Origin of the sequence: Pseudomonas brassicacearum (assembly GCF_000585995.1) — a bacterium.
Taxonomy (GTDB): Bacteria; Pseudomonadota; Gammaproteobacteria; order Pseudomonadales; family Pseudomonadaceae; genus Aquipseudomonas; species Aquipseudomonas brassicacearum_A.
On the sequence record NZ_CP007410.1, the window covers coordinates 5,264,713 to 5,322,383 of the forward strand.

General features: G+C 60.4%; 46 protein-coding genes (2 of these 46 only partly in view). 19 read left to right on the top strand and 27 right to left on the bottom strand.

The window, feature by feature from the left end:
- From tolR to CD58_RS22655, 11 genes are all read right to left on the bottom strand, one after another.
- A protein-coding gene (tolR, locus tag CD58_RS22605) for a protein TolR (RefSeq protein ID WP_162178173.1) crosses the window boundary here: on the bottom strand, window positions 1–327 show its 5' portion. Its footprint begins 126 nt before the window's first position; only the first 327 of its 453 coding nucleotides appear in the window; its start codon is at window positions 325–327; its stop codon lies beyond the left edge, outside the window.
- 23 nt (window positions 328–350) lie between these two features.
- On the bottom strand, window positions 351–1,046 hold the full coding sequence (tolQ, locus tag CD58_RS22610; protein WP_025215226.1) for a protein TolQ: 696 nt from the start codon (window positions 1,044–1,046) through the stop codon (window positions 351–353).
- Entirely contained in the window at window positions 1,036–1,503 is a 468-nt protein-coding gene (ybgC, locus tag CD58_RS22615; protein ID WP_025215227.1) for a tol-pal system-associated acyl-CoA thioesterase, read from the bottom strand. The genes tolQ and ybgC overlap by 11 nt, the downstream gene beginning before the upstream one ends.
- A gap of 127 nt (window positions 1,504–1,630) precedes the next feature.
- The gene (gene ruvB / locus CD58_RS22620) at window positions 1,631–2,692 is read right to left on the bottom strand and encodes a Holliday junction branch migration DNA helicase RuvB (RefSeq protein ID WP_025215228.1); all 1,062 of its coding nucleotides are present in this window, start codon (window positions 2,690–2,692) and stop codon (window positions 1,631–1,633) included.
- Window positions 2,693–3,301, bottom strand: coding sequence for a Holliday junction branch migration protein RuvA (gene ruvA / locus CD58_RS22625; protein ID WP_024779454.1), 609 nt, complete (start codon window positions 3,299–3,301; stop codon window positions 2,693–2,695).
- A gap of 114 nt (window positions 3,302–3,415) precedes the next feature.
- Window positions 3,416–3,940: a crossover junction endodeoxyribonuclease RuvC gene (gene ruvC / locus CD58_RS22630; protein WP_025215229.1), complete on the bottom strand. Its 525-nt coding sequence runs from the start codon at window positions 3,938–3,940 to the stop codon at window positions 3,416–3,418.
- A 152-nt stretch (window positions 3,941–4,092) separates the two neighbouring features.
- Window positions 4,093–4,839: a YebC/PmpR family DNA-binding transcriptional regulator gene (locus tag CD58_RS22635; protein ID WP_025215230.1), complete on the bottom strand. Its 747-nt coding sequence runs from the start codon at window positions 4,837–4,839 to the stop codon at window positions 4,093–4,095.
- 119 nt (window positions 4,840–4,958) lie between these two features.
- Window positions 4,959–6,734, bottom strand: coding sequence for an aspartate--tRNA ligase (gene aspS / locus CD58_RS22640; protein WP_025215231.1), 1,776 nt, complete (start codon window positions 6,732–6,734; stop codon window positions 4,959–4,961).
- Window positions 6,735–6,809: 75 nt separating this feature from the next.
- Window positions 6,810–7,031 carry an FmdB family zinc ribbon protein gene (locus CD58_RS22645; protein WP_003178589.1) on the bottom strand — a complete coding sequence of 74 codons (222 nt, stop codon included), beginning with the start codon at window positions 7,029–7,031 and terminating at the stop codon, window positions 6,810–6,812.
- A 147-nt stretch (window positions 7,032–7,178) separates the two neighbouring features.
- A complete protein-coding gene (locus CD58_RS22650) occupies window positions 7,179–7,523 on the bottom strand; it encodes a ribbon-helix-helix domain-containing protein (protein WP_025215232.1) in 345 nt (114 codons plus the stop codon).
- Window positions 7,524–7,731: 208 nt separating this feature from the next.
- On the bottom strand, window positions 7,732–8,205 hold the full coding sequence (locus tag CD58_RS22655) for a Dps family protein (protein WP_025215233.1): 474 nt from the start codon (window positions 8,203–8,205) through the stop codon (window positions 7,732–7,734).
- Between the two features lie 395 nt (window positions 8,206–8,600).
- Here CD58_RS22655 and CD58_RS31700 point away from each other — a divergent pair, with 395 nt between their 5' ends.
- Window positions 8,601–9,206: a cold-shock protein gene (locus CD58_RS31700; RefSeq protein ID WP_025215234.1), complete on the top strand. Its 606-nt coding sequence runs from the start codon at window positions 8,601–8,603 to the stop codon at window positions 9,204–9,206.
- Window positions 9,207–9,278: 72 nt separating this feature from the next.
- Here the strand turns inward: CD58_RS31700 and CD58_RS22665 are convergent, their stop codons facing one another.
- The gene (locus tag CD58_RS22665; RefSeq protein WP_025215235.1) at window positions 9,279–9,485 is read right to left on the bottom strand and encodes a SlyX family protein; all 207 of its coding nucleotides are present in this window, start codon (window positions 9,483–9,485) and stop codon (window positions 9,279–9,281) included.
- Window positions 9,486–9,488: 3 nt separating this feature from the next.
- Window positions 9,489–9,914, bottom strand: a complete 426-nt coding sequence (locus CD58_RS22670) for an HIT domain-containing protein (protein ID WP_025215236.1) — start codon at window positions 9,912–9,914, stop codon at window positions 9,489–9,491.
- Between the two features lie 529 nt (window positions 9,915–10,443).
- Here CD58_RS22670 and CD58_RS30790 point away from each other — a divergent pair.
- Together CD58_RS30790 and CD58_RS22675 are read left to right on the top strand one after the other, a co-directional pair.
- Complete coding sequence (locus CD58_RS30790) at window positions 10,444–10,704, top strand: hypothetical protein (protein WP_144238611.1); 261 nt, start codon at window positions 10,444–10,446, stop codon at window positions 10,702–10,704.
- 106 nt (window positions 10,705–10,810) lie between these two features.
- Entirely contained in the window at window positions 10,811–12,085 is a 1,275-nt protein-coding gene (locus tag CD58_RS22675) for an OprD family porin (RefSeq protein WP_025215237.1), read from the top strand.
- 147 nt (window positions 12,086–12,232) lie between these two features.
- On the opposite strand, the gene CD58_RS22680 is transcribed toward CD58_RS22675, so the two are convergent.
- Together CD58_RS22680 and CD58_RS22685 are read right to left on the bottom strand one after the other, a co-directional pair.
- Complete coding sequence (locus tag CD58_RS22680; RefSeq protein ID WP_025215238.1) at window positions 12,233–13,075, bottom strand: mechanosensitive ion channel family protein; 843 nt, start codon at window positions 13,073–13,075, stop codon at window positions 12,233–12,235.
- A 160-nt stretch (window positions 13,076–13,235) separates the two neighbouring features.
- Window positions 13,236–13,715 (bottom strand): YajQ family cyclic di-GMP-binding protein, encoded by a 480-nt coding sequence (locus CD58_RS22685; protein ID WP_025215239.1) that lies wholly within the window; start codon window positions 13,713–13,715, stop codon window positions 13,236–13,238.
- A 142-nt stretch (window positions 13,716–13,857) separates the two neighbouring features.
- Between CD58_RS22685 and CD58_RS22690 the strand changes: the two genes are divergently transcribed.
- The 3 genes from CD58_RS22690 to CD58_RS22700 are packed head-to-tail and all read left to right on the top strand — an operon-like array spanning window position 13,858 to window position 17,442.
- Entirely contained in the window at window positions 13,858–14,775 is a 918-nt protein-coding gene (locus CD58_RS22690; protein WP_025215240.1) for a putative 2-dehydropantoate 2-reductase, read from the top strand.
- Window positions 14,776–14,821: 46 nt separating this feature from the next.
- Complete coding sequence (locus CD58_RS22695; RefSeq protein WP_025215241.1) at window positions 14,822–16,858, top strand: sensor histidine kinase; 2,037 nt, start codon at window positions 14,822–14,824, stop codon at window positions 16,856–16,858.
- A gap of 2 nt (window positions 16,859–16,860) precedes the next feature.
- Window positions 16,861–17,442, top strand: a complete 582-nt coding sequence (locus CD58_RS22700; protein WP_025215242.1) for a cob(I)yrinic acid a,c-diamide adenosyltransferase — start codon at window positions 16,861–16,863, stop codon at window positions 17,440–17,442.
- A 149-nt stretch (window positions 17,443–17,591) separates the two neighbouring features.
- Here the strand turns inward: CD58_RS22700 and CD58_RS22705 are convergent, their stop codons facing one another.
- The 4 genes from CD58_RS22705 to secA all read right to left on the bottom strand — a co-directional run bounded on the left by CD58_RS22705 (window position 17,592) and on the right by secA (window position 23,407).
- Complete coding sequence (locus CD58_RS22705; RefSeq protein WP_025215243.1) at window positions 17,592–18,536, bottom strand: Nudix family hydrolase; 945 nt, start codon at window positions 18,534–18,536, stop codon at window positions 17,592–17,594.
- Entirely contained in the window at window positions 18,533–19,165 is a 633-nt protein-coding gene (locus CD58_RS22710; RefSeq protein ID WP_025215244.1) for a glutathione S-transferase family protein, read from the bottom strand. The genes CD58_RS22705 and CD58_RS22710 overlap by 4 nt, the downstream gene beginning before the upstream one ends.
- 168 nt (window positions 19,166–19,333) lie before the next feature.
- The gene (gene argJ, locus CD58_RS22715) at window positions 19,334–20,551 is read right to left on the bottom strand and encodes a bifunctional glutamate N-acetyltransferase/amino-acid acetyltransferase ArgJ (RefSeq protein WP_025215245.1); all 1,218 of its coding nucleotides are present in this window, start codon (window positions 20,549–20,551) and stop codon (window positions 19,334–19,336) included.
- Window positions 20,552–20,671: 120 nt separating this feature from the next.
- Entirely contained in the window at window positions 20,672–23,407 is a 2,736-nt protein-coding gene (gene secA / locus CD58_RS22720) for a preprotein translocase subunit SecA (protein ID WP_025215246.1), read from the bottom strand.
- A gap of 307 nt (window positions 23,408–23,714) precedes the next feature.
- Between secA and CD58_RS22725 the strand changes: the two genes are divergently transcribed.
- Both CD58_RS22725 and CD58_RS22730 read left to right on the top strand, forming a co-directional pair.
- Window positions 23,715–24,170 carry a DUF721 domain-containing protein gene (locus CD58_RS22725; RefSeq protein ID WP_003178559.1) on the top strand — a complete coding sequence of 152 codons (456 nt, stop codon included), beginning with the start codon at window positions 23,715–23,717 and terminating at the stop codon, window positions 24,168–24,170.
- A gap of 899 nt (window positions 24,171–25,069) precedes the next feature.
- Complete coding sequence (locus tag CD58_RS22730; RefSeq protein ID WP_025211138.1) at window positions 25,070–26,320, top strand: IS256 family transposase; 1,251 nt, start codon at window positions 25,070–25,072, stop codon at window positions 26,318–26,320.
- Between the two features lie 141 nt (window positions 26,321–26,461).
- Here CD58_RS22730 and CD58_RS22735 read toward each other — a convergent pair whose 3' ends face one another.
- Complete coding sequence (locus tag CD58_RS22735) at window positions 26,462–27,958, bottom strand: helicase HerA-like domain-containing protein (protein ID WP_025215247.1); 1,497 nt, start codon at window positions 27,956–27,958, stop codon at window positions 26,462–26,464.
- 298 nt (window positions 27,959–28,256) lie between these two features.
- Between CD58_RS22735 and CD58_RS22740 the strand changes: the two genes are divergently transcribed.
- From CD58_RS22740 to CD58_RS22750, 3 genes are read left to right on the top strand one after another with little or no spacing between them, the layout of a single operon-like run.
- A complete protein-coding gene (locus CD58_RS22740; protein ID WP_025215248.1) occupies window positions 28,257–29,378 on the top strand; it encodes a glycosyltransferase family 4 protein in 1,122 nt (373 codons plus the stop codon).
- Between the two features lie 16 nt (window positions 29,379–29,394).
- The gene (locus CD58_RS22745) at window positions 29,395–30,162 is read left to right on the top strand and encodes a DUF2334 domain-containing protein (protein WP_038436711.1); all 768 of its coding nucleotides are present in this window, start codon (window positions 29,395–29,397) and stop codon (window positions 30,160–30,162) included.
- A complete protein-coding gene (locus tag CD58_RS22750; protein ID WP_025215250.1) occupies window positions 30,159–31,154 on the top strand; it encodes a lysylphosphatidylglycerol synthase transmembrane domain-containing protein in 996 nt (331 codons plus the stop codon). The genes CD58_RS22745 and CD58_RS22750 overlap by 4 nt, the downstream gene beginning before the upstream one ends.
- A gap of 4 nt (window positions 31,155–31,158) precedes the next feature.
- Here CD58_RS22750 and CD58_RS31300 read toward each other — a convergent pair whose 3' ends face one another.
- Window positions 31,159–31,332 carry a hypothetical protein gene (locus CD58_RS31300; protein WP_200868893.1) on the bottom strand — a complete coding sequence of 58 codons (174 nt, stop codon included), beginning with the start codon at window positions 31,330–31,332 and terminating at the stop codon, window positions 31,159–31,161.
- 57 nt (window positions 31,333–31,389) lie between these two features.
- Entirely contained in the window at window positions 31,390–32,238 is an 849-nt protein-coding gene (purU, locus tag CD58_RS22755; protein WP_025215251.1) for a formyltetrahydrofolate deformylase, read from the bottom strand.
- A gap of 303 nt (window positions 32,239–32,541) precedes the next feature.
- Here purU and mvaT point away from each other — a divergent pair, with 303 nt between their 5' ends.
- A complete protein-coding gene (gene mvaT / locus CD58_RS22760) occupies window positions 32,542–32,919 on the top strand; it encodes a histone-like nucleoid-structuring protein MvaT (protein ID WP_003205091.1) in 378 nt (125 codons plus the stop codon).
- 96 nt (window positions 32,920–33,015) lie between these two features.
- On the opposite strand, the gene sbcB is transcribed toward mvaT, so the two are convergent.
- On the bottom strand, window positions 33,016–34,443 hold the full coding sequence (sbcB, locus tag CD58_RS22765) for an exodeoxyribonuclease I (RefSeq protein ID WP_025215252.1): 1,428 nt from the start codon (window positions 34,441–34,443) through the stop codon (window positions 33,016–33,018).
- 332 nt (window positions 34,444–34,775) lie between these two features.
- On the opposite strand from sbcB, the gene CD58_RS22770 reads away from it, so the two are divergent.
- From CD58_RS22770 to CD58_RS22795, 6 genes are all read left to right on the top strand, one after another.
- On the top strand, window positions 34,776–35,501 hold the full coding sequence (locus CD58_RS22770; protein ID WP_025215253.1) for an RDD family protein: 726 nt from the start codon (window positions 34,776–34,778) through the stop codon (window positions 35,499–35,501).
- Window positions 35,498–36,472 carry a stage II sporulation protein M gene (locus tag CD58_RS22775; protein WP_025216288.1) on the top strand — a complete coding sequence of 325 codons (975 nt, stop codon included), beginning with the start codon at window positions 35,498–35,500 and terminating at the stop codon, window positions 36,470–36,472. The genes CD58_RS22770 and CD58_RS22775 overlap by 4 nt, the downstream gene beginning before the upstream one ends.
- The gene (locus CD58_RS22780; RefSeq protein ID WP_025215254.1) at window positions 36,459–37,997 is read left to right on the top strand and encodes a DUF4129 domain-containing protein; all 1,539 of its coding nucleotides are present in this window, start codon (window positions 36,459–36,461) and stop codon (window positions 37,995–37,997) included. Before CD58_RS22775 ends, CD58_RS22780 begins: the two co-directional genes overlap by 14 nt.
- Window positions 37,994–39,157, top strand: a complete 1,164-nt coding sequence (locus CD58_RS22785; protein ID WP_025215255.1) for a DUF4350 domain-containing protein — start codon at window positions 37,994–37,996, stop codon at window positions 39,155–39,157. Before CD58_RS22780 ends, CD58_RS22785 begins: the two co-directional genes overlap by 4 nt.
- Window positions 39,154–40,158 carry an AAA family ATPase gene (locus CD58_RS22790; protein ID WP_025215256.1) on the top strand — a complete coding sequence of 335 codons (1,005 nt, stop codon included), beginning with the start codon at window positions 39,154–39,156 and terminating at the stop codon, window positions 40,156–40,158. The genes CD58_RS22785 and CD58_RS22790 overlap by 4 nt, the downstream gene beginning before the upstream one ends.
- A gap of 175 nt (window positions 40,159–40,333) precedes the next feature.
- Window positions 40,334–41,665, top strand: coding sequence for a DUF58 domain-containing protein (locus CD58_RS22795; RefSeq protein WP_025215257.1), 1,332 nt, complete (start codon window positions 40,334–40,336; stop codon window positions 41,663–41,665).
- 40 nt (window positions 41,666–41,705) lie between these two features.
- Here CD58_RS22795 and CD58_RS22800 read toward each other — a convergent pair whose 3' ends face one another.
- From CD58_RS22800 to CD58_RS22815, 4 genes are all read right to left on the bottom strand, one after another.
- Complete coding sequence (locus tag CD58_RS22800; protein WP_025215258.1) at window positions 41,706–46,403, bottom strand: Ig-like domain-containing protein; 4,698 nt, start codon at window positions 46,401–46,403, stop codon at window positions 41,706–41,708.
- Window positions 46,396–50,508 carry a neuraminidase-like domain-containing protein gene (locus CD58_RS22805; RefSeq protein WP_025215259.1) on the bottom strand — a complete coding sequence of 1,371 codons (4,113 nt, stop codon included), beginning with the start codon at window positions 50,506–50,508 and terminating at the stop codon, window positions 46,396–46,398. Before CD58_RS22805 ends, CD58_RS22800 begins: the two co-directional genes overlap by 8 nt.
- Window positions 50,505–54,116: a Tc toxin subunit A gene (locus CD58_RS22810; protein WP_025215260.1), complete on the bottom strand. Its 3,612-nt coding sequence runs from the start codon at window positions 54,114–54,116 to the stop codon at window positions 50,505–50,507. The genes CD58_RS22805 and CD58_RS22810 overlap by 4 nt, the downstream gene beginning before the upstream one ends.
- 131 nt (window positions 54,117–54,247) lie before the next feature.
- Entirely contained in the window at window positions 54,248–56,356 is a 2,109-nt protein-coding gene (locus tag CD58_RS22815; RefSeq protein ID WP_235195281.1) for a hypothetical protein, read from the bottom strand.
- A 1,249-nt stretch (window positions 56,357–57,605) separates the two neighbouring features.
- Here CD58_RS22815 and CD58_RS22820 point away from each other — a divergent pair.
- Window positions 57,606–57,671 carry the 5' end (the start) of a DUF6124 family protein gene (locus CD58_RS22820; RefSeq protein WP_419178811.1) on the top strand. Its footprint extends 207 nt past the window's final position, so only the first 66 of its 273 coding nucleotides appear in the window; it begins with the start codon at window positions 57,606–57,608; its stop codon lies beyond the right edge, outside the window.

Below are 57,671 nucleotides of genomic sequence, written 5' to 3' on the forward strand. Positions count from 1 at the left end.
GCCATCGTTGCCGACACGAATGATCTTGGTCACCGCGTCAGTCATCTGCGGCAAGGTCATGGCCCGGTCCTGCTGCTTCTCGGTGTCGACTTCGCTGCCAAGGTTCCAGTAATAGGTCTTGTCAGCCTTGATCGAAATAGTCAGGACCTGGGTGTTGTTGTCCTGCGGCAAGGCTTCGCTGGAAACCTTGGGCAGATCGACCTTCACGCCCTGATTGAGCATGGGCGCGGTCACCATGAAGATGACCAGCAGCACCAACATCACGTCGATGTAGGGCACCACGTTCATCTCGGCGACCGGCTTGCGCTTTTTTCGGGCTCGAGCGATTAAAGCCATTGGGAAATACCTGCTTATTCTTCGCTGGTGTGCACTTTGCGGTGCAGGATCGCCTGGAATTCATCGGCGAAGGTGTAGTAACGGCCGGTCAGCGTTTCGCTGCGGGCAGCGAAGCGGTTGTAGGCAATAACAGCCGGGATGGCCGCGAACAGACCGATGGCGGTGGCGATCAGTGCCTCGGCGATGCCCGGAGCCACGGTGGCAAGGGTCGCTTGCTGGGCGGAAGCCAGGCCACGGAAGGAGTTCATGATGCCCCACACGGTACCGAACAGACCGATGTACGGGCTGACCGAACCAACGGTGGCCAGGAACGACAGGCCCTGTTCGAGCTTTTCTTCCTCGCGGGAAATGGCGACACGCATGGCACGGGCCACGCCTTCCATCACTGCTTCCGGGTCAACGCCTGGCTGCTGGCGCAGACGGGAGAATTCCTTGAAACCGGCACGGAAGATCTGTTCCACGCCCGAATCCGGATCCGGGTTGCTGCCCGCCTGACGATAGAGTTTGGACAGGTCGATGCCGGACCAGAAGCGCTCTTCGAAGCTCTCCAGGGCACGGCGACCGGCGCGCAGCATGTTGCTGCGCTGAAAAATCATGATCCATGAGGTCACCGATGCGGCTACCAGGATCAGCATTACCAGTTGCACCACGACGCTGGCATTGCTGACCAGGCTCCACATGGAGGAATGGTCGACGACGTTAGCTTCCACGCTTTATCTCCTGCTCTGAGTGTGTACCCGCGCCGCTCACGCCGGCAAAGGCCGCACGTAGAGCTTCGGGAATGGCCCGGGGTTTCAAACTATGGGTGCGCACACAGGCCACCAAAAACTGCCCTTCGCAGAGCAGCACATTATCCGTAGCCCGCCTGACCTGCTGCTTGAAACGCAGGCTGACACGGTTCAATTCGATGACATCGGCACTTACCAGAAGCTCGTCGTCCAGTCGCGCCGGCGCGTGATAGCGCGCTTCGCTGGAATGCACGACGAATAACAGGTCCTCCCCTGCCAGCGCGGATTGGGCAAAACCCAGTTCCCGCAGCCGTTCGGTTCGAGCCCGCTCCATAAACTTGAGGTAATTGACGTAGTAAACGATGCCGCCGGCATCGGTGTCCTCGTAATAAACGCGACAGCGATGTGCGAACGACTCCAGCCCGTTTTGCGCGCGCATACTCTAGTGCTTACTCCTCAGGTTGCCAATCGGCCAGGCAACTGTTTTTTCATTCTCGAACGCATTGACGTTCCGGGCTTCGTCTGGGACAGCACGAACCCGGAAAAAGTCGCTGCACGGAGCTCGTTCAATCGTCCACGGCATCGAGGAATTCGTCTACCACCGGCATCTCACCCATTCGTGTCGGGATGTTTAAGCCGAAATGCAAATAAGCATGGCGAGTCACCACGCGTCCACGGGGGGTACGCATGATGTAGCCTTGCTGAATCAGGTACGGTTCCAGCACATCTTCAATGGTGTGGCGCTCTTCGCTGATCGCCGCGGCCAGGCTGTCCACGCCCACCGGGCCACCGTCGAATTTCTCGATCATGGTCAACAGCAATCGCCGGTCCTGGTGGTCGAAGCCCCGCTCGTCGATGTCCAGCAGGTTCAACGCCAGGTCGGCAATCGGCTTGGTGATGTGGCCCTTGGCCCGGACTTCGGCGAAATCGCGCACCCTGCGCAGCAGCCGGTTGGCGATCCGCGGTGTACCCCGGGCCCGACGGGCGATCTCATAAGCGCCGTCCGGGTCTAGCGGCAACCCGAGGATGCTCGCCGAGCGGCTGACAATCGTCGCCAGGTCCGCGTTGTTGTAGAACTCCAGCCGCTGGACGATACCGAAACGGTCGCGCAGCGGGTTGGTCAGCATGCCGGCGCGGGTGGTGGCGCCCACCAGGGTGAAGGGCGGCAGGTCCAGCTTGATGGAGCGCGCCGCCGGCCCTTCGCCGATCATGATATCGAGCTGGAAATCTTCCATGGCCGGGTACAGCACTTCCTCGACGATCGGCGACAAGCGATGGATTTCGTCGATGAACAGCACATCATGGGGCTCAAGATTGGTCAGCAGCGCCGCCAGGTCGCCCGGCCGTTCAAGGACCGGCCCGGACGTGCTCTTGATCGACACGCCCATTTCCTGGGCAATGATGTTGGCCAGGGTGGTCTTGCCCAGTCCCGGCGGACCGAAGATCAAGGTGTGGTCCAACGACTCGCTGCGCCCACGGGCCGCCTGGATGAACAGCTCCATCTGCTCGCGCACGGTCGGTTGACCGATATAGTCGGCCAGGCTGACGGGACGAATCGCCCGGTCCTGGATTTCCTCGCGGTCACGGGGTGCGCCCGTGGCGGCGATCAGACGGTCAGCTTCAATCACTTAAATCATTCCCTTCAGGGCACGACGAATCATGTCTTCAGTGCTCAGGCCTTTTTCCTTGATGGCGGAAATCGCCTTGCTGGCTTCCTGCGGCTTGTAGCCCAGGGAGATCAGCGCGGTCACCGCATCGTTTTCGGCGCTGGCCGCAGGCACCGGCGCGTCTGGCTGATTCGGCACCAGCGCGAACATCGCCGGCACCGCTTCCCAGGCCTTGAAACGGTCCTTGAGCTCGACCAACAGGCGCTCGGCGGTTTTCTTGCCCACACCCGGCACCTTGGTCAGGGCCGAGGTGTCCTGGGACTGCACGCAGCGCACCAGCTCGTCGACTTCCAGGCTCGACATCAAGGCCAGGGCCAGTTTCGGACCGACGCCATTGAGGCGGATCAACTCGCGGAAGAAATCGCGCTCACGCTTGCCGACGAAGCCATAGAGTAACTGCGCATCCTCACGTACGACCAAATGGGTGTGAAGCGTCAGCGGCTCACCGACCGACGGCAAGCGATACAGCGTGGTCATGGGCACTTCCAGCTCATAACCGAGCCCGTTTACATCCAGAATCAGGTGCGGCGGCTGTTTCTCAGCCAGGGTGCCGCGCAAGCGTCCAATCACGTTTCAGATCCTTGGGCGTAGGCCAGCCGCTGGCTGGCGAGTAACAGCCGGAGCAGAAACGCCGACAACACAGGCGCAAAATGCTCGGGCTCACGAAAGATTGCGCTGATGCTATCAGAGACGCAGGCGCCCGCCACGACTGCGTGCAGCTCCCAGACCGTGGGGCAGCAAACTGGAACGCGTATGGGCATGGCAAATGGCGATGGCCAGGGCGTCGGAGGCGTCGATCTGCGGCTTGCTGACTAGCTTCAACAGATGCATCACCATCATCTGCACCTGTTCCTTGTTGGCTGCGCCCGTTCCGACGACCGCCTGCTTGACCTGGGTTGCCGTGTACTCGGCGATCTCCAGGCTTTCCTCGGCGCCGGCAACGATCGCCGCGCCCCGGGCCTGGCCGAGTTTCAAGGCAGAATCGGCGTTGCGCGCCATGAACACCTTTTCGATGCCCATGGTGACCGGACCGTAGGTCTGGATGACCTCGCGCACACCGCGATAAACAATCTGCAGGCGCTCGTGCAACTCGCCGGCACCGGTGCGGATGCAGCCGGACGCAACGTACACGCAGCCGCGCCCGGTATCACGAACCACGCCGTAGCCGGTGATGCGCGAACCGGGGTCGATGCCAAGGATTAGAGTCATAGCGCCTGCGGTTTGAAGAGAATTTGACCAGACCTGTGGGAGCGAGCTTGCTCGCGATGGCGTCGGGTCAGCAAGCACAGTGTTGACTGAAATATCGCTATCGCGAGCAAGCTCGCTCCCACATTGGCATTCGTGCAGTTAAATGGAAGCCATCAGCCGAGTTGTTCAGCGACAGACTCCGGAATATCGGCATTGGAATAAACGTTCTGCACGTCATCCAGATCTTCCAGCATGTCGATCAGCTTGAGCACCTTCTCGGCGCCGTCCAGGTCCAGCTCGGCGCTGGTGGTCGGTTGCATGACGATTTCCGCGTCGGCCGGCTTGAAACCCGCCGCCTCCAACGCGTTGCGCACGGCATAGAAGCTGGCGAACGAGGTGAACACGTCGAACGAGCCGTCTTCATGGCTGACCACGTCATCGGCGTCGGCCTCCAGGGCCGCTTCCGTCAGGGCATCTTCATCGAGGCCCGGAGCGAAGCTGATTTGCCCCTTGCGCTCGAACAGGTAAGCCACCGAACCATCAGTGCCCAAGTTACCGCCGCATTTGCTGAAGGCGTGACGCACGGCGGCGGCGGTACGGTTGCGGTTGTCGGTCATGCATTCGACCATCACCGCCACACCGCCCGGGCCATAACCCTCGTAGGTCAGCTCTTCAACATTGTCGGCCTCGGTCGCACCCGCGCCACGGGCGATGGCCCGGTCGATGATGTCGCGGCTCATGTTCGCACTCAGCGCCTTGTCCAGGGCCAGGCGCAAACGCGGGTTGGAACCCGGCTCACCGCCACCCTGTCGGGCCGCGACCGTCAGTTCACGGATCCACTTGGTGAAAATCTTGCCCCTCTTGGCATCCTGACGTTCTTTGCGGTGCTTGATGTTCGCCCACTTGGAATGACCTGCCATAACTCGCTCCGGTTTCGCTTTGAAACATTGCCCGCCCTGTGCTCACACAGCAGCCGACAACCCGAAATATCGACCCCAATGAAAAGGCGCATCCGAAGATGCGCCTTCAAGGGCCAGCCTTACTCAGCCTTAGGCTGTTCACGCAGACGGATGTGCAGCTCGCGCAGCGCCTTGGCATCCACCAGACCCGGTGCCTGGGTCATGACACAGGCCGCGCTCTGGGTTTTCGGGAACGCGATCACTTCACGAATCGACTGGGCGCCGGTCATCAGCATCACCAGGCGGTCCAGGCCGAAGGCCAAGCCACCGTGGGGCGGAGCACCGTACTTCAGCGCATCGAGCAGGAAGCCGAACTTCTCTTCCTGTTCTGCTTCGCTGATGCCCAGCAGACGGAAGACCGACTGCTGCATTTCCTTGCGGTGGATACGGATCGAACCGCCACCCAGCTCGGTGCCGTTGAGCACCATGTCGTAGGCACGGGACAGCGCGGTCGCCGGGTTGGCTTCCAGTTCCTGCGGTGTGCACTTGGGTGCCGTGAACGGGTGGTGCAGCGCGGTGAAGCTGCCGTCGTCGTTCTCTTCGAACATCGGGAAGTCAACGACCCACAATGGCGCCCACTCACTGGTGAGCAGTTCCAGGTCGTGACCAACCTTGATTCGCAGCGCGCCCAGGGCTTCGCTGACGATCTTGGCCTTGTCGGCACCGAAGAACACGATGTCGCCATCGACCGCGCCGACGCGATCGAGGATCACGTTCAGGTTGGCCTCAGGGATGTTCTTGACGATCGGCGACTGCAGGCCTTCGACGCCTTTGGCGCGCTCGTTGACCTTGATGTACGCCAGGCCGCGGGCACCGTAGATGCCGACAAACTTGGTGTAGTCGTCGATCTTGCTGCGCGGCATGCTCGCCCCGCCCGGTACGCGCAGGGCGGCAACACGGCTTTTCGGATCGTTGGCCGGGCCGCTGAAGACCTTGAATTCGACTTCCTTGAGCTGGTCGGCCACGTCCACCAGTTCCAGCGGGATACGCAGGTCCGGCTTGTCGGAACCGTAGCGGCGCATGGCCTCGTCCCAGGTCATGTGCGGGAATTCGCCGAATTCCAGACCCAGCACTTCCTTGAACAGGTTGCGGATCATGCCTTCGGTCAGGCCCATGATGTCTTTTTCGTCGAGGAAACTGGTCTCGATGTCGATCTGAGTGAACTCAGGCTGACGGTCGGCACGCAGGTCTTCGTCGCGGAAGCACTTGGCAATCTGGTAGTAACGGTCGAAGCCGGCCACCATCAGCAGTTGCTTGAACAGCTGCGGCGATTGCGGCAAGGCGAAGAAGCTGCCGGGGTGGGTGCGGCTCGGCACCAGGTAATCGCGGGCGCCTTCCGGGGTGGCGCGGGTCAGGATCGGCGTCTCGACGTCGAGGAAGCCGTTCTCGTCCAGGTAACGACGGATGCTGGTGGTCATGCGCGAACGCAGACGCAGCTTCTCGGCCATTTCAGGACGACGCAGGTCGATGAAGCGATAGCGCAGGCGGGTTTCTTCGCCCACGTCGGAGTATTCGTTGAGTGGGAACGGCGGGGTTTCCGCTTCGTTCAGCACTTCCAGCTCGTAGCCCAGCACTTCGATCATGCCAGACGCCATGTTGGCGTTGCCGGCGCCGGCCGGACGCAGGCGCACCTTGCCGGTGATCTTGACGACGTATTCGCTGCGCACGCGATCGGCGGCGGCGAAGGTTTCAGCGCGGTCCGGATCGAACACTACCTGGGCCAGGCCTTCACGATCACGGATATCGAGGAAAATCACCCCGCCATGGTCACGGCGACGATGAACCCATCCGCAAAGAGTAACTTCCTGACCTTCCAGGCTTTCGTTCAGTTGGCCGCAATAATGGCTGCGCATCATGGTAGTGGTTTCACTTCTCGTAATTCGAAATTCGGTTGGAGGCCCTGCCCGTGCAAGAACTCGCGCGTGTTCAACTCAATCAGCTTTGTCGCCACCGGCCAGGTTCTTCTTGGCGCCGGTCTTGAAGTCGGTTTCATACCAGCCGGTGCCGCCGAGGCGGAAACCCGGCATGGACAGCATCTTTTTCAGTTCCGGCGCCTGGCAGGCAGGGCAGTCGACCAGCGGTGCCGCGCTGATCTTTTGAATGGCTTCCATCTGATGACCACAGGAAGCACATTGATAGTCGTACATCGGCATGGGGGTTGTCTCGGCGATCAGGTTACTCGCGCAAAGGCTGGGCTTTGCGGCAAAGAGCGGGATTATATCCATTAAATGCGGCCTGTGCAGCCGTAAGCGCACAGGCCGTTACCGGTCCGGCTCAGTCATCGACAGAGGCGCATCACATCAATGACGATCCACGACTTCCATCGCGGCTTCCTTCAAGCTGTGCACCACGCAGACCACACGCACCAGCCCACTGAAATTGCGCACCCCGCCATGGCGCAGATGCACCTCCCGATCCACATGGGACAGCAAGGTACTGATGGAACAGCGGTTGAGCTGGGCCATGTCGCCGAGGATATCCCAATAGACCTGCTCCAGCCGCAAACAGGTGGCGAACCCATTCAGACGGATGGATCGGGCCAGGGGCCGGGCCAGTCGCATATCGAACCCCCTGACGAACGGGTCGACGTTTATGGGCTGAAAACGCCCACGCACTCCCTCCCCGGGTTCCTTTCCTTGAATCATACCGTTGACACTCCTTTGCCATACGAACCTCCCAGTGGGAACAACCCATCTGTGGCCCTTATGGAAGCTCAACGGCATCGTCAGATCCAGACGACTTTATGACCATCGCCGTAGGACAAGCCAACAGCAGGCAGGCGATGAATTACGCCGTCCTACACACGAGGCGCAGGCAATGATACCGGCGACCCCCTCATCACCTACGTGACGCTTATTGGTTTTCCAGCAATGAACGCAACATCCACGCGGTCTTTTCGTGGACCTGCATGCGCTGGGTCAGCAGATCGGCGGTCGGCTCGTCACTGACCTTGTCCAATAAAGGAAAGATGCCGCGGGCCGTACGCGTCACCGCCTCCTGGCCATCGACCAGTTGACGGATCATGTCTTCAGCGCCGGGCACGCCCTCCTCTTCCTTAATAGAAGACAAGCGCGCATACACCGAATAGGCACCCGGGGCCGGGAAGCCGAGGGCGCGAATGCGCTCGGCGATCAGGTCCACCGCCAGCGCCAGCTCGTTGTATTGCTCCTCGAACATCAAGTGCAGGGTCCGAAACATCGGCCCAGTGACATTCCAGTGGAAATTGTGGGTCTTGAGATACAGCACATAGGTGTCCGACAACAGTCGTGACAGTCCGTCGACGATGGACTTGCGATCTTCTTCACTGATACCGATATCAATGGCCATGTTGGTTGATCTCCTGACGGTGATGAATTCGACAGCGGCCACTCCACTCTAGTGGGTTTTGCCGCCTACAGCCTGCGACAGATCGCCAGCCCTCCTGAACCGACAAGCCCGGATATCGGTCGGTTCCACCAAACAGGGCGTTCAACGTCCTTTGCCAGACACCTTCAAGCGCCCGACAGCCTTTTTCTGGCCGACGAACAGCGCGGCACACGTCCGTAACGAGTTTGAGAAGGCCGGGGCTTTGCTGTTAAATAGGCAGTGTGTCGCTACGCCTATTTTTCCGGGCGTAACGCATAGGCTGATTCGGGTACGTGTCCAACGCCTCTCATTGTTCCGAAGCGAACCGCCCCGACCAGCTCTTCCTTGTGATCCGTCTTAACCGTGAGCCAATCAAAATGTTGAAAATCGTCCACTTGCTAATGGGCGCAGCTGCCCTGCTGCTGTCCTTCATCCCTAGCCTGGGTTCCGAAGCCACACCTTACCTGCAACACCCCGACGCACTGTACCTGGCCTTTTTCGGCCTGCTCAACCTGACCCTCGCACCGGTTATCCCTTACTGGAACAAAGGTCCACGTCATCAACTGCAAAACCTTGTCAGCGCCCTGCTGGTGCTGGCCGTTGCCCTGCAAACCCTGGCCCTGCTGGCGCCCATGCCGGAAATCGGTGGCCAACCGGCCATTGTGTTCAGCCTGGCCGCGGCACTGTTCGCGGTAGCTCTGCACCTGGCGGTCAGCTTCTACAAAAAGTCGTCGCCAGCCGCCGCGCCCCAAAACTACGACATGTCCAACCGTGATACCGGCACCGTGAAGTGGTTCAACACGTCCAAGGGGTTCGGTTTCATTTCCCGCGATTCCGGCGATGATATTTTCGTGCATTTCCGGGCCATTCGTGGCGAAGGCCACCGCGTCCTGGTAGAAGGCCAGCGCGTGGAGTTCTCCGTCATGAATCGCGACAAGGGCCTGCAAGCCGAAGATGTGATCGCCGCGCTCCCGCGCCGCTGATCCAAGCGTAAAAAAAACCGCGATGCAGCCAGGCTGCTCGCGGTTTTTTATTACCTGCCGTTCAGCGACAGATCAGTAATGAGGGGGTGGCGCCTCTTCTTCGAAGGTTTCGAATTGCCCGGCCATTTCTTCCTGGCGCTTTAGCAGCGCCGCCATCTGCAGCTGCAGACGCTCAACGACTCGCTGCTGCGCCACCAGCACGTCATTCAATGCCTGGATGGTGTCATCCTGAAACGCCAGGCGGCTTTCCAGATCGGTTACACGCTCTTCAAGGTTCATGGTTCAGCCCTCCAGAAACTTGAAATCATCGGTCAAGGCCCCGCGCAATCGCTCGCGAATGGCCGTCACCTGTTCTGCATTATACGGCTTGGCCGGATGCTTGCCCCAAACTGGCGCCGGCCAGGCGGCATCATCGCGTTTGCGGACGATGACATGCATGTGCAATTGACTGACAACGTTACCCAAGGTTGCAACGTTCAACTTGTCGGCGTCGAACGAATCCTTGAGGGTTTCGGCCAGCGCAGTGGTTTCTTTCCATAACAGTTGTTGATCGGCGTCATCCAACTGAAACAATTCGCTGATATCTTCCCGCCGCGGCACGAGGATGAACCACGGGTAGTTCGAATCGTTGGACAGGAGCAACCGGCACAATGGGAAATCACCGATGGGTAGTGTGTCTTGTTGCAGTCGTGGATCTAAAGCAAACACCGCGCGTACTCCTCGCTCGTTATCAATGATGCCCAGCCGGGTAGCCCGCAGGCCTGGGCCGAGCACAGAGCCGCAGCATACCCGTGAACGCCGGACGCTTCACCGTGTACCGTCCAGGCCGTGGCCCGAAGCGTATTTTCGAGCAGTTCGTTGCACGCCGACATTAAGATTGTGCATTCCCGCGCACCAATACAGCGCAAAGAGCGCCTTAAGAAGCCGACAGGGCCATCCGCCGTTTAGGCTTGGTAGGGCGACTGTATGATTTTCGAACAATTTGAATTTTTTTTGCACCAAAACAGCACAGTGCGTCTACGCTAGGTGCACGAAGCATCCGCGATTTACTCACTGAGAAGGGTGAACCGGTAACGTTTTTGGTTGTCTCGCGATGTTTACGGGTTCCAAACACGGAAGCCACACGACAGTCAACCTCATTTAAAACAAGGCCTTTGGTGCCCGGTTTCATGAGGTTTCACCGCGACAATCGGCAGAATGTGAAAAAAATGTGAAGGAAACTCGGGTTTGTGCATGCTTGTTGCATTCATCCCAACATCGTCTACAGGGTATCGCCGGAAGCGGGAACCTGCAGACCTATAAATTAAGTGGCAAGGCTGCCCACAGGAGCTTCAAGCGTGGTAACTACGGACTCTTTACACCGATGCCAGAGAAAAACAACAACGTTCAAGTTGTGAACCTGATTGCGTCGGGACAGCTGAAATACGACATGGATCGAGCCATTGGCGACATGGTCGTAAAGAAGCTGAAAGGTTGGATGGGCAAGTATCGCCAATAATGTCGTCGTGATATAAGTTTGCGCCGACACAAAAAGAAAGAGCCGCCCAGATAAAAAAACAGGTGGGACGGCAGTACTCTTCTAAAAACCAAAGGAGCAAATCACGATGCGCGTGATGAAGTGGAGCATGATCGCACTGGCTGTATCGGCCGGTACCTCGCAGTTCGCAATGGCCTCTTCCCAGGAAGAATCCAAGGGCTTTTTTGAAGATCAGAGCCTAACTGTTAAAAGCCGTATGCTGTACATGAACCGTGATTTCAAACACGGTGAATCCAACGACCAGAGCACCCCTAACAAAGCTCGTGAAAAAGGCTACCGCGAAGAAACCGGTCTGGGTGTACAGGCGGTTTACGAGTCGGGCTTCACCCAAGGCACCATCGGTTTTGGCCTGGACGCGCTGGCCAATGGCATGGTCAAGCTGGACAGCGGCGCCGGTCGTACCGGTAACGGCATGTTTGGCAAGGATAGCGAAGGCCATCCCGAAGACACTCAATCCAACGTTGGCGGCGCGGTCAAATTCCGCTTCTCTGACACTGTTCTGAAGTACGGCAACCAGTACGTTGCCAGCCCTGTGTTCTCCACTGATGACAGCCGTCTGCTGCCAGAAGTCGCCACCGGTACTTTGATCACCAGCAAGGAAATCAAAGGCCTGGAATTGAGCGCTGGTCGCTTCACTTCCATGCGTGCGCAGAACCACATGGGTCGCGACAGCCTGGGCTTGAAGTCTGCTGACATTGCCGGTGCAACCTACCAGTTCAATGACAATTTTGTAGGCGGTGTAGCCGCTTCCGACATTGAAGACTACTACAAGAAGAAGTACGTCAACCTGAACTACACCCTGCCGATCAACGAAGATCAGTCCCTGAACTTCGACTTCAACGGCTACGATAGCAAAAGTCAGGGTCAGGAGCTGGACGGTGACGTTGACAACCGTATCTGGTCCCTCGCGGCAGCCTATAGCGTCGGCGCTCACAAGTTCACCTTGGCCCACCAACGCTCCTCGGGCGACAGCGGCTATAAGTACGGCGTAGACGGCGGCGGTACTATCTTCCTCGCCAACTCCATCCAATACTCCGACTTCAACGGTGAGGACGAGCGCTCCTGGCAAGCTCGCTACGACCTGAACATGAAGAGCTACGGTGTTCCTGGTCTGAGCTTCATGACGCGTTACGTCAAAGGCGACAACATCACCACCGCTTCCGGTGATGAAGGTAAAGAACACGAGTTCGACTTCGAGACCAAATACGTTCTGCAAAGCGGTCCAGCGAAGGACATGTCTTTCCGCATTCGTAGTGCAATCGCTCGTTCGAACAATGCCTACGATGGCGGCAACGTCAACGACTTCCGCTTCATCGTCGAATACCCACTGAGCATCTTGTAATTCAGCGGTAATTCGATAGCTGCACCCGCAACAAATAAAAACCGCCCACCTGTTTCCAGGTGAGCGGTTTTTTTGTGCGTGCAACTAACTTAAATAGCAAGCTAACTAAACATAACCTGACTTCAACGCCAAGTTATATTCAAATCACTATTGCGCCACCCCTTCCTGCACGACCCGGATCACACGCTGCGGAAACGGAATATCAATACCCGCGTCTTTCAAACGATCCCGAGCCTGTTCATTGAACATGAACATCACGCTCCAGTAATCCGCCGTCTTCACCCATACCCGCAACGACACCGTGATCGAACTGTCGCCCAAGGTGGAAATCACCGCTTCCGGCGCCGGCTCGGCCAATACGCGCTGATCCTTGGCCAAATCCAGTAACACCTGCTGGGCTTTTTTCAGGTCGGCCTGATAATCCACGCCCACGTCGAACACGACTTTGCGGGTCGGCTGGCGATTGGTATTGGTGATGATGCCGTTCGACAGGTTGCCGTTGGGCACAATGACGGTTTTGTTGTCACCGGTGCGAATCACCGTATGGAAGATCTGGATGCTGTCGACCGTGCCGGCCACGCCTTGGGCTTCGATCCAGTCGCCGATGCGGAATGGACGAAACAACAGAATCAGCACGCCGCCGGCGAAGTTCGCCAGGCTGCCCTGCAACGCCAAACCGATGGCCAGGCCTGCCGCACCAATGGCGGCGACGAATGAGGTGGTTTCCACACCGATCATCGACGCGACGCTGACGATCAGCAGTATTTTCAAGATGATGTTCGCCAGGGTACTGATAAACCCCTGCAGCGCCAGGTCCGCGTTACGCAGGGCCAGCAGAGCACCCAGCTTTTGCGTGACCTTGTTGATCAGCCACCAGCCGATAGCCAGGGTAATGACCGCCAGCAGCACTCGGCTGCCGTATTCCATGATCATCGGGATCCAGGTCTGTGAAGCCTTGACCAGGTTGTCCACTTCAGCGTTCAAGTCCATCAAATTCTCCTTTGTTCTGTTACCGCAAAAGCCCAATCGAAACACATTGTGGCGAGGGAGCTTGCTCCCGCTGGCTGCGTAGCAGCCCCTTATAGGTGGGCGCTTCGCACCCAAGCGGGAGCAAGCTCCCTCGCCACAGGATCTCCATACAACTGAAGTATCAGTCGCGGAAGTTATTGAACTGCAACGGCATGCCGAATTCCTTGGCCCGCAGTGCCGCGATGGCTTCCTGCAAGTCGTCACGCTTCTTGCCGGTGACACGCACCTGCTCGCCTTGGATCGCCGCTTGTACCTTGAGCTTGGCGTCCTTGATATGAGCGACGATTTTCTTCGCCAGTTCCTTGTCGATGCCTTCCTTGAGCACCGCTTCCTGCTTCATCAGCTTGCCCGAGGCATAGGCGTCCTTGACCTCGAGGCACTGCACGTCGATCTTGCGCTTGACCAAGGCCAGCTTGAGGATTTCGATCATCGCTTCGAGCTGGAACTCGGCCTCGGCGGTCAGGTTGACGGTCAGGTCCTTGAACTCGAAACTGCCCTTGCCCTTGAGGTCATAACGACGGTCGAGTTCCTTGACGGCGTTTTCAACGGCGTTGGTGACTTCGTGTTTGTCCAGTTCGGATACCACGTCGAATGACGGCATGTAGTGTTCTCCAAATAAAAAGGCGCGCCAGTAACAAGGCGCGCGCTTGGCTTGTGGTTAAAATCGGGCTCATTATAACGGGTCTTTTCTTGCCGATACCGCGAGCCCCTCAGATGCCTGCGCCAAACCGAGTAAAAAACTGATGTCCACGCCCTGGCATGTCCTCGGGGCCGGCAGCCTCGGCACGTTGTGGGCCACGCGCCTGGCCCGGGCCGGCCTGCCGGTACGGCTGGTGCTGCGCAGTGAAGCCCGGTTGCTGGCGTATCGGGCGGCCGGAGGCCTGACGCTGGTGGAACAAGGCCAAACCCAGAGCTATCCGGTGCCCGGCGAAACCGCAGACAACCCCGAGCCGATCAAACGCCTGCTATTGGCCTGCAAAGCCTATGACGCAGAGGCGGCCGTGGCCTCAGTGGCCCATCGCCTGGGCGCCGAGTCGGAACTGATCCTTCTGCAGAACGGCCTCGGCAGCCAGGACGCGGTGGCCAATTGTGTTCCCCTGGCCCGTTGCATCAGCGCCTCCAGCACCGAAGGCGCATTCCGCGACGGTGACTGGCGCGTCGTGTTCGCCGGCCATGGCTACACCTGGCTGGGCGACCCCGCTCACCCGGTGGCGCCATTCTGGCTGGACGACCTGAGCGCCGCCGGCATTCCCCACGAATGGAGCGCCGACATCCTCACCCGGCTCTGGCGCAAACTGGCGCTCAACTGCGCAATCAATCCGCTGACCGTGCTGCATCACTGCAAGAATGGCGGTTTGCAGGCGCATCACTGCGAAGTGGCGACCCTCTGCGCCGAACTCACGGACTTGCTGGAGCGCTGTGGTCAGCCCGCGGCTGCCGAAGACTTGCCCACGGAGGTCGAACGGGTGATCCAGGCCACCGCCGCCAACTACTCCTCGATGTACCAGGACGTCGCCAACGGGCGCCGCACCGAAATCAGCTACTTGCTCGGCTACGCCTGCAAAGTTGCCCAGCGCCATGGGCTGGCAGTGCCGCACCTGGAACAGCTACGCCAGCGACTGATTGCCCACTTGGACAACCTCGGATTGCCCGGCGACTGAGCAGCGGCTACGCTGGCCCTCGTATCCCTTTTTAGCGACGAGTCTGATGCCATTGCGCCAGCGCCTTGAAAACCTCCCGGTCGGCCAGAAACTACTGGCCGCCTTGTTGGTGTTGTTGACCACAGTCTTGTTGGTGGCCAACCTGACCTTTATCAGCGCCGCCTATTACATTTCCCAGGAAAGCATGGCGCCCCAGGCCCTGCAGACCATCGGCCGGCTGATAGCCAACCCAAGTCTGATCTCCGATGCACTGCAATCGCCACAAAGTGCCAAACGCCTGCTCGACGAACTCAATAGCTATGCACCGCTGCGGGCGGCGGCGCTGTATGACGGCCAAGGCGAACGCCTGGCGCAATTGCAACAGGGCGAAAAGCTCAAGTTGCCGGACCACTTCCGCCATATCCAGGCCTGGCAGGCCGGTGAGTTCCGCAGCAACCAAGTCATCACCCTGCCCCGTCCCGGCACCGAACCTGGCCACCTGCTGCTGGTGGCCAGCAGCGAACTGCCCACGGCGTTCTACACCGGCACCCTGACCGCCAGCCTGGGCATCCTGATTTTCAGCGTGTTGCTGTGGCTGATCATTGCCCAGCAGATCAAACGCCTGATCACCCAGCCGATCCATCAGCTCGAAGAACTGTCGCGCCAGGTGACCCGAGAAGAGAACTATTCCCTGCGTGCCGCCCGTGGCAATCACGACGAGATCGGCAGCCTGGCCGAAGCGTTCAACACCATGCTGTCGCGGATCGAAGCCCGGGAGCAACAGCTCAAGCGTGCCCGCGACGACTCCCAGGCCGCCTATGACCAGGCCCAGGGCCTGGCGGAAGAAACCCGCCACACCAACCGCAAGTTGGAACTGGAAGTCCAAGTGCGCAGCAAGATCGAGAAAAAGCTCACCGGTTTCCAGAACTACCTCAACAGCATCATCGACTCCATGCCGTCGGCGCTGATCGCCCTCGACGAACAGCTCTACGTCACCCAATGGAACCAGGAGGCCAGCGCCCTCTCCGGCACACGGCTGGACGAGGCCCTGAACCAGCCGATCTTCCTCGCCTTCGAGCCGCTCAAGCCCTACCTGCCGCAGCTCAAGCAGACGGTCGAGCAGCACACGGTGGCCAAGATCGAACGCGTTACCTGGACCAAGGACGATGAGGCCCGGCACTACGCCCTGACCTTCTACCCGCTGATGGGCGGCGCCGGGCGCGGGGTGGTGATCCGCATCGATGACATCACCCAGCGCCTGTCGCTGGAGGAAATGATGGTGCAATCGGAAAAGATGCTCTCGGTCGGCGGCCTCGCGGCGGGCATGGCCCATGAGATCAACAACCCACTGGGGGCGATCCTGCACAATGTACAGAACATCCGCCGACGCTTGTCGCCGGAATTGCCCAAGAACCTCGAACAGGCCGAGCAACTGGGGATCGAATTGCCGGTGGTCAATCGTTACCTGCAAAGCCGGGAGATTCCGCAACTGCTCGACGGCATCCAGCAGGCCGGCGCCCGGGCGGCGAAAATCGTCACTCACATGCTCAGTTTCAGCCGTCGCAGCACGCGGCAGATGGCGCCGTGCGACCTGCCGGCACTGATCGACCAGGCGGTGGAAATCGCCGGTAACGACTTCGACCTGGCGATCGGTTTCGATTTCAAGGGCCAGGCAATCATCCGTCAGTTCGACCCGAATCTGGGCCCGGTGCCCGGCACGGCCAACGAGTTGGAACAAGTGCTGCTCAACCTGCTGAAAAATGCTGCCCAGGCAATCCACCAACGGCAGGACGACAGCGAACCCGGGCGCATTATCCTGCGCACCCGATTGAATCCACCGTGGGCAGAAATCCAGGTCGAGGACAACGGCATCGGCATGAGCGAGAACGTGCGCAAGCGCACCTTCGAGCCCTTCTTCACCACCAAGGAGATCGGCCAGGGCACGGGACTCGGGCTGTCGGTGTCGTATTTCATCATCACCAATAACCACAAGGGCCAGATGGAAGTGCAGTCGGCACCGGGCCAGGGCACCTGCTTTACCTTGCGCCTGCCCCTGGCGGGCACTTCGATGGTGGTCCAGGAACACAAACAACTGGAGCGTTGAGCATGGGTTTTCGCCTGTCGAAGATTTACACCCGCACCGGCGACACAGGTGAAACCGGGTTGGGCGATGGTCGTCGCGTGGCGAAGGACCACCCGCGGGTCGAGGCCATTGGCGAAGTGGATACGCTGAACAGTCAGCTGGGATTGTTGCTGGCCGGCCTGGTCGTTGAAACAGCTCAATACCCGGCACTCAAGGAGGTCAGCGACGTGCTGGCGCCGTGTCAGCATCGACTGTTCGACCTGGGCGGTGAACTGGCGATGCCGGCCTATCAAGCATTGACCACGGCGGAAGTCGAGCGCCTGGAAGCGGCGATTGATGTGTGGAACGAGGAATTGGGGCCGCTGGAAAACTTCATCCTGCCCGGTGGCTCGACCCTGATTGCCCAGGCCCACGTCTGCCGCAGCCTGGCCCGCAGCGCCGAGCGGCGTTGCCAGCAGTTGAACGCCGTAGAGCCATTGGCCGGACCGGGGTTGGCCTATATCAATCGGTTGTCGGATCTGTTGTTCGTCGCAGCGCGGGTCATTGCTCGGCGGCAAGGGGTGGCGGAGGTGCTTTGGGAGGCGGCGGCCAAGCCTGGAGGGTGATCAAAAGAGATGTATCGCCTGTAAGGCCGCCTTCGCGAGCAAGCCCGCTCCCACATTGGATCTGCGTTAGACACAAAATTTGTGTTCACCACCGATAACCGTGTGGGAGCGGGCTTGCTCGCGAAGGGGCCAGCAGCCACACCCCAGAATCAAGCCCCAGGCCAAAACGCCCGAATCCCCGCCACACCCTGAGCCCCGGCTTCCCAGGCTTGTTGCCGTTCGCCGGGCCCGACCCCACCCAGCAGATAAACCGGCCGGTTGAAGCCCTCGATCAATCGCGCGGCCTCTGCCCACCCCATCGGCTGGGCCTCGGGATGGGTCTGGGTCGGTTGAACCGGCGAGAGCGTGACGAAATCCACGTCCATCTGCTGCGCCAGGGACAGTTCCTCGGCGTTATGGCAGGAGGCCGCCAACCAGCGGTCTTTGCCGAACGGTCGACCGGCCGCCGCATGCTTGCGCAACTGTGCGGCAGTGATATGCCAGCCAGCAGAAGGGAAATCCCCCAGCCATTCGAACGGCCCCTTGAGCATCAGTTGGGCCTTGCCGGCACACAGGCCCGCCGCATCCACCGCCAGATCGCGGTATTGCGGGTCATAGCCATTGGGGGCGCGTAGCTGGAGCAATTTGATCCCGCCGGCGATCGCCTTCTGCATGCCGCGCAGCAAGGCCGGTGTTTCGAGGCCTTCCGGGGTAATCAGGTATTCGCCCGGCAAGCGGGCCGCCGCGACGATCGGCTGATTGGCCGCCGGGAATTCGTAGTTCGCCAGGTCGCGGGCCGTGACCCAGGCCAGCGGTTGCCCTTCGGCGCCATGGGGTTCGCCGGTGAACGCCGAGACTTCCCAGACATCCAGCAACACCTGTTTGTCCGGGTAATCATGGCGCACCTTGATTAACGGCCGGGCGGCGTCGACGAGAATGCCCAGCTCTTCGTGAAGTTCACGGGCCAGGGCGGTTTCAACGGATTCGTCGACCTCGACCTTGCCGCCAGGAAATTCCCACAGGCCGCCCTGGTGCTGAGTGTCGGCCCGTCGGGCGATCAGGATCTTGCCGGTGGCGTCACGAATGACCGCCGCCGCTACGTGTACTCGTTTCACCGCGCAGTGTCCTCCAGGCCGGCCTGTTGCCACGCCTTGAATGCCGGCCATTGATAAAGGGTTTCGACGTAGGCCGCATCGACCTCGGGGAGCTTCACCTGATAAGTGCGCAAGCGCACGGCAACCGGTGCAAAAAACGCGTCAGCCAGGCTGAGGCTACCAAACAGGTAGGGGCCGGTTTCAGTCGCCACCGCACGGCATTCGGCCCACAGCGCCAGCATCCGCTCGATTTCCGCCTGCACTTCGACGGGCATGGGCGACAGCGGCGCATCGTGGGCGACGTCGAACGGCATGTGGCTGCGCAGGGCAAAGAAGCCACTGTGCATCTGGGCACAGGCCGAACGCGCCTGGGCCCGAGCGGCTACATCCTTGGGCCAGAGAGCGGCGTGCGGGAACTGTTCGGCCAGGTATTCGGCAATCGCCAGGGAATCGGCGATCACCCCGAATTCGGTCTTGAGCAACGGGACCTTGGCCGTGGGCGAATGCTTGAGCAGTTTCTCCCGAGTGTCGGGCTGATCGAGCCTGACCAGCTCTTCGGTGTATTGCTCGCCGGTCAATGCCAGGGCCAGTGCGCCGCGCAGGGACCAGGAAGAAATGCGTTGATCGCCGATGATCAGGTGCAAGCTCATGCGTGGAATCCCTTTCTTGTGGTCAATCAGAAACCTTTGCGAATGTCTGTCAGGCCGCCTTCGCGAGCAAGCCCGCTCCCACAGGGGATTTGTGGTGTGAACACTTGCTATGTCACCCCGCAAATCCCCTGTGGGAGCGGGCTTGCTCGCGAATGGGGACGACTCGGTTTAGGTCCGATACTCAGCGTTGATCTTGACGTACTCGTGGGACAGGTCGGTGGTCCAGATGGTTTCGCTGCAACCGCCACGCCCCAGCTCGATCCGGATGGTGATTTCTTCCTGCTGCATCACCGCCGCGCCCTGGGCTTCGGTGTAGGTCGCAGCACGGGCGCCCTGGCTGGCAATACAGACTTCGCCGAGGAACACGTCGATCTTGCTCACGTCCAGGTCCGGCACGCCGGCACGGCCGACGGCGGCAAGGATCCGGCCCCAGTTCGGGTCGGAGGCAAACAGTGCGGTCTTGATCAGCGGCGAGTGCGCCACGGTGTAGCCGACATCCAGGCATTCCTGATGATTGCCGCCGCCGTTGACTTGCACGGTCACGAATTTGGTCGCGCCTTCGCCGTCACGGACGATGGCCTGGGCCACTTCCATGCACACTTCGAACACAGCCTGCTTCAGGGCCTCGAACAGAGGGCCGTTGGCTTCGGTGATCTGCGGCAGGTTGGCCTTGCCGGTGGCGATCAGCATGCAGCAGTCGTTGGTGGAGGTGTCGCCGTCGATGGTAATGCGGTTGAACGACTTGTTGGCACCGTCGAGCATCAGGTCTTGCAGCACCTGGCGGGAAACCTTGGCGTCGGTGGCAATGTAGCCGAGCATGGTCGCCATGTTCGGGCGGATCATGCCGGCGCCTTTGCTGATACCCGTAACGGTGACAGTCACGCCGTCATGCTGGAACTGGCGGCTCGCGCCCTTGGGCAGGGTGTCGGTGGTCATGATGCCAGTGGCGGCCGCGGCCCAGTTGTTCTCCGACAGGTCATCGAGCGCAGCCTGCAGCGCGCCTTCGATCTTCTCGACCGGCAGCGGCTCGCCGATCACCCCAGTGGAATACGGCAGCACTTGACTGGCGTCGACACCGGTCAGCTCGGCCAGCTTGGCGCAGGTACGTTCGGCGGCAGCCAGGCCGGGCGCGCCGGTGCCAGCATTGGCATTACCGGTGTTGGTCAGCAGATAGCGCACAGGCCCCTGCACACGTTGCTTGGCCAGGATGACCGGTGCGGCGCAAAAGGCGTTGAGGGTGAACACGCCGGCCACCGTCGAGCCTTCGGCGCAACGCATCACCACGACATCCTTGCGCCCAGGGCGCTTGATGCCCGCCGAGGCAATACCGAGTTCAAAACCGGCAACCGGGTGCAACGTTGGCAACGGACCAAGACCAACAGCCATGAATGCGCTCCTTAATAGATGTATATCGGCACCGTCTCTTCGAGACGATGGATCAAATGGCAAAACGCCGCGACGGCTGGAGGCCGGTCGCGGCGCGGGTGGTTCAGCGTTGAAACGGGGTTACTGGATCTGCCCGTGGCAATGCTTGTATTTCTTGCCCGAACCGCAATAGCACAGTTCGTTACGGCCCAGCTTCTGTTCGTTACGCACCGGCGCGGTGGCCAGGGCGACATCCACATCGACGCCCTCTTCGGCGACCACTTCCAGGCCAGGGGCTTCGGCGTGTTCGAACTGCATGCGCGCGGCCAGGGCTTCGGCTTCCTGGCGCAGGCGGGCTTCCTCTTCGACCGGGTCTTCGCGACGAACCTGGACGTGGGACAGCACACGAATCGAGTCGCGCTTGATCGAATCCAGCAATTCGGAGAACAGCGTATAGGACTCGCGCTTGTACTCCTGCTTCGGGTTCTTCTGGGCGTAACCACGCAAATGGATACCGTGACGCAGGTGATCCATGGTCGACAGGTGGTCTTTCCACAGGTCGTCCAGGACTCGCAGCACAATTTGCTTCTCGAAGGAACGCAGCGCTTCGGCGCCCGCCTGGTCTTCTTTCTCGTTGTAAGCGGCGATCAGCTCGGCCAGCAGCTTCTCGCGCAGGGTTTCTTCGTACAGGTGGTCGTCTTCGTCGAGCCATTGCTGGATCGGCAAGGCCACGCCAAAGTCACTCTGCAAGGCGGCTTCCAGGCCGGCGACGTCCCACTGCTCCGGCAACGATTGCGGCGGAATGTGGGCGCTGACCGTTGCGTTGAGCACGTCCTGTCGGAAATCGGCGATGGTTTCGCCAATGTTGTCGGCGGCCAACAAACTGTTACGCATGTGATAGATCACTTTACGCTGTTCGTTGTTGACGTCGTCGAACTCGAGCAGTTGCTTACGAATATCGAAGTTGCGGCCTTCGACCTTGCGTTGGGCCTTCTCGATGGCGTTGGTCACCATGCGGTGCTCGATCGCCTCGCCCGGCTGCATGCCCAGGGCCTTCATGAAGTTCTTCACCCGGTCAGAGGCGAAGATGCGCATCAGGCTGTCTTCCAGGGACAGGTAGAAACGGCTGGAACCGGCGTCGCCCTGGCGACCGGCACGGCCACGCAGCTGGTTGTCGATACGGCGCGATTCGTGACGTTCGGATGCAATCACCTGCAAACCGCCGGACTCGAGCACCTGCTGGTGACGCTTCTGCCAGTCGGCCTTGATCTGCGCGATCTGCTCGGGGGTCGGGTTTTCCAGGCTGGCGACTTCCACTTCCCAGTTGCCGCCCAGCAGGATGTCAGTACCACGACCCGCCATGTTGGTGGCGATGGTCAGCGCACCCGGGCGACCGGCCTGGGCGATGATCTCGGCTTCCTTCTCGTGGAACTTGGCGTTGAGGACCTTGTGCTCGATACCTTCCTTGTTGAGCAAGGCAGACATGTGCTCGGAGGTCTCGATGGTGGCGGTACCCACCAGGATCGGACGGCCCTGGGCCATGCACTCCTTGATATCGGCGATGATGGCCGCGTATTTCTCCTCGGCGGTCAGGAACACCAGGTCGTTGTAGTCTTTACGAGCCAACGGCTTGTTCGGCGGAATCACCATCACTTGCAGGCCGTAGATCTGATGGAATTCGAACGCTTCGGTGTCGGCGGTACCGGTCATGCCCGACAGTTTGTTGTACAGGCGGAAGTAGTTCTGGAAGGTGGTCGAGGCCAGGGTCTGGCTCTCGGCCTGGATGTTCAGGTTTTCCTTGGCCTCGATGGCCTGGTGCAGGCCTTCGGACAGACGACGGCCCGGCATGGTACGGCCGGTGTGTTCGTCCACCAGCACGACCTGGCCATCCTGCACGATGTATTCGACGTTGCGATGGAACAGCTTGTGGGCACGCAGGCCGGCATAAACGTGGGTCAGCAAGCCCAGGTTGTGGGCCGAGTACAGGCTCTCGCCTTCAGCCAGCAAGCCGACACGGGTGAGCATTTCTTCGACGAACTGGTGACCGGCTTCGTTGAGCTCGACCTGGCGGGTCTTCTCGTCAACGGTGTAGTGCCCGGGCTGGGTCACTTCGCCTTCGACTTCCTCGACGTGCAACGTGAGCTGCGGGATCAGTTTGTTGATCTCGATGTACAGCTTGGAGCTGTCCTCGGCCTGACCGGAAATGATCAGCGGGGTACGGGCTTCGTCGATGAGGATGGAGTCGACTTCGTCGATCACGGCAAAGTTGAGTTCACGCTGGAATTTTTCTTCCATGCTGAACGCCATGTTGTCGCGCAGGTAGTCGAAACCGAATTCGTTGTTGGTGCCGTAGGTGATGTCGGAAGCGTAGGCGGCGCGCTTCTCTTCCGGCGGCTGGAATGGCGTGACGACGCCAACGGTCAGGCCGAGGAATTCGTAGAGCGGGCGCATCCAGTTGGCGTCGCGGCGGGCCAGGTAGTCGTTGACCGTCACCACGTGCACGCCTTTACCGGACAGTGCGTTGAGGTAGACGCCCAAGGTCGCCACGAGGGTCTTGCCCTCACCGGTGCGCATTTCGGCGATCTTACCTTCGTGCAAGGTCATGCCGCCGATCAACTGAACGTCGAAGTGGCGCATGCCCATGACCCGCTTGCCGGCTTCGCGAGCGACCGCAAAGGCTTCGGGCAGGAGCTGGTCAAGGGTTGCCCCCTTGGCGATGCGGTCCTTGAATTCGGCAGTCTTGGCGCGTAACTGATCGTCCGAAAGGGCCACCATTTGCTCTTCGAAGGCATTGACAGTCTGTACCGTCTTGAGCATGCGTTTGACTTCACGCTCGTTCTTGCTTCCAAAAAGTTTCTTTAACAAAGGCGCAAACATATCGGCAGGATCTTCCACACTAAAGGGATGGAGGGCGGCCCCGTGAGTCGCCCGTGCAGCCCTCATGGCCGCATGCGAACGAGCATTCTACCCGGAAACGATGGAGAGGAAAGTGGCGTTATTCCACGATGCTGGCACAGCGCTGTGACGGGGCTTCCCTAAAATAAGGGCTTTTGCGCGAACTTCAACCCACAAAACGCAGAAGTTACGCTTTGATTGTGCAGGTAAAAGCCGCTGGGCAGCAGGGTCGAGGCGCGCCCGGCGCTTTCTGCTACCATGGCGCCTCTGTCACTTGCGGTATTCGTTCATGGCCTTTCGCCCCCTTCCAGCCAAGGCTCCCGCCGTTCTGCTGCGCGAAGCCAAGCCGCTCAAAGCCATCTTCGGCCACGCCAAACGACTGGGTCACTTGCAGCGCTTGCTGGACAGCCAGTTGCAGCCTGCTGCCCGCGAGCATTGCCATGTGGCGTCCTGGCGCGAAGGCAGTTTGTTGCTGATCGTCACCGACGGCCACTGGGCCACGCGTTTGCGCTATCAGCAAAAGCGTCTGCTGCGTCAATTGCAGGCCTTTGAAGAGTTCGCCAGCCTGACGCGGATTTTGTTCAAGGTGCAGCCGCCTACGGTGCAGGTTGGCGTCAAGGGGCACACCCTGGACCTTTCCACCGATGCGGCCGCGACCATCCAGGCTACGGCGGATGGCATTAGCGATCCCAATCTGCGGGCGGCGTTGGAGCGGTTGGCGGCGCATGCTCGGCCCAAGGATTGATCTGGGGGTCTCGGTTGGGTGTGGGACCGCTATGGGTGGGGTTGTAGATTGTGTGTATATCCGTTTTTTTGGTAACGGCTACTGACGGTTCCGCTCTTACAGCGGCTCACTTTTGAGAAGCGCAAAAGTAAGCAAAACGCTACATGCCCCACCACTTGGTGCCTCGCCTAGGCTCGGCATGCCCTCACTCCGGCATTGCTCCGTGGGCCCGCTGCGAAGGGCCATCCATGGCCCAGCGCAGCTATCCCGGCATCCATGCCGGGATGCCCACTGCGCAATGCCTGCGTTCGGCCAGCGTGGTTAATGGGGCGCCGAGATCAACGTCCACCGCGAGGCGGCCTGAGAGCCGGCCTGGTTTAGGGTGATCGCGTTTCTCCTGTGGGAGCGAGCCTGCTCGCGAAGGCGGTGTCACTGTCGATGAAAGATGTTGAATGAGCTGGCCTCATCGCGAGCAAGCTCGCTCCCACAGGTTTTTGTGTCGCATGCAGATGCTGTGAACACCCGCAACCCCCATGTGGGAGCGAGCTTGCTCGCGATAGCGGTGGTTCAGCCACATAGATGCTGGAAGTGCCCTGCTCTTGCTCTTGCTCTTGCTCTTGCTCTTGCTCTGCTTTTGATCTTGATCCGGGCGCCCCGTTAAACCACGCTGGCCGAACGCAGGCATTGCGCAGTGGGCACCTCGGCATGGATGCCGAGGTAGCCGCGCTGGACCATGGATGGTCCTTCGCGGCGGGCCCACGGAGCAATGCCGGAGTGAGGGCATGCCGAGCCTAGGCGAGGCACCAAGTGGTGGGGCAAGAGCGCTTTGGTTACTTTCGCGCTTTTCGAAAGTGACCCGCCGTAAGGGGGGGGTGTCAGAAATTTTGTGTTCGGGCATAACATGAGTAAGAGGTGCATGTATGCCAACCAAGAAGAAACCCGCGTTGCGAGAGCTGCCGAAAATCCCGAAAGAGCTGCTTGAGCAATTTACCGATGGACCGATGACCGCTGAAGCCATTGAGGATGCCTCTGCGGCGTTCAAGAAGGCTTTGATCGAGCGAGCCTTGAGTGCTGAGCTTGGCCACCACCTGGGCTATCCGCCGGGCGCGCAGCGCCCAGAGGATGAAACCAACCAGCGCAATGGCAAAAGCGGCAAGACGGTTCTAACCGGTGATGGTCCGCTCCGACTGGATATTCCTCGCGACCGGGACGGCAGTTTTTCTCCCATCCTGATCCCCAAACACGAGCGGCGTTACACTGGGTTCGACGACAAGATCATCGCCATGTATGCCCGCGGAATGACTGTTAGAGAGATCCGTGCGTTTCTTTCCGAGCAGTACGGTACGGACGTTTCTCCCGACTTCATTAGCTCTGTAACCGACGAAGTCATGGCAGAGATCGGTGCCTGGCAACAGCGGCCTTTGGAGCCGATGTATCCGGTTATTTTCTTCGATGCTCTGCGGGTCAAAATCCGCGAAGAGGGGCTGGTTCGCAACAAGGCAATCTACCTGGCCTTGGGTGTTTTGCCTGACGGAACACGCGATATTCTCGGCATTTGGATCGAAACGACCGAGGGCGCCAAATTCTGGATGAAGGTGTTCAACGACCTCAAGACACGCGGCGTCGAAGACGTGTTGATTGCTGTGACCGATGGCCTTAAAGGCATGCCGGAAGCTCTCAGCGCTGTATTTCCGGACACGACACTGCAAACATGCATTGTTCATCTGATCCGCAACAGTCTTGATTACGCGGCTTGGGATAAGCGCCGCGAACTGGCCAAGGCGCTCAAACCGATCTATCAGGCAGTCACCGCCGAAGCGGCCGAGCAAGCGCTGGATGCGTTTGAAAGCGGGCCATGGGGCAAGCAGTATCCGACGGTAGTGGCTGCTTGGCGCCGCGCTTGGGATCGTGTGATTCCTTTTTTCGTTTTCCCGCCGGCGATCCGAAAAGTGATCTACACGACCAACGCCATTGAGAGCATCAACGCTCAACTGCGCAAGATCATCAAGACCCGAGGCCACTTCCCGACCGACGATGCGGCGACCAAGCTGATCTGGCTTGGGCTGCGCAATATCACAGCAAACTGGGGTTCAGCGGCCCATGACTGGAAAAGTGCGATGAATCAATTCGCGATTCTGTACGGAGATCGATTTATCAGACCGACCTGGTAAAAGCATGGCCTGCCTAACGGCAGGCCGTTACCGGCCCGCACACAAAATATCTGACAGTCCCCCGTAAGGGCGGAACCGCCAGTAGCCGTTACCAAAAAAACGGATATACACACAAACTCCCACCTCCCTTGTGAAAGCAACTCAGTCTTGCCTACCGACGCTTGCTCCCCCCAACAACGACCCCATCAACCCCCGCACCAACTGCCGCCCCAACTGATTGGCCGCCTGGCGCATCGCCGATTTCAACGCCTGGCCAGCCGCCGTACCGAGGAACTCCCCAGCCTTTTCAGTAAAACTCGGCTCTTCGCCCGCCGGTTTACCCGGAACCACTTCGGCCTGAGGCTCCAACCCCTTACGCCCCATCAACACTTCATAGGCCGACTCACGATCAATCGGCTTGTCATAACGCCCCCGCAACGGTGAAGTGGCGATCAGCCCGGCACGCTCAGCCTCGCTCAGCGGCCCGATGCGCGACTGCGGTGGCGCCACCAACACGCGCTGGACCATCTCCGGCGTGCCTTTTTCCTGCAAGGTACCCACCAAGGCTTCACCGATGCCAAGTTCGGTCAGTACCGCCAGGGCATCGAATTGCGGGTTCGGCCGGAAACCATCCGCCACCGCCCGCAGCGATTTCTGCTCCTTGGCGGTAAAGGCCCGCAGGCCATGCTGGATGCGCAACCCCAACTGCGCCAGTACATCGTCTGGCAAATCTCCCGGCGACTGGGTCACGAAATACACCCCGACGCCCTTGGAACGGATAAGCCGCACCACTTGTTCCAAACGTTCCTGCAAGGCCTTGGGCGTACCGGCAAACAGCAGGTGCGCCTCATCGAAGAACAGCGCCAGCAGCGGTTTGTCCGCATCGCCGCGCTCGGGCAATTGCTCGAACAGCTCAGCCAGTAGCCACAGCAGGAACGTCGCGTAGACCTTCGGTGCTTCATGCACCAGACGGCTGGCGTCCAGCAAGTGGATGCGACCACGGCCATCGCTGGCCGGTTGCAGGATGTCTTCGAGCTGCAAGGCCGGCTCACCAAACAACGCGTCCGCGCCCTGCTGCTCCAGGGTCGACAAGCGCCGCAACAAAGCCTGGCTGGAACCGGTGGTCATCAACGCCGCATCGTCCCCCAGCAACTCGGGATTGTCCTTGAGGTGATTGAGCAGCGCCTTCAGGTCCTTGAGATCCAGCAGCAACAAGCCTTCGCGGTCGGCGACCTTGAAGGCGGCATACAACGCCGATTGCTGGCTGTCTGTCAGCTCAAGCAGGCTGCCGATCAGCAAGGGGCCCATTTCACTCAGCGTGGTGCGCAACGGATGACCCGATTGACCGTGGATGTCCCACAACGTCACGGGATAAGCCTGAGGCTTGTGGCCCAGCCAAGGCATCCCGGCGATGCGCTCGGCGATCTTGCCCTGGGGGTTGCCGGCGGCGCCGAGGCCGCACAAGTCACCTTTGATGTCCGCGGCGAACACCGCCACGCCGGCATCGCTGAACATCTCGGCCAGGCGCTGCAAGGTGACGGTCTTGCCGGTACCGGTGGCACCCGCCACCAGACCATGACGGTTCGCCAGGCGCATGGCCTGGACGATGGGCTGGCCGGCAAGGTCGGCACCGATAACGAGTTGCGATGAGTCAGGCATTTGGTCACCTGTGATAGTTGCGGTATGACGCCATTTTGCACGCTTATATAAAAGCACGCCCGGAGCATTTAGACCCGGTAGCAGGAATAAAAGCCTGCGAGTCCGGGCTGGCCTCATCGCGAGCAAGCTCGCTCCCACAGGATTCCGGCTGGAACATAGATCCCATGTGGGAGCGAGCTTGCTCGCGATGGGGACCTGTCAGACAAACCAATCCCCACTGGCATCCCGTTTGCCACACAACCCCAACCGAACATCTATTCTTCATAAAGGTCAACACAGGAGAACACTGACCGGAGGGATGTTCATCGTGCATATAGCGGACATAACCATGTTCTACGCCCCCGCCAGCGGAGGCGTGCGCACTTATCTGGATGCCAAGCACCGGCGCCTGGGCGATCGGCCCGGTATTCGCCATAGCCTGTTGATCCCCGGCGCGCATTTGAGCGAGCACGATGGGATCTACAAGGTTCCGGCCCCTGCCCTGCCGTTCGGCAAGGGCTATCGTTTCCCGCTTCGCCTGGCCCCCTGGCGTAATGTCCTGCGCGACCTGCAACCGGACCTGATTGAAGTGGGCGATCCCTACCTCACCGCGTGGGCCGCCCTGGATGCCCGGCGTCAGCTCGATGTGCCCGTGATCGGTTTTTATCATTCCGACCTGCCGCTGCTGGTGAGCAATCGCATGGGCAACTGGTTCACGCCCAATATCGAAGCTTATGTCAGCAAGTTGTATGGCAATTTCGACCGAGTCCTGGCGCCGAGCCAGGTCATGGCCGACAAACTGGCCGGGCTGGGCGTCAAGAACGTCTACGTGCAACCTTTGGGCGTGGACCTTCAAACCTTCAACCCCGCCGCTCGCGATCCGGAGTTGCGTGCCGAACTGGGTATCGCCGAGGACACGCGCCTGCTGATTTTCGCCGGTCGCGGCTCCAAGGAAAAAAACCTGCCGGTGCTGCTCAAGTGCATGAAACGCCTGGGCGAGCGCTACCACCTGCTGCTGGTGGGTTCGTCGATGCCCGCGGTGGTGCCGGACAACGTCACGGTGGTCGATGAGTTCTGCCCGGCGCCGCAAGTCGCCCGGCTCATGGCCAGTGCCGATGCCCTGCTGCACGCCGGTGACCAGGAAACCTTCGGCCTGGTAATCCTCGAAGCCATGGCCAGCGGTATTCCCGTGGTGGCGGTGGCGGCCGGGGCCTTCACTGAGATCGTCCACGAAGATTGCGGCTTGCTGTGCACACCCGATAACCCACAGGCCATGGCCAACGCCGTGCGGCAACTCTTCGCCGAAGGCTGCCAGCGCCGTGGCGCGTTGGCGCGTCGTCATGTGGAGCGCCACTACGCCTGGGATTCAGTGGTCAACAGCTTGCTGGGACATTATTACGCCGTGCTCGGCGAACAGATGCCGCTGCTGGCCAATGGTTGAGACGGGGTTCGTGTCGATGACTCATTCGCCCAGCGTGTTATTGGTGCTGCACGACGTGGCGCCGCAAACCTGGCCCGACTACCAGCCATTTGTCGAAGCCGTCGACGCCCTTGGCCAGGTGCCGATGACCTGGCTGGTGGTGCCTGACTTCCACCGCCGCAACGCCCTGGAGGCTCACCCAGGTTTTCGGCGCTTGCTCGACAGCCGGGTCGAGCGTGGCGACGAGCTGGTGTTGCACGGTTATTACCATTGCGACGACGGTCCTGCGGCCCGGCATCCCAAGGATTGGTTCATGCGCCGGGTCTATACCCATGAAGGCGAGTTCTACAACCTGTCCGAGCACGCCGCCCTCACCCGCTTGCGCGCCGGTATCGAAACCTTTGAGCGTTACCACTGGCCGCTGGAAGGTTTTGTCGCCCCGGCCTGGCTGATGAGCGAAGGCACACGCCAGGCCTTGCGCCAATTACCGCTGAGCTACACCAGCGACACCCAACACCTTTATCGCCTGCCCGACTTCACTGCCATCGACGCCCCGGGGCTGGTCTGGAGCGCCCGCAGTGCCTGGCGCCGTGGCCTGTCGAAAGTCATCAGCGACCAGCGTGAACAGCGCTGGCGCCAGGCCCCGGTGATTCGCCTGGGCCTGCACCCGGTGGACATGCGCCACGGGTTCTCCCGGGATTACTGGCTGCGCACCCTCGAACGCCTGCTCCATGACGGTCGCGTGCCGATGACCAAGGTCGGCTGGCTGGCCACCCAGGGCCTGCGGGTCAGCAGCGCCGCATGAAACGGCTGATCTGGCTGGGCGTTGCGCTGCTCACGGCGTTGCTGGTGCCGTTGTTGGTGGGCGGCGGGGAAATGTGGTCGCGGGTGCAGCGCTTTCCCTTGTCGTTGCTGCTGACCATGCTCGGCATGATTGTGCTGTGCTGGGGTTTGAACTCTGTGCGCCTGCGGTTGCTGCTGGGTGAACACCGTGGGCGCATCGGCGGGCTGAAAAGCATGGCCGTGGTGATGTCCACCGAGTTCGCCATGTGCGCCACGCCCGGCGGCAGTGGCGGGCCGCTGACGCTGATGGCCCTGCTGGCGCGCAACGGCGTGCGGCCGGCCCATGGTAGCGCCGTGTTTGCCATGGATCAGCTGAGCGACCTGCTGTTCTTCCTCTGCGCCTTGGTGGGCATTTTGTTTTACGCGCTGTTCCAGAACCTCAGCCAGCGCATGGAATGGATGTTGGGATTGACTGCGGTTTCAATGTTTGGCGGACTGTTCGCCTGCGCACTGGTGGCCCGCTTCCATCGCCGACTGATCCTGCTGGGCGCTCGGCTACTGTGCCATTTGCGGGTCAAGAGCAGCACCCGCCGACGCTGGGCGCGCAAGATCCTGCACTTTCTCGCGGCCTTTACCGACACCTTGAAATTGCCACGGCAGACCTTGTTCCAAGTCTTCGGCCTGACGTGCCTCCACTGGGTGCTGCGCTACAGCGTGTTGTACCTGGCGTTGAAAGGGCTCGGCGCGGATTTGCAGTGGGCCTGGAGTTTCCTGATCCAGATGCTGTCACTGAGCGCGGGGCAATTCAGCCTATTGCCGGGCGGTGCCGGGGCGGCAGAGGTGACCTCGGCGGCGCTGTTGGCGCCCATGGTGGGCAAATCCACGGCGGCAGCGGCGATCCTGATCTGGCGAGCGGTGACCTATTACTTTTATTTGGTGGCGGGCGGGCCGGTGTTCTTTTTGATGGTCGGGCGACCATTGATCAAGAAGCTGATAAAGCTCAGGCAGGCCTGATCGATCAGCGTTTCTGTTCGGGCTCATCCTGAGGATGTAACTGCTCCCACAATTGCGCGGCATCGGGAAACTCAGTGCCGTCATCCGGCCCCAACGCATCGGGGTCGTAGCGGCTCAGGCAGCCCTCGCCGAGGGTCGCCGGTGCACGGGAAGTGGCTTTATCCAATGGATCAGTCATGGTGGGCCTCATGAAAAAAGGGCCTGGCGATCGCTCGTCCAGGCCCTTTGAGTGTAGTCAGAACACCACGGTCTTGTTGCCATGCACCAATACCCGGTCTTCCAGGTGATAGCGCAAGCCCCGCGCCAACACCATCTTCTCCACATCACGACCGAAACGCACCATGTCTTCGATGCTGTCGCTGTGGCTGACGCGCACCACGTCCTGCTCGATGATCGGGCCGGCGTCCAGCTCTTCGGTCACGTAGTGGCAGGTGGCGCCAATCAGTTTCACGCCACGCATCGACGCCTGGTGGTACGGCTTGGCGCCGACGAACGACGGCAGGAAACTGTGGTGGATATTGATGACCTGGTGGGCGTATTCGCGGCACAAGGCGGGCGGCAGGATTTGCATGTAGCGAGCCAGCACCACCACCTCGGCCTCGTGCTGCTTGACCAGCCGCGAGACTTCGGCAAACGCCGGCTGCTTGTCCTGCGGGTTGACCGGTACGTGGTAGTACGGGATGCCATGCCACTCCACCATGCTGCGCAAGTCGTCGTGGTTGGAAATGACACAGGCAATGTCGCAATCGAGCTCATCGCTGTGCCAGCGGTGCAACAAGTCAGCCAGGCAGTGAGACTCGCGGCTGGCCATCAACACGACGCGCTTTTTCTGCGCGGTGTCGGTGATGCGCCAGTCCATCGAGAACTCTTCGGCAATCGGTGCAAATGCCTCACGAAAGGCTTCGATGCCGAAGGGCAGCGAGTCGGCACGAATCTCGTGACGCATGAAGAACCAGCCACTGTGATTGTCCGAGTGGTGGCTCGCTTCAGTGATCCAGCCGTTATGGGACGCCAGAAAGTTACTGACTTTAGCAACGATGCCGACGCGGTCCGGGCAAGCAATCACCAGCCGAAAAGTGCGCATTAGGGGAACTCCAGAACTTCGCAAAGGCGGCCATTCTAGCCATTGCGCAAAAAAACTGCAGTATCGATGACGCGCCGCGCCCATCGCGCCACCCCTGGGCCGCGAACGGCATGGCTGTGACGGCAGGCTATATGTGTGAACAGATGTGAGACTGCTCACAGTATTTAACTGCACTGCCCGTTTTTGTGGCACTGCACTAATTAATTAAATAAAACACGGCTTAAATGTTTACTTGATGAAACTGTCTGATTACTATTGCCGCACTGTCTCCTTGTCACCCGCGTCCTACATAAGGTAGTCCAAATGTCCTTGATCAATGAATACCGCGCCACTGAAGAAGCCATCAAAGAACTGCAAGCACGTCTGAAAAACCTGTCCCAAGACGACAAACTGCAAACCGAGCTGGAATTCGAAGGTAAACTGCGCACGCTGATGGGTGAGTACTCCAAGTCCCTGCGCGACATCATTGCCCTGCTGGATCCAGAAGCCAAGTCGAGCAAAGCACCACGTGGCGCGGTAAAAACTACCGGCACCAAGCGCGCTCGCAAAGTTAAGCAATACAAAAACCCGCACAACGGCGAAGTCATCGAAACCAAAGGTGGCAACCACAAGACTCTGAAAGAGTGGAAAGCCAAGTGGGGCGGTGACGTGGTTGAAGGCTGGGCAACCCTGCTGGGTTGAGCCTCACCGGTTCGCACCGTTTCTTTGCGAACACAATAACGCCAGCGATTGCTGGCGTTTTTTTATGCCTGTCATCTTCTTACTTCTTGGCACCGCTCAAAGGCTTAACCGTTTACGCAATTGTTGGCTGTAGCCCTGCCATTCCATGAGTACCTCTTGCTGCAATGGGGTAGAGAGGGCCATCCATTCTCCCATCGCCTCATCAAAACTATTCAAGGTATTAGGCGCTCCCCATTCCGGGGATGACAGACGTTGTTGACAGAAAAGTCTCCAGCGCCCTTGCTCTTCGGGATTCAACGTGTCTGGAAAGTTGCGCGCGCGATATCGAAACAATAATTCCGGCAAGCGCTCGTCATCGAATGGCCAGCGTTCATGCGCCAATTGAGCCGGGTCCGCCAGGCGGACTTGTTCACATAAACGACGATCACGGTCGCCGATGAAGCCCGCGTATAACTGTTGTTCGGGATCCTCACTGGCGGTGAAATCCTCGCGGCCATAAATAGCCTGAAGTTTCTCCTGCCAAACTTCCTGTGCGTCAGTTAGTCGCGACGCCCGCTCCTGATAACCGTCCATGTCCAGTTGCAGCCGCTGTTGATCCTCGGCGCGCAGCACCGACAACGGCGCAACCACCGGACACTTGTTGATATGAATGAGCTTGAGCGGCACGGGCAACTCACCTTCGAGCAGTTCTTCACGACGTGTGTACAAACGCTGACGCAACACCTCGGCATCGTGGTCCAGCAAGCCCTGAGGGTCCAGGTGCAGGTCGCAGACAATCAGGGCGTTACGGTTTTTCGGGTGCCAGGCCAACGGCAAGACAACGCCGATATAATTGCGCGCCGCCGAGAAACGCCCGGAAATGTGCACCATCGGCTGCAACAGGCGGATCTGGTCCATCACCTTCTGTTTGCTGCGCAACTGGAACAGCCAGTCGTAGAGCCGGGGCTGCTGCTGGCGAATCAGGCGCGCCAGGGCGATGGTCGCGCGCACGTCCGACAACGCATCATGCGCCTGGCCATGATCAATGCCATTGGCCGCGGTCAGGCGTTCGAGCTTGAGGGTGACGCGGCCCTCCTCCTGCGGCCAGACGATGCCTTGCGGACGTAGCGCATAGGCGGCACGCACCAGGTCGATCAGGTCCCAGCGACTGTTACCGCCCTGCCATTCCCGGGCATAGGGGTCGAAAAAATTCCGATAAAGGCTGTAGCGGGTCATTTCATCGTCGAAGCGCAGGGTGTTATAGCCGGCGCCACACGTACCGGGAGCGGCCAGTTGCCCGTGGACCCGGGTCATGAAATCGGCTTCGCTCAAGCCTTTTTCGGCCAGGCACGCCGGAGTGATGCCGGTGATCGCACAAGCCGCCGGATGGGGCAGGATGTCATCGCTGGGCTGGCAATACAGGTTCACCGGCGCGTCGATTTCATTGAGCTCGAAGTCGGTACGGATACCCGCCACTTGCAAGGGCCGGTCGCAACGCGGGTTGATGCCGGTGGTTTCGTAGTCGTACCAGAAGATGGAAGTCACGGGCTGTTCCTGAACTGAAGACTGGCGAAGTCTAGGCGCTCGAACCCGCCCCAGGCCAGCGGTCCTGTAACTTTTGAAACATCCAATGTGGGAGCGAGCTTGCTCGCGATAGCGGTGGGTCAGCCTGCGGTGATGCTGGCTGTGCAGCCGCCATCGCGAGCAAGCTCGCTCCCACAGGGGACCTGCTGGATGGCCCAGATCGTGTTCACCCCCTCAGTCACGTTGCGATCCATGAAATGAAATGACTGGCATCGACATATCGTTTGCCCGCGCGAAGACTGCTAGCATCGCCGACATAGAACGATCGACCCGGCCCATCACTCAGGTTGCCCATGCTCGACACACCAGCACTGCAAAGGAACGCGACGCTGCCGGCGCCCCTGGACACGCGCTATCAGGTCGAAACGCCCGAAGGCATTGACCTGCCACTGCGCCCGGCGGGGTTGATGCCCCGTTCATTGGCCTTCGCCATCGACCTGGGCATACGCGGGCTGGTCCTGGGGCTGCTCTTTCTCATCCTGGCGTTTTTCGGAGAGCTGGGCATCGGCCTGGGTTCCATCCTGCTGTTCGTTATCAGCTGGTGGTACATGGTGCTGTTCGAGGTGCTGAACCAGGGACGCTCCCCCGGCAAGCAGATCATGGGACTGCGCGTGGTACAGGACGACGGTCGCCCCATCGGCTGGTCCGCCTCACTCATCCGCAACCTGTTGCGCTTCGTCGACATGCTGCCCTTCGCCTATGCCTTCGGGGCAATCAGTTGCCTGCAACATCCGGCCTTCAAACGCCTGGGCGATCTCGCGGCCGGCACGCTGGTGGTGTATCGCGAACAACCGGTCAAACGCCCCACCCTGCCATTGGTACAACCATTACGCCCGCCGTTTGCCCTGAGCCTGAACGAGCAACGCGCCGTGCTGAGTTTCGCCGAGCGCCAGGCCGAATTGTCCCAGGCGCGGGTCAACGAACTGGCGAGCATCCTGGCCGCGCCCTTGAACGTGCCGGCGCCCCGCGCCGTGGCCGAACTCAATGGCATCGCCCGCGGCCTGTTGGGGCCAACATGAAGCAAAGCCTGTTCGAAAGTCGCCACCAAGGGGAATGGGCACATTTGTCGGGCCTGCTCGATCAATTGGAACGCAGCCGCAACGCGCCTCAAAGCAGCGATTTCCCGCCGGCCTATCGGCGGCTTTGCCATCATCTGGCACTGGCCCAGGCGCGGGGCTACAGCAGCTTGCTGATCGACACGCTGCAACAATTGGCGCTGCGGGGTCATCAGCAACTCTACCGGGATCGCAGCCGGCCATCGGCCAGTCTCTCGAGCTTTATCCTCGCCGGGTTTCCTCGGCTGGTCCGCGAACAATGGCGCTTCGTGCTGGTCGCCAGCGTGATGTTCCTGGGCAGCCTGGCGGGCATCGGGCTGTTGGTCTATCTGTTTCCCGAGTTGGTCTACAGCCTGCTGAGCGCCGAAGAAGTCAGCCAGATCCGCGGCATGTACGACCCAGTCGCCGGGCACTTGGGGCGCTCGATCGAGCGGGCGTCCAGCGAGGATTGGGCGATGTTCGGCTACTACATCATGCACAACATCGGCATTGCCTTTCAGACCTTCGCCAGTGGCTTGATGTTTGGCCTGGGCAGCGCGTTCTTCCTGTTTTTCAACGGCCTGACCATTGGCGCGGTGGCCGGCCACCTGACCCAGATCGGTTCGGGCGGCACGTTCTGGTCGTTCGTGATCGGCCACGGCGCTTTCGAACTCACCGCCATCACCCTGGCCGGCGCCGCTGGCCTGCAACTGGGCTGGGCCTTGATCGCGCCGGGGCGCCTGACCCGGGGCGAGGCCTTGCGGCTCGCCGCGGGCAAAAGCGTGCTGATGATCGGCGGGGTGATGCTGTTCCTGCTCATCGCCGCGTTCATCGAGGCTTACTGGTCGTCCAGTGCCGTGTCGTCGGCCACCAAATATACGGTCGGTGCATTGTTATGGCTGCTGGTGCTCAGTTACCTGCTGTTTGCCGGACGGGTCCGCCATGCGCCTGAGTGACGCCACCGTCGTCATCCGCCCGCGCACCACCTGGGAAGCCATGGACCTCGGTGTGCTGATGAGCCAGCAACATCGACGGTTGCTGATGAGCAGTTGGGCCATCGTCACGCTGCCGGTGTATGCGCTGCTGACCCTGTTGTTGTGGGATTCGCCGTCCCTGGTCGTGCTGGTGTTCTGGTGGTTGAAACCGGCCTTTGACCGGCTGCCGCTGTACATTCTCTCCAAGGCGCTGTTTGGCGAAACGCCTACGTTGAAGCAGGCCTTGCGCCAGTGGCCCGCGTTGCTCAAGCCCCAATTGTTCGCCAGCCTGACCTGGCGACGGCTGAGCCTGAACCGCAGCTTCCTGATGCCCGTGGTGCAACTGGAAGGGCTCGCCGGCGAGGCGCGGGAGCAGCGCTTGCGAGTCCTGTTGCAACGCAACGGCGGCGTGGCGCAATGGCTGACCATCATCGGCGTGCACCTGGAAACCGCCTTGTGGTTCGGCCTGATGGCCCTGTTCTATCTGTTCGTGCCGCAACAGGTCGAACTGGAATGGGACTGGCAGACACTGCTCGACACCACGGAATACGGCTGGTTGTGGTTCGAACACCTGGTGAACTTCCTGTATCCCCTCGTGCTGATCGTCTGGGAGCCGATCTATGTCGCCTGCGGCTTCAGCCTCTACCTGAACCGGCGCACGATCCTCGAGGGCTGGGACATCGAACTGGCGTTCCGTCGCCTGCGCCAACGCCTGAGCAACGCAGCCCCGGTGCTGATGCTCTTGGTATTGATGCTGCTGCCACTGTCGCCCCCGGCCTGGGCCGCCGAAGACAACAGCGCCCCCGACAGCCCCCGGCTGCTCAATCAACCCGTCACCAGCGAAGCGGCCCGAGACAGCATCAAGGCGATCCTCGACGCCCCGCCGTTCAAGAACCCGGAAACGGTCACCCGCTATCGTTTCGGCGAAGAAACCACCGACGCCCCCCAAAAGAGCGAAGCCCCGGACTGGTTCAAGGCAATGTTCAAATGGATGGGCAGCCAACGCTTCGACATCATCGCCGCGCTGATCCAGATCGCCCTGTGGGCCTGCCTGGTGAGCGCGATCGTTTGGCTGGCCTGGCGCTATCGGGAACGGCTCAAGTCCCTGGCCAATCGTCGGCCGATGAAACGGACACCCGTCGAACGCCCGGCACCGGCCCAGATGTTCGGCCTGGATATCCGCCAAGAGAGCCTGCCGGTCGACGTGGCTGCCAGCGTCGAGCAGTTATGGTCCGACAATCCCCGCGAGGCCCTGGGCCTGCTCTACCGAGCCCTGCTCAGTCGCTTGCACCATGATTTCAAGGTCCCGCTGAAGCCGGCCGACACCGAAGGCCAGGTGTTGCAACGCGTCGAACAACTTCAACAGGCCAACCTGCTGGGCTTCAGCGAAAGCCTGACCCGGCACTGGCAGAACATTGCCTATGGGCACCGTGCACCGCCGCCTCATCTGCAACAGGAACTGTGTGACGGCTGGCGCGGGCTGTTCGGTCCGGGGGCGTCTCGATGAGCCGGCGCGCAGGGTTGCTGACCGGCGCACTGCTGGTCGCGCTGGTGGGTGCATTGGGCACTTATCTCTATGTGAAAGCCGTGCCGTATCAGGAAACCCTCGATCACGGCCCTTCTCCCGAAGCCCAGGCCAACCCTTACCTGGCCGCCGAACACTTCTTGCGCAAGCAGGGTATCAACGTCGAGCACGCCAATAACCTGAGCGTGCTTCCCACCTTGGAACCTCGCCAGCGCAGCCTGCTGTTGCTGGGTGAACGTACCCACATGACGCCACGGGAAGTCGACCAGTTGATGAACTGGACCCGGGCCGGTGGACGCTTGCTGTTTGTCGCCGAGGCCTTGTGGGATAACAGCACCGGTAGCAGCGGCGACTTGCTGCTGGATCGCGTGCACCTGCGCCAACTCCTGAGCGAAGACCTCAAGGAGCCTGCCCCCGAGCTCATCAAGGATCGTTACCCAGAGCTGACCAAATTGTACCTGGAAGACGAAGAGGCGCCTGCGTATATCGGCTTCGACACCGACTTCCACCTCGAAGACCCGCAGAACCTCGCCCAGGCCTGGGCCAACAGTGCCCTGGCGACCCACATGATGCAACTGACCCTCGGCTTGGGCACGATCACGGTCATCACCGACGCCGAGCTATGGAAGAACGAGCACATCGACCAGTACGACAACGCCTGGCTGCTCTGGTATTTGAGCGCCGATACAGACGTCACGCTGCTGTTCGACACCGATCACGACGACCTGCTGACCCTGCTGCTGCGCTATTTCCCCCAGGCACTGGTGGCGCTGCTGGCCCTGGTTGCCCTGTGGCTCTGGCGCTCGGCGGTACGCCATGGCCCGCTGCAGCAACCGGCGCCCAAGGCGCGGCGTCAGCTGGAAGAACACTTGCAGGCCAGTGCCGGTTTCCATCTGCGCCACAATGGCCAGCAGCAGCTGTTGCAGACCTTGCAACAGGACGTGCTGCGCCGGGCCCGCCATCTTCATCCCGGTTTCGAACAACTGGCCGTCGCCGAACAATGGCAGGTGCTCGCCCGCCTGACCCGCCAACCCACGCGAGCCATCAGCCAGGCCTTGAGCCCCCGGCCGAAAAAGCGGATGTCCAGCGCTGAGTTCTGCCGCCAGGTCGCCCATTTGCAAACCCTCAGGAATGCCTTATGACTGAACAGAACGAACCTGCCGACGGCCAGACCCACGCCGTCCAACAGCGCCAGCGCGCCAGTCAGTTGGCCCAGGCCATTCGCAGCGAACTGCACAAGGCGGTGGTCGGCCAGAGCGCGGTGATCGACGATGTGCTCACGGCGCTGATCGCCGGTGGTCACGTCCTGCTCGAAGGGGTTCCCGGGTTGGGCAAGACCTTGCTGGTGCGTGCCCTGGCCCGTTGTTTCGGTGGCGAGTTCGCGCGCATCCAGTTCACCCCCGACCTGATGCCCAGCGACGTCACCGGGCACGCGGTGTACGACCTGCAGACCGAGCAATTCAAGCTGCGCAAGGGCCCGGTGTTCACCAACCTGCTGCTGGCCGACGAGATCAACCGCGCACCGGCCAAGACCCAGGCCGCGCTGCTCGAGGCCATGCAGGAGCGCCAGGTCACCCTCGAAGGCCGCGCCTTGCCCATCGCCCAACCGTTCATGGTGCTCGCCACCCAGAACCCCATCGAACAGGAAGGCACCTACCCGCTGCCGGAAGCCGAGCTCGACCGTTTCATGCTCAAGGTGCGCATGGACTACCCCGACGCCGACCAGGAATTGAACATGGTGCGCCAGGTCAGCCGCTCGACCCGGGCCGACATGCTTGATGTACAGCCGTTGCGCACGGTGTTGCAGGCCAAGGACGTGCAGGCCCTGCAACGCATCGCCAGCGATCTACCGATGGACGACCAGGTGCTCGACTACGCCGTGCGCCTGGCCCGCACCACTCGCAGCTGGCCGGGGCTGACCCTCGGCGCCGGGCCGCGCGCCTCGATTGCCCTGGTGCGCTGCGCCCGGGCGCGGGCGTTGTTGCGCGGCGGCGAGTTCGTGGTGCCGGACGACATCAAGGGCTGCGCCCTGGCCGTGCTGCGCCATCGCGTGCGGCTGGCGCCGGAGCTGGACATCGAAGGACTCTCGGTGGATCAGGTGCTGGGGCAGTTGCTCGATCAAGTGCCGGCGCCGCGGTTGTGAATAATACCAACATGCCGAGGATACCTTCTGTGGCGAGGGGATTTATCCCCGCTGGGCTGCGAAGCGGCCCCCTGGTTTTGTCTGACACACCGCTAGGGGCCGCTACGCGGCCAACGGGGATAAATCCCCTCGCCACAAAAGTGCGCTCTGCATTTCTTCCAATGGGAACGCACCCATGAAACCCTCGCGCCTGCTCCTGATCTGGCTCGCGGCACTGCTGGCCCTCGGCATCGTCCTGGGCGCATTGCGGGCGCTGGGCGTGGCGATCCCATCGACCCTGTTGTCCATCAACTGGGGCTTGCTGTTGGCCTTGCTGGCCCTGGCGCTGCTTGACGCCGTGCGGCTCAGGCGCTTGCCTTCGCCCCGGGTGCAACGGCAGATGCCGGTAAGCCTGGCCCTGGGTCGTTGGGGCGAGGTTCGTCTGGAGATCAGCCATGACTTCGAGCAGCCGCTGGAGGTCGGGCTCTTCGATCATGTCCCCAATGGCCTGGACTTCGAAAACCTCCCCCTGGTGGTGGAGCTTCAACCCGGCCAACACAGTCAGGTCGGCTACCTCCTGCGCCCGCTCAAGCGCGGCCACTTCACCTTCGAACACTGCGAAGTCAACCTGCCGAGCCCGTTGGGCCTGTGGGCTCAAAAACGCCTGATGGATGCGCTCGAAGACATCCGCGTCTACCCGGATTTCGCCCGGCTCTACGAAGGTCAACTGCTGGCTGTGGACAACTGGCTCAGCCAGCTCGGTATCCGTCAGCGCCAACGGCGCGGCCAGGGGCAGGAATTTCATCAACTGCGCGAATTTCGCGAGGGCGACAGCCTGCGCCAGATCGACTGGAAGGCCACTGCCCGCCACCGCATGCCAATTGCCCGTGAATACGAGGACGAGCGTGACCAGCAGATCATCTTCATGCTCGATTGCGGCCGGCGCATGCGCAGCCAGGACGGCGAGTTGTCGCATTTCGATCACGCGCTCAATGCCTGCCTGCTGCTCAGCTACACCGCCCTGCGCCAGGGCGATGCGGTGGGCCTGAGCACCTTCGCCAGCGAACAGCCACGCTACCTCGCCCCGGTCAAAGGCACCAACCAGCTCAACGTGCTGCTCAACACCGTGTACGACCTGGACAGCAGTCAGCGCCCCGCCGACTACCAGGCCGCCGTCAACCAACTGTTGACCCGGCAAAAACGCCGGGCCCTGGTGGTGCTGGTGACCAATCTTCGGGATGAGGACGACGAAGAACTGCTAACCGCCGTCAAACGGCTCGGCCAGCAGCATCGGGTGTTGGTGGCGAGCCTGCGGGAAGAGGCGCTGGACCGGTTACGCCAGACGCCCGTGCAAACGTTGCCCGAAGCCCTGAGCTACTGTGGAACAGTGGATTATCTGAACGCCCGGGCCGAACTGCATGAGCGCCTGAGCGCCCATGGCGTGGCGGTACTGCAAGCCCGGCCCGGGGAACTGGGGGCCGAGCTGGTGACGTTGTATCTGGGGTGGAAGAAGGCGGGGAATCTATAGGAACTAGGCGCGTTTCCAGCGCAACAAAACCGGATGAATATCAGACGGTGCTCCCATCGTATTGGTTGTAGATCGTCAAATAGAAATGCTCATCCCCAAACTCCCATTTCTCGGCCTGGCCACGAGCATCGGTACGGAGCTCGGAAGGTTGGCCGTCAACCAGAATTGCAACATTGGGTGCCGCTCTATTGGTAAATCTGGAGAGGGCACGAATGTATTTAACGCGATCAGGCGGCGGACTCTCCGTTTTGGGCGCTAACGTTTCCCAACGCTCGACCCTCACGAAATTGTGCGCCAGCGTCAACGCCAATGGCTCAGTCGTATCCCCCGAATCCACCTTCTGCATCCGCAAGGAAAACTCTCCATTGCGAGTCGTACCGGAACAATTCAACTGCCATGTTACGCCCTCAGGAGTCAGAAACTGAGGACTGTCCAATGGCGGAGTGACGATTACACCAAGACTCTCCGCAGACTCGCCGTCCCATATCAGTCTTACCTGCTCGCTCGCCGCTTGACCGGCAACTTTCGATCGGACTGTCAATGTGTGTCGGGCACCATGACAGGGGTAGGCATCCCCCCCAAAAGCAACCGAAACCTCGTCAAGCTTGACGTCAAGCTCATGCACGACGACGTTCCCGGGCAACGGAGGGGACTTGGGGAATTCTGCAATTAGAGGAATGCCGAACTGCAACACAAAGGTGCCGCTCTGCGCTGTCTCGTCGGCCGTGATCGACCAACTCAACGACGTCGTGCCCTGCGCCATCACCACCAACTGCCCTAACGGCGGATCAAAAACCAGACCTTGTGCTTCCTCGCCCGGCTTGTATTCCAGAAGGATCTGGGCGTCCGGATCACCAATCAACCAGCTGTATTCGTAGTCGAGCGTCAACGTGCAAACTTCGCCTGTGACCAGATTCAGTTCCACGTCAGGCCACTTCACCGGTTCGCCATTGACGTAAGGCTTGAACTCCTGGAGCCAGGTCATTTCATTGGGTACCAGTTCAAACACCATAAGGGCAACCTCCCATCCCGCGTAGCCACCCGGGACAACGGCTTGCAACAGACCTTTACGAACCCCCGGCAATCTGAATTGCACATGGGCTCGCCCATCGGTTTCAGTTCTCGTTGAAGCAATCGTGATGTTGGGGTACTCCCACATCACTTCAACGTCTTGCAAAGGCTCGCCGGTCATGGCCGATACCACGGTCACGACCGCTGAAACCAGTTCCCCCAAATGACCATTGGGTTTATCGCTACCCAGCGACTGGATTTTCCGTGGCTCATTCAGGAAGTAGGTCAACGCCACCGTTTGCAGTTGCTCCCCTTCCCCCACCGTCGCGGTCAGTTGGGCGGCGCCAGGTGTGGTGGGAACAAAACGCACTCGCGCCACCCCGTAGTAGTCGGTCACCGAGGTCACTCCCCCCAAGTCATCACTCCGCCACATCACGGTCACACCGGCGATAGGCCTGCCGCTGATGGAGGACACCACGGTGACCTGTTCGACGAGTTCCTGCTCCCAATCCAGGGTTTGAGAAACACTGCTGTCAAATCTGATTTTCAGCACTTGCTCACCTTCCCCCAACGACATCGCATTGGCGGGTGACAAGCTGGCAAGACGCTGCGATGCCAGGCGCAAGGCAAAGCTGCCATCTTTCAGATCGTCGGCCTTGAACATGTACTGCAATCCCTCTCTGGAAAACCTGCGCGGCATGCCCAGGGCCTCTGGCAAAAACCGGATTCCCAGCGCGGTCGGTCCGGTCCCGGTCATGCCCAGTGTCAAGTCGCGTTCAAACAAAGGGCTGTTCTCGGCGGCCGTCAGCTCAAACACGTGCTCGCCCTTACGGCGCGGAAAATAGGTCTTTTCCCCCCAAGGTTCGGCCGGTGCACCATCAAACTGAACCATCAACCCTGCCCAGGGATCCTCCGCCAGTGCCGTCAGCGCAAATAACCGCTCCTCTTCATAGCCGTCGTAGGGACTGCTCACGGATGCCTTCACGGCCTGCTCTGCGGCGCTTGCCGGGACCACGGCAAAACCGGACCAGCCATCGGCGTTCGTAGGCTCGTTGCTGGAGCCGTCCGCAGCCCATGTCACCGGAACACCGGCGACCACACGCCCGGTAAAGTGAGAGAGCACCTGAACCCACAGCCACGCCGGTTCCTGCCCCACCACCGGGTCCACCGGTGAGTCGCGCCAGTCATGGATCCGGACTTTGTTATGGGCCAGCGTCATCGGCTTCGCGGTGGCGACAAAATCCAGCGAGGGTATTGCCCACGCCAGGGAAAACTGGCCCGGTTGCTCGCTGGCGGTAAAATCCAGCACCCAGATCGCGCCGCCGTCGTGGACCGGTTGCGCAAGATTCAATGCGGGTCGAACCGTGGCCCCCAAATCCTCGGCGGACGTCCCCGCCCACGCCAGGGTTGACTCCAGTCCCACCAGCGGGCTCAGCGCATTAGGCAAAACGCTGAAGCGGTGCAGCGCTCCCAGGCATGGATAGAGCGTCTGCGCATCCAGCGAGGCGATTATCTGATCGAGTCTCAGGCTGATTTCTTCGGCCAGGTCCTCGGCCACCAATCGGCCGGTCAGCTCCCTGACGACTGAAACACTCTCCAGACGTAGCTCCAGCTCAAACAGACTGCTGATACTGGTACCCACCTGTGAGGCGAGATTCCATTCGGTACCGGCTGCCACCAGAGGCTTGGGCGTGCCAAGGTCAGCGGGCACCAATCCGATATCCGGGTCGGCCCCACGCCAGTGCAAACTGATGTTTTGGCCGATCCACGCGCTGCCGGATTTCGGCACGACTTTGAGCTTATGTGTCTGACCACGCCGGCACAGCACACCGAGCCCATTGCGTTGGACTTCGACGTCATCCAGCCGAATCGTGACTTCATCTTTCCAAGGACTGGTCGCAATCGCTTTCACATCGAAAGGCTGCTCCACCGCAACGGCCTCCCCATGGGCCTTGATGCTGGCGACGACCACCTTGTCCCCCGCGCTCTGCGGCGTGTACCACACGCTGGCCCAACCACCGGAGCCCGTGGTGACGTTGGCAATCGGGTCAGCGGCGACCGTCCATTGCACCTGCGCATTAACAACGGGGTCACCGTCGCCGCTGACGGTGAAGTGCACCACTTGCACCCGCAACAGCACGCTTTCGCTTTCGTCTACCACGGGAAACTTGTTGGCCTCGCGTACCTCGCCAACCTTGACCAGATTACGCGCCAGCGACATGGATTTTTTCGGTGAAGGCAGCAGCAGTTTCGAGCAGACCAACTGCAGGTCGAATTGACCGTCCAGGCAATCTTCGCTCGTCAGGGTCCAGGCCAGTTCGGCACCCGTGACCGGCACCGGCGTTTCAAGCGCCGGGCTGACCACGACGCCCAGTTGCTCATGGGAATCACCGCTCCAGTGCAACGACAGCGCCGTCCCCTGCAAAGGACTGTCTGCTGGCAGTTTCAGATCCACCGGGTAATCCGACCCTCGATTGGGATAGCCGATCTTGTCTTCCCAAGGTGCTTGCTCTCCCTCGACGACCGCCTGCACCTCCTTCCACGGATCCGTCGCCAGCACCCGGACCGCCAGGGTTTGCGTCACCACGCCCGTGGCGTAGTAAGGACTCTCGACCGACGCTTCGATCTCGAAATCCCCCGCCTGCGTCGGCAGGCAGTCAAAATAAGCCCAGCCGTCCGTGCCGGTCTCGGCGCTATCTCTTATCTGCCGAATAGTGGAACTCCAGCTCACGGTGCGCCCGCTCAAGGGCTGGCCGGTGTAATAGGAGGTGACCTGGACCCCAAGGCGCACAGACTGGTTGTATTCGAGTACCGGGTAATACGCCGCCTCGAGCACGTCATGAAATGCCAGCCGATGATGACCGAGCGACACCTGCACCGGATAAGGATCGGCGGTGTACTGATTGAGCAGGTTCAGCGAGAACAGATAGGGGTCCTGATCGCCGATCAACGGGCAATCCAGCGTCCAGGCTGACGCCAAGGGATGATTCACGCCCCAGGCTGGTGTCGCAACAATCGCGCCCAGTGGGTTGTCGTCGCTGGTCAATGCCGCTTGGGTATCCAGCCAGGCATTGTCCGGATCGGGGACGAACTCAAGCTGATGGGCCAAGTCTCCCGAGGCCCCCAGACAGATGTACAAAGGTCCTGATGCGCTCAGCGATTGCTCGTCCAGCCTGAGCATCCGCATCACCGCCGGCTCAAGATGCAGCTGGAGGTTGATGCGAGTGACGCAGACGCTTGAAATGAGATCCCCAGCCGCGTTGGGCGGGCTGAATACACTGACTTCAAGGGTGTCATGCGCCTCGAATGGCAGGTCCAGGTCCTCTTCATATGAGATTGGCTGGAATACCAACGGTTGCCCCTCCCTGAGCCGTGCCTGATCCTGCACCGCATCGCGAGGTTCGCCGGGCAACAGCGCAATGACCTGTTCATGGGGCTGTCCGTCCACCTTGACGACCAACCTTCCCGCTTCTGAATGCCGCATTTCACAGAGGAAGCTGAGCGCATAACGAGCATTGGCAGCCGGGGCTTTCGGCGCTGCCAACAGTTGACTGACCGAGGACCTGTTGCCGGCTTTTAAAAAGCGGATCGGCACGCCTTCATACGATTCATCCGCAGTACCCAACCAGTTCGGATTGATCGGCCCCTTTTTCCAGTGTGTGAACGCCTGCTTGAACTCGCCGTTGAGCACGAGACTTTCGTTGGCCTGGATAATGGGCTTACTCATGACGGCCTGCTCCTTCGACGGGTGTGCACTCTGCAGCACCGGGGTCAAGCTCGGTCACCCGATCTTCGACGGCCCTTGCAAACGGCGACTCACCGGCCTTGGCGGTGTAACGGAGCCGCACGATGATGTCCGTCAACGAGCGCAGCATGTCGCACTGCGGCTTTTTGCCCGGTCGCGGGAAAGTCAGCATCCAGCGCGAGACCACGCCGGTGTTTTCAAAGGGGTTGAGCAGGCTTTCTTCGGGCTTCAGGGCCGTCATGCCTGAATCGCCAATCCCCAGCGACAAGGCGATCTGCTGGCCGCTGCGCAGGTTGATCTGCACCTCGGTGGGCGCCACCGCCTCCTCGGGACGGTGCAGGTAATCCACCGAGCGGACAGACGCCTTGGTGGCCGTCATGCTGCTGATCTGACGTAACGTCGCCCGTACATTGTCGTAAGGTCCGGTCAGTACAGGCAGGTCGACTTCGACCGAATCGATTTGCCGGCAGTAATGCCCCGGATAATCGCGATCGAACAACAGTTGCGTGAGCTTGAACTCCAGGGTGCCTTTGGTACGCAGCGCTTGCAGCGCTACCTCCCAACTTTCGATGCCCGTCTGCGGATCGTTTTCATCGTCGAACAACTGGCGCAAGGAAATGGTCTTGACCAGCTCCAGCCGCCGCTCAAAGCGTTGCAGATATTCACGCTCCATGCGCATCAGATGCGCACGCAGGTGCTCGCCCGCCGTCAGCCCGTGACGGTTGTCCAGCCAGACCTGGGGCAAGGGAATCTGCGTGTCGTAGTCGCCGGTTTCGGCACTCAGCGAGGCCTGGGCGCTGAGGCACAGACTCACCACGGCATCGTAGGCCTGATAGTGCAAGGCCTTGAACTGGCCCAGCAACCAACCGTACAGCTCGGCATTGGTCGCCCGCTTCTTGAGGAAGTTGTAGACCGTCAGGGCTTGGCTGTTGGCGATGAGCGTCTGGTCCAGGCTGGTTTGGGCGGCCGTCACGGCATGGCTCTGCGCAGCGACTTGTTTCTCGATTGCCTGGACCTCCGCCTTCGCCTGATCGCATTGCAACTGCCATTCTTCCCGTCGACGACGGTAGCTCTCGGTAGTGGCCTGTTTTTCGGCGTCGATCTGCAGCACCGCCGCGGCGATATCCAGGGCGAAAGACGCCACGTCGTAGACTTTATCGAGGCGAAACCCACCGTTGGCCACACCAAAAATATTGGCAAGCGCAGCAATTGCGGCCCCCCCGGGCCTGATGCTTGCCGAGGTCGTGGAGAGGATTTTTGAGCGGTACAGGTTGTCCATGACCTTGTATTCAACCGCCGACACATTTTCCTCATACAGTCGCTTGTAAGCGTCTTCCCGCTCCTGCGCCACGGCCTGGCTCTGCTCCAGCGCGGCCTTGGTCTCTTGCAGCTGCAGGAGACTCTGCTCCTGCATGGTCTGGGCATAAGCCCCGAGCTCCAACAGGTAGTTCTGCTGCATGTCTTCCTGTTCGATCTGGTCCCGCCGCTCAAGCAAACGCAGCACCTGCTCACCATGTTCCTGCAGGGTCTGCACGGCCCGCAGCGCCACTTCGAAAGTCGTGCGCCAACGGAACGCACCGACCACCAGCCGTCCGCCCATGGGTCGTGGAGCGCCGGCACCTCCAGCTGCCAGATCACGCAACAATTGGTTGGGATCCGTGGGCGGACTGAACAGCGGAATGTCCAATGGCTTGCCGTCCAGGGTGAGGTTGCTGCGCAAGTTATGCAGGCGCTGGCCGGGCAGGTCATACAGCGCCAGCACCTGTTCATTGATCGGTGGTTTAAAGGGATCGTTCGCCAACAGCCCAAGCTGCGGAGGCGCCTCGGCGGCAGCAGGGAAATCAGACAAGCTGAACGGCAGGTTTCGCTCGAACTGCTCGAGCGCCGGTCGCGAGGTACTTTTGTGCATGAGACTGTTTACCGTGTCCGCTTCCCAACGGTTTACCGTCTGCACCGAGGGCGCCTTGCCCATCAGAAACTCGGCCTGGACGTAACACAGCTTGGCCGCCACCAGGCTGTCCCGGGTGAGTTGCCGGTAATACCAGTCCCCCCAGGCAATCAGATTTTTAACGTAATCGCAGAACACCAGAATCTGAAAATGCTTCGGCGCCGAATAAGCGATGGCATCGGGGTCGGTAGGCGCCATGGTTTCACAGCCCAGGTTGCCGGGGCCCGCCAAGGGTCGGCAGCGCCAGTACAGGGGTCTCGGATTCGGCGGTAAGGGTTGCGTGGCGTCGGCCGGCGCCTGCGGGTCGAACAGGTAGTGCAGCCAGTTCTGCGACTCCAGGAAACGGTCCTCGGCACGCAGACGCGCCGCGACCAGATGCGGGAGATGAAAAAACAGCTCCCAGAAAAACAAACCGTTGGCACCGTCGAATGCGCCATTCGGCTCGTTGATCGGCCCGGTACCGGGAGGCGGTTCCGGCAGGAACTGGGTATCCCAGTCGAGTACCGCATCGACGGAAACATTGGAACGTTGCACCAGCTCCGGGCCGAAGAGCGAGTTCAGGCGGGTGTATTTAAGCGTCAGTTCCGGCTGGTTGAGCGACAGGAACTGCGCCGCATCGAGGCCGTTCTTGAGCAGAGATACCGGAGCAAAAGCCGTGACGTTGCTAATACCCAATACGAATTTTTTACGTCCATAACCGGCCTTTTTCGTCCCGAAAGAAAAGGTCGCGTCACCCCACGACCCCTTCGACCGCCTGAAGACCAGCCAGTCGGTACTCCAGCCACCGGCTACTGGATGCTCGTCTTCATAGCGTTGATCTCCTGTTTCTGCGTGTTCCAACGTTAAATCAAATGTTTCATCTTGGCCTTCGGTTTCCCCCGAAGGTCTCAAGAAGCCCTGCACAAACAGAACATCATCGTTGTCGACGCGAAACGCCACCGCCTGCAGATCCAGAAAAGGCGTCAACCTGCCCGCCGTTTCCACGGAAGGACTGACCCTCGGTTGATTCATCAGCGGATGCTGAACCGTGTTGGCATCGACAAAGCGTACCTTCGCCGCCTGCTCCAGCCACCCCCCGTCATCCCAGGCCAAGGGGCGGAACAGCACGTCGCGTACCGCAAACACCTTGAGAACACCGTCACCACCATCGTCTTCTGCCTTGTCCTTCGTCTTGTCGTTCGTCAACAGGACGCCCAACCGGCCCTTGGGGTGGGAATAATCGGCCCAGATGGTGGCGATCAACCTGGCTCCTGGCGTTAGGTCCGCCTCGCTCGCGGAACTGTGCAGGCTCAACGGGGATGACCACTGGCCGTTCTGGCTCATGAAAGCCACCTTGATCTCCAACCGGTGCGGCAAGCTGATGTCGCTACCGTCGCTTTCAACCTTGTCCTGCCATTCGGCCCATACAAGGCACAGCCGCCCACTCCAGAACACCGGCCGGATATCCAGGATTCTTACGCCCGTGGGCGTATCGACCGGCAGCCATTCGCTCCAGGCCGCTGGGTTGATAGCCACGCAACTGGGCGACAGCTCGACCTCAGCCTTGCGCCAGAAGTATTGGAAAGGTGGCACACGTTGGCGGCCGACAAAATAATAATCGGCCCGCTCGGGCGTACCGTCCATATAGCTGCTGAGCACGTCCAGGTTGCAGGTCTGTTCGAACGTCTGCAGGTAGTCCTGCAAGGCCGCCTGCACCGAATCGATGTTCAGGTGCGCCTGGTTGAGGTTATTTTCCAGGGTTTTGAACAGGCTGGTCTTGCGCTGCCGTACAAAAGGCGTGATGAAGTTTTCCGGGTAAAGCGTGATCAATTGCAGCGCCGCCCAATCCGGATAATTGCTGTAGAGCTCCCAGGTGGCCAGATCGCGTTTGTCGAATTCGACCGCTTCATAGCCCGGCTCCAGCTTGCGATAGGCGGCATGGATGAACTGCTGGGCGCAGCTCGTCGCTTCGGCGACCCAGGAACTCTGGACCGGGTAACTGTCCAGCGGATCCATGCGCAGCAGTTCGAACAGGTCCGCCGGGGTTCGCAGGAAGTTGTATTTGGAATCCCCGTCCCCTTTTCCAACTTGCCCGAGGCAGTACTCGATCAGGGCATTACGGCGCTTTTCGAACAGTTCGCTCATGCTGTGCAGTGTCATGATGCTGGCTCCTCATCGGCAAACGTAAAGCGCTCGAAATTACTGATACTGTCACCGGCATCGGTCAGGACACCGATCTCGAACGTACCGCCCGCCGAACTGGAAACGAACGTTCGGGCCACACCCTCCTGATCGGTATAGGATTGATTCGGTCGAAACTTCAATGGAGAGGTCTCCCTGTCTGCCGAGGTTCGATCCAACCAGCGCACGAGGCTTTGTCTCGCGATGTTTTGATAACGGTCCATCAGCGTGGCGAAGAGCTCGACTTCTTGACCATAGGGCACGGGGCCCAGCGGTACCTTCGACATGAGCGGCGGCGGAAATTGCAGGGTTGAAGCATCGACGTTGACCCGGATGGTAGGGGCATATTCGCGCTCGAACAGGTCCAGCCAGTATTGCGGGGTGTCCGTACCTATCACTTTGCCCGGATAGAAATCCACCTGAACCGTGCCATCGACATCCGTTTCCTTGTTTACAATGGTCCCCAGCTCGACGCTCCAATAAACCATCACGCCGCTTAACGCTTTTCCGTCGCGGTCCTTGAGTGTGACGGTGAAGGTGATCTTCTCGCCCGGCTTGGCAATCACGTCGGTGTTGTCCACGGTGCAGGTCATCGTGACGAGTTGTTTGAGATCCCCAGTGAAGGCCATTGACGGCACACCGGACTCCGACAGGCTCAGCAAGGCATGTTCGGCGGCGTCTTTGTAGGCCGGTTTGTCCACGTCTTCCGGCAAAGTACCCACCAGGAAGATCGTCAAGGCATCCATGCCAGTCTGAGCCGCCAATACCCGGACACGCATCAGCAGATCCAGTTGGGTCAGGTTTTTCAGGATCATGAGCGCTGGGTCGATGCGGCTGATGCATTCGCGCACCTCTTGCACGCTCCAGTCGAAAAAGCCGGCCAGACGGATCGACGCCGCTTGTTGGGCCAGGCGCAATGCATCGCCCGTCAACGGCGAAGGCAGGGCATTGACCTCGCGCAGATAATCGAGCAGCGTCTGCGCGGGTTGTTCGCTCAACTCAAACGCACGGGTGAGCGTAGTCAGGTAGTAAAGCGTGCGCACCGTGAACTCATGACTGTCGTCCTGGCCCAGCCAGGCTTTGTACCCGTAGGCCAGGTAGTCGCGCAGCAGTTGCGCGCTGAGCTCAAGCTTGGCCACTACGGCTGCGAGACGACGCACATCGGCCAGCAGCACGAGCCAGGGATCAAGCGGTTCGTCACGCTCCTTCACAGAATCTTCGAGGTTTGAACGATCACGTTCGAGCACCAGATGCAACAGCCTGTACACCGTCGCATTGGCCCATGCCAGGACCTCGATCGCCTGATCGGCGCTGACTCCCGTGTAACCTGCCAGCGACTCCTTGGCCACCGCCACCTGAGCGTCCCTGGCCTGGAGCAACACGGTGAGCATTTTCTCGACAAAGGCCGGACGTTCCTCGTCATATTTGTCCCCGAGGCCATCGATTACCGCTTTATCAAGCTCCTCCCGGGCAAAGGCCAGGTACTCGGCTTCCGTTCCTGAACGAGTCACCACCAATCCGTCAATATCGACCAGGCTCCACAACAAAGTCAGCCAACTAGCGCCCGTCAACGGCGGCACACCGGCCATCAACACAGCCGCATCGGTGAACAGCGCACCGGGCAACAGGTTGAATATCTGATTGAACAACTGGTGTTCGACGTCTGTGGCGGCCAGCACTTGTGGCGCCGAGATGTGCTGCAGCATCCAAAGCACCGGCAGATCGCGATCGGTGCACCATTGCACACACAATTGCATGGCCTGGATGAGGTTCAGCACGTCCGGGGCCTCGCCTCGGGTCGCGTCGATCCGAGGAACGCCCGCCAGCGCCTTGATCCAGGTTTCCCCGCCCAGCAGCGTCAGCATCAGCACGCCCTCGACCGGGGTGATGCCCAACAATCGCGGCAGCTTCACCAGCCGGTAAAAGCTGGAAAAAATCGCCAGGTTGCGCGGCAGGCTCTCGTCCGTGATGTCGTGCGCTGCGGCGATCATCAGGGCCAGATACTGGTAAGTCTGCAGATCGATGCCCAAGGCACTGCACAACTGGGTGACCGTCAGATCGGGCGCTCCGGGTTCCGGCAACAGGGGGAACGTCCCGTTGTCGAGTTTCAAGGGCTCCCGATAATCACCCTCGTCGTTGAAGACCTGATCGAATTGTGACGGCACCTCGGCGCGACCGTAGACCGACAACTGGTCGATAAACACGGCAAAGTCGCTGACCGGGCATCCATAGCGCTCACGCAGCGACTGGAACAGCCCGAGTGCGTGCACGACGTTGTCCGTTATCCACCAGGAACCGGCCGGTGCACCGCCGCGCACTTCAGCCCTCATGGCAGCCACCAGCACTGTATCCACTTGCTCGCTCGGCAACGCCAGCCATTGGTCCAGACGCACTTTGCGGTTCATCCGGTCGTAACACTGAAGCCCGGCAGCATTATCAGGGTTCGCGGAAAGCCAGTGAAAGCTCGAGGAGCCTCCTTCCTGGCTGATGATGCTGACACCCGGATGGCTATTGGCATTGATATAGACCGAACCGGAACGCCCGCTTTCCGGGCCGTCTCCAGGCGTCGCAACCGGGTAGGTCACGTTGGTGGAGCGCACCGGCGCGAAGCCGCGTACTGACAACAAGGCCTCAAGCCCTGGCGTGTCGAGTTTGGTTCGTTCACCAAAAAACGGTACCTGATGGAGGTTCTGCCAACTCAGCCCGTCGGCACCGAAGTTTTGCCGGTAAAAGCTGTCCTTATCCTCGAGTTTGATCGGCGGTTCCGTGAGTAACCGACGCTGGTAAGGCCCCAGCCGCGATGCATGGGCCAGGGCGCGATCGGCGCTGGCGTCCCAGGCCTGGGCTTGCAGGAAATAGGGAAAGGCGAGGTCCACCCGCTGGGCGAAACTGCCCACCGACAGACCATGGCGGTGGGCAACGGTGTCCAGGGTGATCCAATGTTGATAGTAGGGAAGGCCATTGGGATAGCGCGCATCGATCATTGCCTGTTCGATATCCGCTGGCCCCTCGTGTTCGTTGATGAAGGTTTCCAGCACAGGGACAATGATGTCCACCGACGACACCGCCCGATGCACCGCATTGAAATCGATGACCAACGGTTTCAGGTCCTTGCGCCGATCATGCAAGGGTAGCTTGAGCACATCGCTTGAGGCCGGTTCGATACGCTGAGCGATCCACCTCATCAGCTCGATCAGGTACGCCACCGGCGAGGCAAGCGATTCCAGCGCCTGGGGCGGGCAAGAACGCTCGAACTCGGGGTCGAATAGGCGCTCGAAATTGGGCCCCTGTACCATCGACAACAACCCCGTACGCTGCCACGCCTGTTTTTTTTCTGAACCGTGCAGGATGTGTTCGATGAATTGGCGCCGTAGGTAAATGGCCATGCTATTGGCCCGCCGCAGGAACCGACGGGCATCTGCCTGGCTCAAGCCATAATCCTTCATCAGCCCCCGCTCACCCTTTTCCACCAGCGGAAAGATCGAACCGCCTTGTTCGAGGTACGTCTGAAGCGCCGCGTATTGGTTGAGTTGATTGGCACTGAATACCTGGTTCAGTAGCTGTACGGCAGGGCGGGAATCAGCCATGGACGAGTCCTCGAATTCGATAACGGCCTTCGATGCCTGAGCAAGCGCCCGGGCCTTGCCATTGGTCAAAGAGATTTGGCGCCAGCAGTCGCAGGCCGTCTACTGTCAGAACTGACAGTACTCATGACCATTCATCGGGCGTCGACAGTGAGCCCGGCGGGCGGTGACAGCATTTCGAAGCGCTCGCTCTCGACCCAATCGGAAGTCGTTGCACCGTCCACAGCATCCGTGATGCTTTGCCTGAACCGGCACCAGTTGCGGCCATCGGGCAGCGCTTGCGGCGCTACGCCCTGCCAGCGGCCGCTTGCGACGCTCAGGTCCGGCGCCCACACCCGATCCGGGTTGAACCAGCTCACCACATGACCGATCCCCGCCCGGCCCTGCCCTTCGAACCTCACCGGGTTACCGACCCAGCGCCCCGCCGCTGGCACCTCAATGGACGGCTGGTACGTGCCCAACACCACCGCTCGTGCCGGTGAGTCGGCGGAATCGAAACCCTCGCTCGACGCCACGGCCATCAGGCCAAAAGCACCGCCAGGCTGATCGAAGGTGACCGTCAGCGACCAGGTTCGATCCTCCAGCACCGGGCTGCTGCCCAGCACCGTTCGCCCGGCGTCGCCCAGCTTCACCGTCACGCTGTCCCCCGGTACGCCGAAACCGGACACCACGACGCGCCGGCCGATGTGTTCGTCCGCGGCCGGGGTTTCAATGAACGGGGCGGCGGGGACCACGTCGTAGGTCAGCCATGGGCTTTCTTTAGAGACTTGATCCTCAAAACGTTGCACGGCGCGGATCGTGGTTTCGCCAACCGGCAAGGTCACCTTGGCTTTCCAATGACCATCGCTGTCGATAAAAACATCCTTGAGCAACGGTTCGCTTGCACCCTGAAGCCAGACATCAACCAACCCGCCCCGCATGCCCCTGCCGGACAACTCCGAAGTACGCGGCAGGCTGCCGCCGGGCTGCGGCTCGTCGAATTCGGGGGGCAGCAGCACCACCTCAAAAGCCAGATGTTCACTGTATTCGGAGGGTCGCCCTTCGAGGGTCTGTTGCGCGTCAATGGTGTACCGACGAAACGCCAGATCGGCGAGTTCGATGAACCATTCGCCGTCGGCGGTCAACAACTTGGCCTGGCCCAACGGCCTGTCGAATTGAGCATCGCGCAATTGCATCGTCGCCCCGGCCATGCCGTCCCGTCCGCGGATGGTCACGTTGCGGCCGACCTCGTCATTCGGCTCGGGATAGGTGAGGACCGGTTTACGCATAGGTAAGGCGACCACGAACGTTTTGATCGCAGGGAGTGACGTTTGCTGCGCGGCGAACTGGGTAAGGCTTGCAGTGTGGGTGATTTCAGGCGCAAACGGCTCGTCGCGGCGGAAGCTCCAGGAGCCGTTGTGGTTATCAACAATGTGTTCGATGGCACTGTCGCTGAACGTAAGCTTCAACTCGGCCTCCGGCCAGCACGTTCCGCTGAGGTTTGGCGAAAGACCGTTCTCGACCGGCGGGTTCATGACCGGCGCCACGGGTGGGATGGTGACCTCGATTTCAATCGCATCCGGCGAGGCCTGCTCGTCCCAGAATTGCAGCACTTTCACCCTGCGCTTGAACGTCGGGCCCCACTCCGCGAGCGCCCTGGTACTCCACTCTCCGCTGGCCACACGGGCGTCGGGGGCAATCTTCGAATCGTCGACAGCGTCAAAGAGCCTCACCGTGGCACCGTTCAAACCTTTGCCCGAGAAGGTGGGTTGGTAAACGTCTGTATAGGTGACATCGCTCGGGCCTGGGAGCTTGAGGTCGACGTTAAAGGTGTAGGGCTGCGATTCGATCCAGCCACCGGCATTGTCGGAGACTTTCTGTATTGCACTCAGGTTGTATAGGCCAAACGGCCAGTTCGTCACCGTGGTTTCCCACCTGCCACCGTTCACGGGCGCAGCGGGCGGTGTCCCTCCACCAGGCCCGTTGACCACAGATATCTGTACGGTTGCGCCGGTATAGCCGCTGCCTTCGAACTTCACCGAAGTTGCGGTCGGGGTTGTCACGGTGACGGCGGTCAGCCTGGGGGGGCGGACTCTGAACGCTTGGGGTAAACCGGGCCCCGACGGAACGTTCTGATAGTTTTGTTCAGCGACCAGAGAAACCGTTCCGGCTTCCGACACCTGCACCGAGGCACTCCAAGTACCGTTCGCGCCTACAGTACCTTGCCCCACCACCGTGTCGGCACGATCGAGTCTCACTTTCACGCTAGCGCCTTGCTTCCCGCCTGTTCCATATACGGTGAAACGCATATCCTGATCAGCGGTAGGTGCGGTGATAGTCAGCAGGCCTATTACTTCGAAAGTTAAATAATTTGTGTGACTCAGGACGGGACTGCTCGCAACCTTATATTCAGCCCGCACGGTATGGACTTTACCGGGCAGTATCAAAGTTGATGTAGCCTCCCACGTTGTCGCTGGCCCTACGGCAATCACTGAGGCCAGTTCAGTTGTACCGTCGAGCACCCTGATGCGCATCCCCGGGTCAGTTGGAAGTTCACCCGGAAAGCATATACCCCTAAAAACAACCTGAGTGGGCCCCACTAATTCGCTCGGTTGGGGTTTTGTGAGCGTAGTCGGGCGCCTGACGACGGTCTTCGTCGGCGAAAGTCCGTTTGTTTTTTGGGCAGCGTAATACGTTAGATCTGCTTCATCTCGCATAGTGGCTGTCGCAGTCCAAGTACCGTCATCATTGATATCGCGACTTATACCCAGGTTATTGTCGGCGTTTTTGACATCCACAATGTAGATTGTATTACTCCCAGGTCTAGCCCCGTACCCGGAAACAAGAAATGTTGACTCAGGGATATAACCTGATGGGGATAAGATTCTAAGCGTACTAGAGGGCGTGTCTTCTGCGTTTTCGCCTGACTCGTCTTCTTCGATATCGTCATCGGTGTACATGGCCTACTCCGGTAGTTTCCGCTTAACAAGGCTGGCGATATGACGGGGTATTCCGTGGCCTCATTGAATATTCATCTCGCGACGTTAAACACCTGTTAGTTCTAACAGTGCCGACGAGTGGCGGGGCCCGACGCAAGGAAACATCAGGTGCCTACACCGCCTTGCGTAACGGACTACAGATCCGCCAGAATCCGCCGGCTTGTGCGCCTTGGCCTCGCCCCGTAACTTGATTCGCGTCGCTGATATCCAGCGATCGGGTTTAGTCGCCCGGTGGTAAGAACGGTGTGCACAAGCGTCATCCAGTCGGGTCCCTATCCCCGCACTTGATGGTGGCTGTTCGCAGGGCGCCCTCGGGCGCGCCGGGCTTCGTTTTTCCACCGGTCGACTAACCTGCGTCCAGCCGCCACCCCTCGTTTAGTCGCGAACCGGGTGGCAGCGTCAGTCATGGAAAAACGAATATGATCAAGCCAACCCCCAATCCACCCCACACCGACCCGCTCTCCCCCACGAAACCCTCGCCCCCGAAAAGCTCGACCAAGCCGCCCAACGAGCCTTGGACTACTACCTCAAGCCCAACAACGGCCAGCCCGACCAGAAGACTGCGAAACAACTGGACTAC

Coding starts and splice junctions, on each gene's coding strand:
- ybgC (WP_025215227.1), bottom strand. CDS start 1,503: ATGCGCGCGCAAAACGGGCTGGAGTCGTTCGCACATCGCTGTCGCGTT.
- ruvC (WP_025215229.1), bottom strand. CDS start 3,940: ATGACTCTAATCCTTGGCATCGACCCCGGTTCGCGCATCACCGGCTAC.
- CD58_RS22635 (WP_025215230.1), bottom strand. CDS start 4,839: ATGGCAGGTCATTCCAAGTGGGCGAACATCAAGCACCGCAAAGAACGT.
- aspS (WP_025215231.1), bottom strand. CDS start 6,734: ATGATGCGCAGCCATTATTGCGGCCAACTGAACGAAAGCCTGGAAGGT.
- CD58_RS22645 (WP_003178589.1), bottom strand. CDS start 7,031: ATGCCGATGTACGACTATCAATGTGCTTCCTGTGGTCATCAGATGGAA.
- CD58_RS22650 (WP_025215232.1), bottom strand. CDS start 7,523: ATGATTCAAGGAAAGGAACCCGGGGAGGGAGTGCGTGGGCGTTTTCAG.
- CD58_RS22655 (WP_025215233.1), bottom strand. CDS start 8,205: ATGGCCATTGATATCGGTATCAGTGAAGAAGATCGCAAGTCCATCGTC.
- CD58_RS31700 (WP_025215234.1), top strand. CDS start 8,601: ATGTTGAAAATCGTCCACTTGCTAATGGGCGCAGCTGCCCTGCTGCTG.
- CD58_RS22665 (WP_025215235.1), bottom strand. CDS start 9,485: ATGAACCTTGAAGAGCGTGTAACCGATCTGGAAAGCCGCCTGGCGTTT.
- CD58_RS22675 (WP_025215237.1), top strand. CDS start 10,811: ATGCGCGTGATGAAGTGGAGCATGATCGCACTGGCTGTATCGGCCGGT.
- CD58_RS22680 (WP_025215238.1), bottom strand. CDS start 13,075: ATGGACTTGAACGCTGAAGTGGACAACCTGGTCAAGGCTTCACAGACC.
- CD58_RS22685 (WP_025215239.1), bottom strand. CDS start 13,715: ATGCCGTCATTCGACGTGGTATCCGAACTGGACAAACACGAAGTCACC.
- CD58_RS22690 (WP_025215240.1), top strand. CDS start 13,858: ATGTCCACGCCCTGGCATGTCCTCGGGGCCGGCAGCCTCGGCACGTTG.
- CD58_RS22695 (WP_025215241.1), top strand. CDS start 14,822: ATGCCATTGCGCCAGCGCCTTGAAAACCTCCCGGTCGGCCAGAAACTA.
- CD58_RS22700 (WP_025215242.1), top strand. CDS start 16,861: ATGGGTTTTCGCCTGTCGAAGATTTACACCCGCACCGGCGACACAGGT.
- CD58_RS22710 (WP_025215244.1), bottom strand. CDS start 19,165: ATGAGCTTGCACCTGATCATCGGCGATCAACGCATTTCTTCCTGGTCC.
- argJ (WP_025215245.1), bottom strand. CDS start 20,551: ATGGCTGTTGGTCTTGGTCCGTTGCCAACGTTGCACCCGGTTGCCGGT.
- secA (WP_025215246.1), bottom strand. CDS start 23,407: ATGTTTGCGCCTTTGTTAAAGAAACTTTTTGGAAGCAAGAACGAGCGT.
- CD58_RS22725 (WP_003178559.1), top strand. CDS start 23,715: ATGGCCTTTCGCCCCCTTCCAGCCAAGGCTCCCGCCGTTCTGCTGCGC.
- CD58_RS22730 (WP_025211138.1), top strand. CDS start 25,070: ATGCCAACCAAGAAGAAACCCGCGTTGCGAGAGCTGCCGAAAATCCCG.
- CD58_RS22735 (WP_025215247.1), bottom strand. CDS start 27,958: ATGCCTGACTCATCGCAACTCGTTATCGGTGCCGACCTTGCCGGCCAG.
- CD58_RS22740 (WP_025215248.1), top strand. CDS start 28,257: ATGTTCATCGTGCATATAGCGGACATAACCATGTTCTACGCCCCCGCC.
- CD58_RS22745 (WP_038436711.1), top strand. CDS start 29,395: ATGACTCATTCGCCCAGCGTGTTATTGGTGCTGCACGACGTGGCGCCG.
- CD58_RS22750 (WP_025215250.1), top strand. CDS start 30,159: ATGAAACGGCTGATCTGGCTGGGCGTTGCGCTGCTCACGGCGTTGCTG.
- CD58_RS31300 (WP_200868893.1), bottom strand. CDS start 31,332: ATGACTGATCCATTGGATAAAGCCACTTCCCGTGCACCGGCGACCCTC.
- purU (WP_025215251.1), bottom strand. CDS start 32,238: ATGCGCACTTTTCGGCTGGTGATTGCTTGCCCGGACCGCGTCGGCATC.
- mvaT (WP_003205091.1), top strand. CDS start 32,542: ATGTCCTTGATCAATGAATACCGCGCCACTGAAGAAGCCATCAAAGAA.
- CD58_RS22770 (WP_025215253.1), top strand. CDS start 34,776: ATGCTCGACACACCAGCACTGCAAAGGAACGCGACGCTGCCGGCGCCC.
- CD58_RS22775 (WP_025216288.1), top strand. CDS start 35,498: ATGAAGCAAAGCCTGTTCGAAAGTCGCCACCAAGGGGAATGGGCACAT.
- CD58_RS22780 (WP_025215254.1), top strand. CDS start 36,459: ATGCGCCTGAGTGACGCCACCGTCGTCATCCGCCCGCGCACCACCTGG.
- CD58_RS22785 (WP_025215255.1), top strand. CDS start 37,994: ATGAGCCGGCGCGCAGGGTTGCTGACCGGCGCACTGCTGGTCGCGCTG.
- CD58_RS22790 (WP_025215256.1), top strand. CDS start 39,154: ATGACTGAACAGAACGAACCTGCCGACGGCCAGACCCACGCCGTCCAA.
- CD58_RS22795 (WP_025215257.1), top strand. CDS start 40,334: ATGAAACCCTCGCGCCTGCTCCTGATCTGGCTCGCGGCACTGCTGGCC.
- CD58_RS22800 (WP_025215258.1), bottom strand. CDS start 46,403: ATGAGTAAGCCCATTATCCAGGCCAACGAAAGTCTCGTGCTCAACGGC.
- CD58_RS22805 (WP_025215259.1), bottom strand. CDS start 50,508: ATGACACTGCACAGCATGAGCGAACTGTTCGAAAAGCGCCGTAATGCC.
- CD58_RS22810 (WP_025215260.1), bottom strand. CDS start 54,116: ATGGCTGATTCCCGCCCTGCCGTACAGCTACTGAACCAGGTATTCAGT.